Source organism: Sporosarcina sp. ZBG7A (assembly GCF_000813425.1).
GTDB lineage: Bacteria > Bacillota > Bacilli > Bacillales_A > Planococcaceae > Sporosarcina.
On sequence record NZ_JWIB01000034.1, the window covers coordinates 1 to 57,671 of the forward strand.

Here is a 57,671-nt window from a genome sequence, read left to right on the forward strand (position 1 = left end):
TGGTATGCAGGGACAAATCGTTGGTATGCAAGGACAAATCGATGGTATGCAAGGGCAATTCGATGGTATGCAGGGACAAATCGGTGGTATGCAAGGACAATTCGATGGTATGCAAGGGCAATTCGATGGTATGCAGGGACAAATCGGTGGTATGCAAGGGCAATTAAATCGTATTGAAAGTCGGCAAGATGCAATATACGAACAGACTGGACAGTTAACGGTATTCCGTCAAGAGACACTAGCTAAATTTGATGAAGTCGTCAAAAAAGAGGACATGCATTATTTTGAAGCCAAAGTGCTGGAACATGACCGTGAATTATTTAACTTAAAGAAGCGGGCATAGCTGACTCCCCTATTACAGCTTGGATAAGCCCGCCACACCACTCCTTTATTTCTCAACGATGTATGAATTCCCTTTTTCCCAGGCATCTTACCTATAGGAGGTGAGCCTGCATGGGAAACAAAAACAACCCAAAAACGATGAACGAACGGACGCACAACCCGTTTGATACGTATCAAAACAAAGACCTAGATGCGAGTAGCAGTAACAGCAACAATCCACTAGATAACGCAGATACGGAATTTGCTCCTGAATTTGATGCGAAAGTGAAGAACAAGAATAATAAGACCAATCACGACAAGAATCAGCAATCGAATAAAAAGAAGTAAATTTAAAAGCCGCATATCTCTTCAAAGAGAAATGCGGCTTTTGCGTTCACTTCACTTCGACTCTCACATTTCCTCCGATGTATGTGGGATACGCATTCAGTTCGAGACGAATCGGATTGGTATAGGTAGTGTTTCGAGTGCATCGTGATCACTTTTCAAAAACGCGAGTGCTGTTCTCAGCAAATCCTCTTTATGCTTTTGCAACAATGCTAAAAATGTGGCTTCATCACCAGCAATCGCTTTTCGACTAATTTCCAAATCATCCACGTCACTACCACCTCGTTCCTGCTCTTTGTTATTCATTAGACTCTGCTGCATGGAAATAGTTCATGGTGAAAATTAATTTTTCAAAACCCTCTTAACGCACATAAAAAAAACACTGAACCCCACGGACAGTTCAGTGCCTTTCCCATTATTTCTTCCATGCCGTTTCATAGTGCGCAATGTAATCATCAACTGTAATTTTTCTACATAACTCTGCTATCAATTCATAAGGGATAGTTTCCATCTTTTTAAATCGAATACAGCTTTTCCCCATATCTAATTTCGTTTTCACATACTTCGGATATTCTGCGACAAACCAATCATGGACTGGAGGGAAGGCATAAATCCCCATATGATAAACGCCGATGAAATTTTTCTGAGAGCCGATGCTTAGAAATGGAAGGGGTTCTGTCGGATTACAGTGATAGCCATCCGGATAAATACTATGTGGGATTACATAACCGATCATGCCATAAGAAAGAGTTTCTTCAAATCCTGCTGGCAAATTTTCTTTAATGATGTGACGGAGCTTTTCAATGGCTTGCTGTCTGTCTTCAGGAAGCTGCTGAACGTACTCTTCAATTGTACCCGCTTCAATTCTCATAGCGATCCTCATTTCTTTTTCTAATTGTTTATAGCTACTGTACCATATCTTCATTAAGTTTTTCAGCCTTGCATTTTAGTTGAAATTAATAAAATGTGAATCTTTCTACACCCCTCTGTAGTACAGTAGAGAGTAGAGTTTTACAGAGAGGAGTTTTCCATTGAAACCGTTTTTATCCATTTGGGCTCGTCCTACAGAAACAATCCAGTACGTACTCGATCATAAGACATTATCGTATAGCTATCTCATCCTAGTTATGGCTGCACTTGCGATTGCACCGCTCACCATCACGCAAATGCTTTTCATTAAAGAGATTCCTCTTTTAGTAATCCTGCCTATCGCGTTTTTCGGTTTGTTTATCCTCACTACTGCTGGTTGGTTTTTAAATAGTGCTCTCTATACGTGGATTGGCAAGTGGCTAGGAGGCACAGGGTCTTATAAAAAAATGCTAGCGGTTGTTCCCTTAGGTTCACTAACAGCGATTTACATTCTACCTTTCTCCTGGGCCATGATGTTTGCTTTAATCATACTCAGATACGTAGATTCAGATGCAGCTGCTACCGTGTTTGTAATCCTTTTCGCATTGTCACCGATTCTATTTTTAGGATTAATGGGACTATCTGTATATGGGACAGTGATCATGTCAAAAGCAATTGGGATTGTCCACAACTTTTCTGCATGGAAAGGATTCGGAACGATTGGAATCCTTATGGGCATCGCTTTCGCACTGAGTTTCGTCGGATGGATCAGCTTGTTTTTCATCATCTTTATGTTAGCCTCCATATAACGAAAGATAAGCATCTGTTATTCGTTCAACAGATGCTTACATTATGTATTCAGTCCCCGAGCCCACCCTCGCAAGCGCTGTAAATTAGTGCATGGTAGTTACATTGACAATCTATTTGTACAGGTGTCACAGTACTGGGCATTATTTGTAGACGGTTATCACCCGCAAAGCAGACCCCACTGCTTATCGTTAATCCAACTATCCCTGTTGGCGGGTTTGCACTCACCTTTACACCATCTTGCTACCGACTGTTATGCGTTATTCTAGTAAATCAATATTCCAGTTCATCCCTTGAATCTTTGTATCCATTTCCCGATATGCTTTTGATAATTGATCCACTTGTTTTTGAATCGACTTCACATCTACTGTGCTGACGATTCGGATTTCTGATTGGCTATATCGACCAACTTGTTGGGATGCTTCATCCACTACTTTCGTCAGTAGCGATCGCTGATCGAACAACTGATCACGCTCCGTTAACGCATCCGCGAGTGTTCGTCCCTCGTCAAACTTCATCTCACAGTTCGTTCGGTTAATTTTTTTGATTAATGATGTAAGCTCTTGACGGATATTAGCAAGTTCCGAAAGCATCTCATTTGGATCTTCCGAAGGCTCATCACCTTCTTGGATTTTCAAGTTCATATGAATTCGTTTTTTCAATTGTTCTATGCGTTTTTGGTAATCTGCCCTCGCTATTAAAGCTTCTGCTAATTTCATAAGATGATCCTCCTCTAGCCAGCCTGTATATTATTGTTATTCTGCGTTCATTGGACTATCCCTCTTTTTAGAACAACACTTTAGCTAACTCTTATCTTTGAGTCGTTTCGACTAACAAATCTGACGATCATTCCTGCCACAATCAGGCTGAACACCAAATGACTCAATGTCCAGTAGAACCATGCCAGGCCATCATCCGCGGCGGGTGGCTGATCGGTAAGCAGCGTCAAGAAATATAAAATACCGCTCCCTACCGTATAGACCGCAACATATGGCCACATTTTATATTGCCATCTGAACAACATCAATATGTAAAATAATCCGATGACACTAACAATACAAAAAACGAAATGAAAGACAATACCAAACCAGGAACTGTCCTGCCAAATATGGATGATTGGAAAGTAATCCACATTATACAGCAGGAAATACGCTTCATTTCCTGTTAGTGTATAGACCAACTGCATCAGTGCAGCTAAAACTGCGCCACTTGTTATTCCAATTCCAATCAGTTGCAAGAACTGCTTCATCTGCTTTCCTCCTATCCCTTTCTTGTTCATCCTCTATTCCCTTTTCACTGGTATGAGTAAACAGTGACCGCCGCTCTTTTTCATACCTCATCCTGCTTTTTCCTAAAAAGTACAAACTCGAAATCCCTCGAGTCTTAAATATTGTTTTTTTAAGGTTTGTCCCCTTTTTTGCGAATAAAAAAACGTATCCATCCAATGGGGATGAATACGGATTTGTTAGTTGTTCACCACAGCGGTTCATTCATAGGATCATCCAACTGCAACTCTACGTAGTATGGTACCAAGCGAATGATAAATATCGCTAAACATACTAGGTAGATAAACGTTCCATAAATACCATGTTCAAATACGTTGGCCGTAATAATCATCAGTGGTATAAGAAGTTGGAATGAGCTCGTTTTCTTCATAGACTTCCGTGTTTGATAATTTTCCATGCCACAGTTCGGGCACTTAGTTTTTTCATTTCTAAATGCTTTTTTCAGCGCTAACTTATGAGTCCATTTGGTTCCGCAATTTGCGCAAGTTGGCAACGCTCTTCCCTGTTTTCGAATGCTCCGTTTAAACAAGCCATAGATTATTAAAAATAGAACCCCCAGCAATACGGTTTTCACCGAATCGTATGAAAGCAAATCCAGAATAGTTAGTGTCCCTCCGCCCTCTGATTGCGTGACTCTTGTAGGATTCACCATACTTCTGGAGATAAATACCAAAGTCAATGATAACAACACAAATGCGGAGAACACCATCCGATATGTCCATATTGGACCAAGTGTTTTAGGCTCCCGACTTTTTTTGACAGTATGAATTAGCTCTTGTTTTCGTTTGTCATCGAAGGTGATTTTTTGCAACTCCGCATTCAACTGATCTTTAATCGAATCCATGAGAAAATCCCTCCTGTTCTTCTAAACGTTCTTTCAATTGGACGCGGGCACGTTGAAGTCGAGTCCGTACTGTGGCTTCAGGGCAACTTAAAATATTTGCAATGTCTACTGTTGAGGATTCTTTGTAATAGTACAAAACCAACACCTCACGATAGATCAGTTTCATGGATAACAGTGCGGTTAACACAGACTCTGTAGTCTCCTGTTCAATCATGTATCCTTCTGGTGTGCCCTTCGCTTTCGTCCCAATAATCTTTTCTTTCAATAGAATACGTTTATGTGTCCAACTTCTTAAATAATCATGACTTCTGTTCACAGTCATCTTAATCAAGTAGGTTTTCAAAGAACTCTCTTCCCTAAATTGGTCTGACCGTTGGTAGTACCGAATGAGTACATCTTGTACTATATCTTCTGCGGTACTTTGATTTTTGACATAGACATAAGCGACTCGAAGTAAATAATCGCCGTAGTCGTCCATCACTTTTTCGATATCCACTTCTGCCACCACCTGCCTTTTGTCTATAGACGTACGCCACTTCATATCCGATTCATTTTCTGCAAAATAAAAAAACTGCAGCACCCCCACAGGATGCTACAGACTATATTATTAAGAACAAGAAGCAACTGCCATATTGTTATCCCGTTCCTGAATTAGAATATTCTTTTGTGCATCCAGTTTAAACTCGATGCCTCTATCGTCCAGACAATTTATTAAATAGTCTCTGGACGTTTCACTCATGTTTTCATGGTTTCCATAGATGATAATTTCGCTTGACTCATCTGCACGCGCCCCTAAAGACATCAGTGTCACTAGAGTGACCAAAGGAATAATAAATAACTCCTTCTTTTTCATATCGTTCTTCTCCTTTCACTAGTTTTCACTGACTCTTCTAGTATTATATTGCAGAGCACATTCTACTAATTTAAGTATACGGACAAACTAGATTTATAGCTATCTAAATTTGAGCATTTTTTACATATTTCGTGTTTATAAAATATTTATGGGACACGCTCTCGCAGGGTATTATTATTAGCTTGATACCACTTGAATGGTCATGATTTCAATCGACTGATACATTACGCACATTCCTGATCCACGAGAACAATTACTTATAGCCAAAAGAAAAGCGCGAATGGGTCCCATTCACGCTTTTCTTAAAGAGATTTATATTATTTTTGCAGGACTTCTAAGCTCTCTCGCATTTTGTTCGTGGCTGCCACCATATTTTTTAGTGCTGCAACCGTTTCTTCTTGCTTTCTTGTTTTCAATCCACAATCGGGATTGATCCAGAATTGAGTAGGTTCCAGAACGCTAAGTCCTTGTTCGATGACATCGACCATTTCCTGCACTTCTGGTACTCGCGGACTGTGGATATCATAGACGCCAAGACCAATCCCTTTGTCATAGGAGAAGTCATTGAAAGCGGACACTAGATCTCCGTGAGACCGTGACGTTTCAATAGAGATCACGTCTGCATCCAATCCGCTGATGGAATCGATGAAGTCGTTAAACTCGCAATAACACATATGTGTATGGATTTGAGTCGTATCCTCTACTGAACCGGTTGCGACTCTAAACGCAGTGATTGCCCAATCTAAGTAGTCATTCCATGCAGATTTCTTCAGTGGCAGCCCTTCACGTAGTGCGGGTTCGTCTACTTGAATGATTGGAATTCCAGCTGTTTCTAATGCTTCGATTTCTTCACGTAATGCGAGAGCAATCTGATATGTGACGTCTTTACGAGAAATGTCATCCCGGACAAATGACCAATTCAGGATCGTCACTGGACCTGTCAGCATCCCTTTCATCGGCTTATCTGTCAGTGATGCAGCATAGACAGACGCTTCCACTGTTATCGGATTCAGGAATGTTACATCACCATAGATAATTGGTGGTTTAACACAACGTGATCCATAAGAAACAACCCATGCTTTTTCAGTGAATACAAAACCGCCTAGTTTCTCTCCGAAGTATTCCACCATATCCGTCCGCTCGAATTCCCCGTGGACAAATACGTCCAAACCGATTTCTTCTTGAATTTCAATCCACTTCGCGATTTCACTGTGCACGAACTTTTCGTATTGTTCGTCCGTCGATTCGCCCTTACGCCATTTGTTGCGCGTACTGCGAACTTCCGGAGTTTGTGGAAAACTACCAATTGTTGTTGTGGGTAACAGCGGTAATCCTAACGCTTGTTGTTGTTTCTCGCGTCGTTCGGGTGCTGCTGATTTGCGCTTACTGTCTTGCACGCTAATGTTATCCACTGCTAGACGCAGTTCAGGATGATTACGTGCTGGCAATGCTGCAAGCTTTTCACGGGCAGTTGCACTTTCAGCAATTGGCCCTGAAATAGATTGCTTTCCTTCACGTACTCCTTTTACAAGCGTCGTTACTTCCTCGAGTTTTTCATCCGCGAACGCTAGCGCATCTTTGATCGCCGAGTCTAATTTCACTTCCGATTTCAACGTAACCGGTACATGGAGCAGACTGCTAGAAGGCTGAATCCATACGCGGTCTTCCGAAACAGACTCAAGAAGTTCATCCACAAGTTCAGTTTTCGCTTGCAAGTCAGCACGCCAAATATTGCGACCATCGATTACGCCTGCAGCGAGGACCTTATCTTCAGGGAAACTATGCGCTTTCAATTGCGCTAGGTTCTTCTCTTTTCCTGCTACAAAATCTAAGCCAATTCCTGCCACTGGCAACGCAACAACGTCTTCATAATGTTCGACAGCGTCAAAGTAAGTTTGTACAAGAACATTCAATTCTGGTACTTCAATGTTTAGTTGTTTATAGATTTCCGTCACTGCTTGCATTTCATCTTTTGTAATTGATGTAGATAAAATCGGTTCTTCCAGCTGCACCCACTTCGCTCCCGCTTCAGATAACTCACGGAGAACTTGCGTGTATAGTGATATCAACTGAAGTAAGAACGCTGGGACGTCCTTTTCCGCGTATCCCTTTGAAAGCTTCATGAACGTATACGGTCCAATCAAGACAGGTTTTCCGTCTATCCCTAACTTTTCTTTCGCTTCCAAGTACGCCGTCATTGGCTTATTCTCTGTCAATTTCAGTTTTCGGGTGCCATATTCCGGAACGATGTAATGATAGTTGGCGTTAAACCATTTCGTCATTTCTGACGCAACTGCATCGTCATTTCCTCGTGCCATTGAGAAATACGTGGATAGCCGAACGTCCTCGCCATCCCATTCGTAACGCTCAGGAATCATCCCGAACATGACTGCTGTATCGAGCATTCTGTCATACAATGTAAACTCCCCAACTGGGATGAGAGCAATTCCTGCATCTTTTTGCTTTTGTAAACGTTCCAACCGAATCTTCTCTACTGTTTCAAGGAATTCTGGCTCTTCAATCTTTCCTCCCCAAAACGCTTCAAGTGCTCGTTTCCATTCGCGATTTTCTCCGATATACGGATACCCGATCGAACTGCTGATAATTGACAAATGATTTCCTCTCCTCTTCTCATATGATAAGCCGTGTTTTTTTGTACAAAAAAACACTTCTAACGAGGGTCAGAAATGTGGACGCAACATAATAGGTTGCGCGTGCGCATTCTAACACTCCCTATCGACCGTAGGGGATAGCGTCATAGAAACTAGGCAGTTATCTGGCTTCAGCGAAAAGCTGTCACAGTGGCGGGACCGCGCCGGATTGTATTCACCGGCTTCACTTTTAAGATCTAGTCTAACTTTCTACTAAATCACCTATTTCTCTTGCTTTACTATTCGGTTGTCGATTGAACAAACCTATCATAGTTAAATTTTTCTGTCAAATAGAGTATTCCGTTAATTAAGAAGATATTAAAGATGTAGGCATTTCCCCAATATGAAACCGGTTAAAGTTTTAGTAAGATTAGATATGAGAACGATTATCAATTAATCCAATAGGAGGAATTCCATTGTCACAAATAACGCTTGACCAACACGTCTCTGATATTGTCACGGCTATTCCCCAAAGTGCAGATTTGTTCCGTAACTTACGCATCGATTATTGCTGTGGAGGTAAAATTTCATTGCAAGAAGCAGCTGTTCAACGAGAACTAAATCCTGCTGACGTCTTAACACGTGTTCAAGAAATCGAAGAGAAACGAGAATTACGAGAACAGCTGGAGCCTTCCTCCTTTGGAGAGAAAACACTCATTGCTCATATTCAAGAAAAATATCATACAGGTTTGCGCGAAGAACTTCCATTGCTTGCTCCATATGTCACAAAAGTCGCGCGAGTGCATGGAGAAAACCATCCGCATTTGTTGCTTGTTCAAGAAATTTTTAAATTGCTGCGGGCTGAACTAATCGATCATACAGACGATGAAGACCAAAACGTCTTCCCTCTCATCATTGAGTTCTTAGCAAACCCAACACCTGAACTGAAAGAGCAGCTAAAACCACATGTCGCAGAACTGGAACAAGAGCACGATAATGCAGGACGACTTCTTCACGAACTTAGGGAAATCACTAACAATTTCACACCTCCCGAGGAAGCTTGCGGCACGTATCGACTTGTATACGCACGTCTTGAACAGTTCGAAAAAGATACCTTCCAGCATGTACATTTAGAGAATAATGTTCTTTTTGACCGTGTTCGAGAAGCAATTTAATGATGAGAAGCCGGGCGCCGCGCAGTAGATAGCACGGTGCCCGGCTTCTGTATTCCTTACTTTTTCCGTCCTACAAATTGAATGACTTGAGACAACCCGCTATGACCCGCGCCTTCTTCGCGCACTACTTCTTTCTTTTCAAAGTGTAGATGCTCCCAATCCGCGAACACATCAAAGTCCGCTGAGTCATACAAATACGTTGTGTCTTTGGGGCCTCCCGTGCCATAACCGATTTGCTCTTTGGCATAGACTTCAGTTACAAACAGACCACCTGGTTTAACGGCTTCACGTATCCCTTTCAGTGTCTGCAACCGTAACTCCGGATTAAAATGACCAAATACACAAATGATTGCATCGTACTCATCAGTTGGCCAGTCCGCTTCCTGCAAATCTTGAATCTTTGTTTTCAGCTGAACATCCTTTTCTTTTGCAAGTGCCTGAGCTTTGTCTAATCCGGATTGGGCAAAATCCCAAATCGTTACGTCACAGCCCTGCTCCGCTAGATAGACTGCATTCCTTCCTTCACCTTCAGCAACCGCGAGAACATCAGGCCCGATTGTAAATCGCTCCGTTGCTTCTTGGACGAATGCATTGGCTTCTTTCCCAAATACATAATCTGTCTGATTAAAACGCTCTTGCCATTTATTCATCATGACTCTTCCTTTCTATCGTCCCGTTTTTTCCTTCAATATACAAAAATAACTTCGCATAATATTCTTCAACCTTAGCGACTTCAATCCCCGACTTTTTGATTAAATCCAGAGTATCTCGATTTAGCTGGCACCCATCGCAAATCTTTTCCCATAACGGATTCAAGAGATCTTGTGTTTTACTGAGCAAGACTGGCTCCATCCGGACATGTTCGAAAAATAAAAGCCGTGCTCCCGGTTTACTCACACGTCTAATTTCCGCGAGTGCTTTCATCGGCTCTGGAATTGTACAAAACACAAGCGTGGCAACGACAGTGTCGAACGTATCATCTGCAAATGGCAATGACTCTGCACAGGATTCATGTACCTGAATTGGGACTTGTGCGCTTCGCAGCCGTTCTTCCGCCCGCTTACTCATTGAGGGGTTGGGTTCAATCGCATCCACTCGAAGAGCATTTTTGTAGTATGGGAAGTTGATCCCTGTTCCTGACCCTATTTCTAATACCCGTCCTTCTGCTTTCTTAACGAGGTCGATTCTAATTTTTTTAAAAGAGATCTCTTCCAGCGGTTTCATAGCTGCATCATATACTTTTGGAAACCAGGTTCCCATTGACTGAGCCTCCTTCTCTTATTGAATCCCTTTCACAGGTATCTTAATCCGATTCTACACTCTTATGGTAGACAGTACTCTTTTCCATGCTCATTCTCATCATTTCTTCAGCTCTAACTTGGCAACGTCAAATTGGAAATGATAGACTATTAAATAGAGCGATTGGAGGAGAAGACATGTATACAAGTCAAACGATGTCCATTCACCGGGCATTAGCTGAACTCAAAACATTGAACGATCGAATAGCTAAATCGATCCAGGAGGCAGACTTCATCGCAACGGATCGAAAATCTGCACATAAAATCAATGGTCTTTCCATTGAAGATTATGAGAAAACAATTCAAGCAGGTTTTGACAAATCCATGTCTCTTATTGAACGACGCAATCAGATTAAAGTAGCTGTAGTCCAATCCAATGCCGTGACACAAGTAACGGTAGCTGAGGAAACGATGACTGTCGCGAAAGCAATTGAGCGCAAAACATCTATACAGCATGAAGAAAGTTTACTTGCTGCGATGGTATCTGCACGCAGGAAAGCAATTAACCGTCTAACTATGGAAAATGACACGTTGACGCAGCGTTTGGAATCTTACTTGACCGAGATCCTAGGCAAGAAAGAAAACGCAAAAAAGGAAGAAGTTGAACTGCATACGAAATCCTTCATGGAGCGTAACGAGTTTGTTCTTTTTGACCCCTTGAATCTCAACAAACGCATTGACGAATTGGAAGAAAGCATCTCAAATTTTAAAACGGAAGTAGATGCAGTCCTTTCTGAATCGAATGCCGTGACACAAATTTCAATTTAAGCTTCTTGGATTGCATGGGTAATTGAAAACGACATCCACAAGACCCTTCTTTTCCGCGTTTTCTTTGGGACAATAAGTAAAACCGGCCAATCTACTTTAATTACTTTAAACGTATAGTAGTGAAAGAGAACTAAAAGCTTAACGCTCAGCGCTCAAAGCTTTAAAACTTACACGTTAAAGTTCTTACCGTTTAAATCTTAACCGTTAACAGTTAAGGCTCTTTCAAATCTTGGGGATTCAGTTACGGGATTCTTGTGTTGGCCCTTCGTTATCTGCCAAGCTGATTATGCCGTGCAATCCAGAAAAAACCGTTGAGGGAATTTAATTTCCCTCAACGGTTTTCTTATTGCCTATAAGTTGAATGTGTTTACCATAACTCTTAGCATAGTGCATGCCTTCAATCGAAAGTGTATCCGGCAGTTCATCGGTATTAAAGAGCAAGACTCGCTCATTGTACGTTTCTCCATTTTTACCATCTAGCAGATCCGCCCGTAGTGTGGTGTGAAGAGGTGTGGATTTCCCTTTTGACTGGATGGAGACACCTTCTAATAGGACATCTTGTTCAGTCGCAATCGATACTTGAATACCTTCCTTTGTTTTTTCGATTTTACGAATGATCAGTTCCTTACCATGGATCTCTTCAGATTGTTCATCGTCTCCGGACAATTCAATCGCTTCGTTTAGTGATTGATAACCTACAAATTTGTCTACAACTAACTCTAATGTGTCGATTTCCGTTGGTAACTGGTCATAGTAAATTTCAATATCTGACCCAAAAATTGCTGATTTGGAGCTAGATCCGGTCAATTCAACCGGTTTTCCATTCGCAAGCAATTGAACTCCTCCTCCCCCTAACTGAATACGGTCAAAATTATCCACATTCACTTTTGCTTTTATCTTGGTGCGGCTAGGTGTCGCTGTGATTGAGTCAAACCGGATCGTCCCTTGGTCAACATGGACTTTTTTACGAATTGACTGCTTCAGTTCAGTTTGCATTGCTAGCTTAGGATTATAAGGGAAAGTAATTTCTTCCTGCTCAGTTCCTTCGTTGTATCTATACTCTAACGTTAGTTCTTTAGCAAACGGACTCACTGCTTCGAATGCTTGAATACCCTTAATTTCTGTTCCATCCTCATTCTCAGAAGATGTACCATAAGTCGCAAACGCTTTTGTCCATGAACCGTGAATCATGTCAAAATAAGATTCTTCCACGACCCCTTTTGGATTTTTCACTGTGTAATAGAGAATAGATTGGTTTTCATCTGTCAGTAACCCATCCAAGTACAGTTCAGTTCCATCAGAGAGAATTACCTTTTTCTCAATCGACTGCCCACTGCCTTCTTCATTCAATTGAGCTAGCGTTTCCGTCATTAATTCATCATAGCCAAGCAATTTCTTACCATAGTAAGCAAATGCATTGTAGTTATAGCTTACAAAGGAAAGGAACATTATGGCTGCGGCGACAGCTATCCATTTGGGAGCTTTGTTTTTACGTCGCGGAGGCGTTTGTTCTAATGCTAGCCGTAAGCGTTCGTTTAATTCTTCAGGAGCTTTATTATTCTTTAAACGCTCATTTTCTTTTTCTAAATACTTTTCCAACTCATTCATTCCATTCACCTCCGAATTGCTCACGCATTTTCTTTAGTCCTTGAAAAATACGGGATTTCACGGTTCCGATTGACACGTTCGTCATGTCGGCAATTGTTTGAAGGTCCAAATCATGTAAATACTTTAACTCAATCGCTTCTTGCTGGTTCGCATTTAGCGTACTCAACATGTCATTCAAGTCCATCCGGTGTTCGGTCTGTGTAAAAGAGTTAGTCGCATCAGCAGTTATGATAGGTTTTTCTAAACTTTCATCCGCGTTCTCCATAGGAACGACCTTGTTTTTCTGCTGCAATAGCTTTTTACATCGATTCACAAGAATCGTTTTGCTCCAACTATAAAATGCGTCTTCTTTTTTCAGTTGAGGAATCGAATGATACAGGCCCACAATCATATCTTCCATAGCATCCATCGCGTCATGAGAATTGCCCATATACGTTAATGCCAATCGATAGTAAGCATCTTGCTGCTCGCTAATTAGTTGCAGCAGTGCTTCTTTATTTCCTTTTTTCGCTTTCTTGACCAACTTGACAATCCTCATTCGCTCACCTCTCCCTTATAAGAGTTTCCAGACAGGTAAAAAGTTCATTTTATATTTATGTATTTGCACTTTAGATTGAAATTACTTTGCTCACATGCTAATCGCTAACTTTTTAGGTTGTCAGACGTCTTACCCTTGCCACCGTCCAATTTTCATGATAAATTTATGAGAAGGAAAAATTTCATACTAAAAATCAATCTGTATAACCTCGATAATATGGTTCGAGGGTCTCTACCAGGATCCGTTAAGTCCTGACTACAAAAGAATTTTTGTAGTCGGGACTTTTTTTTATATTCAAATTCGATAAAGAATAATAGCAGGAGGAGATTAGTTGGACATTCGTGTATTTTTATTAGCCATTTCGGCAATTACAGTAGGCTTAGTCGAATTGGTTGTAGGCGGTATTTTGCCAGTAGTCGCTGAAGACTTGCAAGTTTCGATCGCAACGGCTGGGCAACTCATTACAATATTTGCATTGGTCTTTGCAATCGCTGGACCTGTGATGCTGTCACTAACAGCTAAAATAGAACGAAAGAAGTTATATTTACTAGCATTATCGGTATTTTTCTTAGGAAACGTATTCACATATTTCAGCACAACCTTTGCTATGATGATGGCCGCTAGGATTCTGACCGCAGCAAGTGCAGCGTTAGTCATCGTCCTCTCCTTAACCATTACCGCCCGCATTTCAAAACCAAATGTGCGTGCGAAAGCATTAGGCTATATCTATATGGGAATTAGTTCTTCACTTGTACTCGGTGTACCTATTGGAATCGTCATTACGAATGCATTCGGCTGGCGCACAGTTTTCCTTGGAATCGCAATCCTAACAATCGGAAGCATTCTATTGATCAGTAAGTTTTTCGATGAAATCCCTACTGGTGACGTACAGCCACTACGTGAACAACTAAAAGCATTAGCGAACAAAAAAATCGTCTTCGCCCATTTAGCAACGATGTTTATGCTCGCAGGACATTATTCAGTATACGCCTATTTCACACCGTTTCTTGAAACGACGATGAACCTTAGCTCTTCATCAATTAGTGTGTTTTACTTCTTATTCGGACTCGCAGCCGTTGCAGGTGGCGCTTTCGGTGGAGGACTTGCTTCACGCATTGGCTCTCAAAAGAGTATTTTAATCATATTAGGAACATTTTCACTTAGTTTGTTCGTGCTTCCCTACTCCACGTTTTCTATGCCAGTTTTCATCATCGTTATGATGATTTGGGGAGCACTCAGCTGGGCTCTCGCACCAGCACAGCAAGATTACATCATTCAAACAGACCCAGTGTCATCGGATATCCACCAGAGCTTTAACAATTCCGCGCTTCAAGTCGGGATTGCTCTCGGTTCAGGTGTTGGGGGTATTGCATTCAGTCACACAGGAAGCGTGACCAGCATGCCTGCTGTCGGTGGTTTCATCGTCATTATTGCATTTGTTTGTGCAGCAATTTCACTATCGATGGCTGTCCAGAAGAAAAAACCGCACAGCAAAACGACTTCACAGGTCTCTGAAAGAACACATTAAGCCATAGAAAAGTAACTGTCCTCAAGAAAATGGACAGTTACTTTTTTAATATTCATTAAGACTACTCAGTTTCCAATTCTTATTGACTGATCCTTGTTTTTCAATACGTCCAAAATGCTCAGAGCAGCAAGGTGGCTTGTCTTTGGATTATTTGGCATAGGATTGTTTTCGATTTGCAACTTCATATTCCCAAAATCACCATCTGCCTCTATTATATGGGTATTCCGCTTGACTGCAGGATCTACTACGACTTGTACTCTCGTTTTCTCAATACCAATTCCTGCGAGGGCTAGCACCAAAGCCACGTTCATGTTCCTAGGAAACTTTAGACTCGCTTCCTTTGCAGAGCCTTCGAAAAGCAACTCTTCTTTATGATCCTCTTGTAGACCAAGTGAAGCAGGAGATTTCCTAGTAGTGATTTGCACATGTTTTAATCCGTTAATTGCATTCGCAGATTTCAGCAAATCCAACCCACCTATCGCACCCGAAGGAAGTGCCACATGCACCCCTTTCGATTCCGCGAGTTCTTTCAGTTCATCGAGCAACTGGATGTCGTTAAACACGCCAATACTACTCACAATCATATTTTTCTTGCTCGCCACAACGGTTTTCATATAGGTGTTCGCAGCTTCTATCGTCGCGGCTTCCACTACCATAGTAATAGGTGTATCTAGAAAGTCTTGAAACTCTGTATGAAAATCGATTCCATAGCGCAACGCAAGGTCCTCTCCTACTTCTCGATTGCGACCGAATAGCGCTATGACCTCACCGTTCAACCATTTTTCGTCATTGATTTTCCCCAATAGATAAGTCGCGATATTGCCTGTCCCTATGATTCCTATTTTCATGCAATTCCTCCTGTTCGTCTAGTTCTTCCTGTAAAATTAGATACTCTCATCATACCTACTTACACCAGTAATCCCAATACTTTTCATTTCTAAATTGAATTTCTTAAAATAATCTATATAATAGAGGTCAAAAAGATATTGAGGTTTTTAATATGAAAAACTATTTGTCCTTAACAGATCATGTCTATAACTATATCGTCGAGCAAATCAATAACGGAACGCTCACAGCTAGTAAAAAAGTGAATGAGAACGCTATTTGTGATGCGTTGAAAGTAAGTCGAACGCCCGTACGCGAAGCATTGATTCAACTATCGTCAGAAGGATTATTAGAAAATATTCCTCGAAAAGGATTCATCATCAAGAGCTTGACTACCGAGGAAGCAAAAGAAACATATTTGATCATAGGAGCATTAGATGGGCTAGCTGCTTCCTTGGCAACACATTTGCTGACCGACAAGCACCTGAAAGAAATGGAGTTCTATATTGAAAGCATTGATTTGGCTATCAATACAGGAAATTTCTCCATGTATCACAAAATGCAGGAATCGTTTCATAATGTCTATTTATCTGTTTGTCCGAATAAGAGTCTTGTCACCTTGTTACTACAGTTAGAAAAGAAGTTTTTAAAGACGTTTGATTGGATGGAAGACCCGATATGGACAGCCAACAAGTTAAGAGAAACAAATCATGAACATCGCAAAATGCTTGAATTATTCCGAGAAGGCAAAACGGCTGAACTAGAAACTTACTTGAAGGAAGTTCATTGGAATGCTGAAAAAGCCGAGCTTATTCCCCTATAACTAAAAATCTATCTGTTCAGAAATTCTGCATCTCTATGCGGAATTTTTTTATTGTAAAAAATTAAATATAATGTACAATATACAATATAATTAATTGACTAACAGTTCAGACTCATAAATTGACTGTTAGGAAGTTGAAAACCGCTAGGAGGTAAAAACAGCATGAATAGTCATAATTTTGAATTAGCAAAGCAACTGCGTCATGATTTGCACCAACATCCTGAGCTCTCAAACGAAGAAGTATGGACCAAACAATACTTAATGGACTTTTTGAAAACGCATACAACTCACTTTGAGATTGTAGATAAAGGGACTTGGTTCTACGCAATCTATCGAGCAGGAGTGGATAAACCGTCCATTGCCTTCCGAGCCGATTTCGATGCCCTTCCAATGGACGAAGTCATTGACCTCCCCTGGGCATCTCAATATCCTGGAAAATCTCATAAGTGCGGACATGATGGGCATTCAGCAACACTAGCAGCTTTTGCGTTGGAGGTTGATCAAAACGGGGCGGACCAAAATATTTTCTGCCTCTTCCAACCTGCTGAGGAAACTGGAGCCGGGGCGATTCAATGTGTAGAATTCATCGACGAACACCAGATTGATGAAATTTACGCCTATCACAATATGAGTGGTCTTCCATTCAAAACAGTTGCTGTTAAAGATGGCACGATGTTGTGTGCATCTAAGGGGATGACTATTCAATTAACGGGTTCTCCCGCTCACGCAAGTCAACCTGAAAATGGTAAGAACCCCTCTCTAGCAATCGCAGATATCGTACAAGAGATTCCGAAATTCATTTCACCAGAACTTAATGAGGGACTAGTTCTATGCACGGTTGTCCAAATCGATTTAGGCGAGAAAGCATTTGGAATGTCCGCCTCAAAAGGAACGATTCGCTTAACCATTCGCGCCCTTCATGAAAAAGAGATGGACCGACTCCAAGAAAACCTAGAAAACTTTGCAACAGCACAAGCAAAAGAATATGGTTTGCAAGTTGCATTCGAGTACCAAGATGAGTTCCCTGAAACAGCGAACGCTAAAGAGTGTTCCGATGAAATCCGTCGTAGCGCAAAAGATAATGAGTTGGAAATCATCGAATTAGAAGATGCATTCCGTGGTTCTGAAGACTTCGGTCACTTTACAAAGTTGACAAAAGGAGCCTATTGCTTCGTTGGAAATGGTGAAAATTATCCGAACGTCCATACGAGCGAGTATGATTTTAGAGATGAATTGATCGAAACTGGGGTTACACTTTTTAAAGGAATCGCAAGAATCTAAAGTTGATCGATATGGGGAATTGGGGGAAATTTCATGTCAAAGAAGGATAAGCGCAAAGGGTTTAACTTTCCACACGTATACATCATGTTTTTACTCGTTATGCTGCTAGTAGTGGTTTTGTCATGGATTGTGCCTAGTGGACAATATGAACGCGTGGTCGACCCTGAAACGGGAATTGAGCAACTGAACACAGATGTTTTCAATTATGTGGACCAAGAAAATGCAATTGGATTTATGGACTTCTTTTCGGCTCTCCACAATGGGGTTGTGCAATCTGCAGACATCATTGTCATGTTGCTTTTTGCCAGTGGTGCGCTCTATCTTCTTGAAAAGTCTGGTGCGATTGCAGCTGGGATCCACAAACTCCTGCGAGTTGCTGCTGGAAAAGAAAAACTAATTATCTTTGTTTTACTCACCGTATTCGCGATCATGGGAACAATCGGTTTTGGTGAAGGTGGAATACCTTTCATTCCACTTGCAATGGCTGTTGTCATGGGAATGGGATATGACCGAATCACGGCATTTGCGACATCCACAATGGGACTAGCGATTGGATTCACTGCAGGTGCGGTGAACTTCTATACGACAGGTGTCAGTCAATCGATTGTGGGCTTACCTATCTATTCTGGTCTTACGTTCCGGATTATCTCTCTTGTAATCTTCATTGCTATCACCATAGTGTACATTCTTCGATATGCGAACAAAACGAAGGCAGACCCAACGAAAAGTATTGTCGCAGACGAATATTTAGCACACTTGGAAGATGCAAAAACAGCTACTTATGAAGAAGAACCATTTACATGGCCTCGAAAAATTGCGTTACTTGGATTAGTTGCTGTGTTAGTTGGTAGTGCATATGGTGCGATTCAACTCGGTTGGGGAATGCCTCAATTGTCTGCGGTCTATGCAATCTATGCCGTATTCTTAGTCATCATCTTGCGGTTGTCACCGAGTGAAGCAGCAGCTGATTTTGGGATTGGCGCTTCAAGACTTTTGCCAACAGCTCTGGCTATCGGGTTTGCTCGTTCTGTTATGATTTTGATGACGCAAGCTGAAATTATAGATTCAGCCGTACACGCATTGGCTGGCCTTTTAAATAACACTGGATCCGTTGTAACGTTATTCGTATTGTTTTTAGTTGTGATATTCTTCAACTTCTTTGTTGTTTCTGGAAGTGGTAAGGCATTAATTTTGATGCCAATCATGGGGCCTTTAGGAAAGATACTTGGAATTAACCAACAAGTAATGGTTGTTGTCTATCAATTCGGCGATGGGTTCACGAATTACTTATGGCCAACTTCCGGTGGATTAATGGCCGCACTTGGGATGTCAAATGTAAATTATGCGGATTGGGTGAAGTTCTCGTGGAAGTTATTCATGATTCTCCATTTCGTAGCGTTCATTTTAATCGTTATTGCTCAGTATATCGGACTTGGGCCAAGCTAACATTGGAATCATTAGTACGTAAACAAAGGAGATGTTTTCATGACTAGTACTGTAGAAAATTCGATGACGTTAGAAGAACAGATAATCCAAGATCGTCGGTATTTGCATCAAAATCCGGAACTTGGATTTGACTTACCTAATACGCAGCACTTCATACAACGACGGTTGGACGAAATTGGAATTGACCACAAGCCATGTGGAAAAGTTCCCGATGAAGTCCGGAAAAAGTATGCACGTGCTGGTTTTGCTGAGCAAGAGAATTGTACAGGAGTGATTGCAACGATTGGTTCAGGATCGCCTTGTATTCTACTACGTGCAGATATGGATGCCCTACCTATTGAAGAAGAGGTCGAATCGGAGTTTAAGTCAACAAAACCAGGCCTTATGCATGCTTGTGGACACGATTCCCACGTTGCGATGCTACTTGGTGCTGCTCAGATTTTGAAAGACCAGGAAGCTGAACTTCAAGGGACTGTGAAATTATTTTTCCAGCCTGGTGAAGAATGGGGATACGGTTCGAAGCTAATGATTGACGACGGCGCTCTTGAAAATCCGAAAGTGGATGCAGCATTCGGGATTCACATCATGCCTGACCAGGAAGCTGGCACCCTATCTGTTACGAAGGGTACAATCACTCAAGCAATGGATTCGTATATTGTGGATATTAAAGGATACGGCGGTCATAGTTCTCAGCCACATAAGACGATTGACGCGAATATGATCTTGAACCAGCTGTATACAAGCCTGAATCTACTCATGACTCGCGAATCGGATCCGAAACAGAATGTGACGTTTTCCGTTGGTTCTATGAGTGGTGGTACTGTAACCAATGTCATTCCTGAAAGAGCTATATTAAGTGGAAACATGCGTAGTTTCGACCAAGCCACACGTGATCATTTGTGCGAAAGGATCCCAGAGATGATTGAACATGTCGTGAAAGCATGGCGCGGAGAATATACCATCACAGAATTCCATACACCTACGACGTATAATGATCCTGACTTTGTCGATCAAATCAGTGGTTCACTTGAAACCGTAATGGGATCTGAAAACATGGTGGACTTAGGAGCCATCAATGGTTCTGAAGACTTTTCATATATTTCTCAAAGTGTTCCTTCTGCATTTGTCATTTTGGGGACAGGTAAAGAAGGAGAAGCACCCGTTCACAATCCACGAATGGTCCAAGATGAAAGCATCTTCAAGTATGGAGCAGAACTGCATGCAAAAGTTGCAATGGATTGGCTGAAAGGTCAACATAAGTGATTCCTATCTAATTGTAAAAAAGCAACCGCCACTGGATTCCAGAGGCGGTTGCTTTTTGTATATTTTTTTGATGAAATCTCCTTTATATTTAGGGGCAGAATTCTTACTTCGGAATGACTGGCAAGACGATATGCGTTGGATACTGTGCACCATGGTGTATAACTTGATTTGCTTTTACCATTTCAACCGTATCTTTTGTTGTGTTTCCAGTATTAGGATTGACCTCATATCGAGGGAAGTTACTCGATGCTATTTCAAGTCGGATAGCGTGTCCTGGTAAAAACACATTACTAGTCGCCCATAGATCAATTTCGTATCCTACTACTTCGCCTGCTAGTGGGACTGATTCGATCCCCTTCTGTCTGTACTTCGCCCGAACAATTCCATCTGCTAGGTTATATGCCGTACCGTCCGGCAAAACGTCTACTAATTTCGCTGTAAAATCTGTATCCACTGCATCTGAAGACGCCCATAACTTCATTGTGATCCAACCTGTCACTTCTACTGGTTCTGATAATGGTGTGGTTGTGTAAACAGCCACATCACTTCGAGTCTCAATCTCTCTCTGATCTCGCGGACCTGAATTTCTTCCTTTGTAGAATAACGTACCCCCACCGCGGCTTGGTACAGGATTTTCAGGATCATGTACATACTGATCTTCACTTGCTTGTGCAGGTTTTGTCCATGTTAAACGCCCCGCAGAATTATCCGTATTTGCTAGACCATCACTTTCTGTATAAAGTGGGGTATACTCTGTTCTCTTCAATGGCCATTCTTTTTCAGAACGCCACTCATTCGTCCCCATAACAAATAACTTAACAGGATCTTCGGATTCGTGAATACTAGTATGCTCTTCCTTCAACCAATAATTGAACCAATCAATGTGAAGAGACGTAATATCATCTTTTCCCTCGATTGCATGGCCGGATGCATACGATCCAAATGCACGTTCTCCAATATCCGAATCCACGTAGCCATGAGACCACGGACCGACGATTAACTTTTGGTTATGATGAGGGTTTTGCATGTCTTCAAAATTCTTCAATGTCGGTGCTAAGTGGCTATCATACCAACCTGCTAAATGGTACGCAGGAATCTGCACGCCATTACTTGTTCCCAATCGTTTTTTCGTCTCTTTTTGCAATTCTTTTTGAAAATCACTCAAGAAATACTTTTCAAAGAACGGTACAAGTTCAGGATGCTTTTGGATTGGAGGCCAATTATTAAACGGTACCGCTTTGTGGGACTCCTCGATATGATCCAAGTCGTATGCGATTTCTTTCATTGCCGCTTCGTAATTTTCTGTCCCCACTCGCTTCAAATAATCATAACTGATTGAGTCCAGCATCCATGTCTGAGCAGAAGCTAATTCAACGACTCCATTCCGGGAAAACATATCTCTTTCTGCTACATTCCCCGTCATCGCAGGAAACAGTACTTTAAGGGAAGGTGGACGTTCCAAGGCTGCATACAGTTGAGTGAATCCATAATACGAGAGACCGAACATGCCAACTTTCCCATTGGAATACGGTAATTTCGCAGCCCATTCCACCGTGTCGTACCCATCCTCAAACTCTTGTATGAACGGCGCAAACTCTCCTTCTGATGCAAAACGACCTCTAACGTCTTGAATGATGACGACGTATCCTGATAGTGCAATTCGGATAGGATCGATATACCGATGCGAAAAATCAGGCAAATTTTTATTGTACGGCAATCGCGTCAGAACGACTGGATAGATGCCATCACCTGAAGGTCGGTAAATATTTGCATATAACGTCACCCCATCTCGCATTTTACTAGGGACTTCCCTGTCTATTATCACCTGTTGGGTAGTTACCATGTCAAAACATCCTTTCTTTTGCAGATGAAAATCAGTCCTGCACGAACGCGATAGCTCGCTCTTCACACAGGACCAAACTATTACTTACCTAACATTTCATCCACTTTATCTTGGTTGTTGTCAATCCATTCTTGAGCCACGACTTCCGGGTCTGTTCCTTCATTTTCAATTTCTTCAATCATATTTTCTACATCATCAATTGAGATACTCCAGTTGCTGAGGAATTCATAGACGTCCGTGCTGTTCTTTTTCAACTCTTTGTTAGTAATCACTTTTACTGACGCTGTCTGGAAGAAATTTTGTTCGTCTTCGAGCACTTTTAGGTCAAATTTGTTGAACATTGTATGTGGGCGCCATCCGTAGAACACGACAGGCTCATTGCTCGACATCTTGCGCTGAGCTTGTGCTAACATGCCGCCCTCAGAAGAGTTCACTTGTTTTAAGTCCAAGTCATATCCTTCAAGCATTTCGTTAATGATTCCTGTTGCACTTGCACCATCTTCAATTCCATACATTTCGTTATTGAATTGTTTTTCTTTTCCCTTAATGTCACTTACGCTGTTAATGTCTTTCATATAAGTAGGGACTACCATACCAGTCTGAACATCATCATAACTTACAGCAGTTTCCTCAATATTATCTTTATACTTTTCGATATGCTTTTCGTGAGCCGGTAACCATGCATCCATGAATACGTCTATGTCACCACGTGAAAGACCGATGTAGACGTTTCCAGCATCTGCTTTGATTTCTTTCACTTCATACCCCATATCTTCGATGATCAGCTTAGCAATTTTTGTTGGTGGAACTGTACTCGTCCAGGGTGTCACACCGAATGTAATCGTTTTGTCTTCACTTGCACCAGCAGTGGACTTGTCTTTGCTATCGTCCGATCCACAAGCACCTAACATTAACATCGACGCTGCTAACAAACTTCCTAATACTCTTTTCTTCAATATAATCGCTCCTCTTTGAATTTAAGATTTAAGATTTCTTCCCTATACTTTGTGTGATCCGATCCAAGATAATGGCGAGCACAACGATTGCCAGTCCACCTGTCAACCCAAGTCCAACGTTTACGGTTGAAATACCCGTCAATACCGTATCTCCGAGTCCCGGCGCACCGATCATAGACGCGATAACCGCCATAGAAAGAGATAACATCATTGTCTGATTGACACCTGCCATGATTGTCGGAACTGCTAAAGGCAACTGTACTTTCAACAACAATTGCCACTTAGTGGAGCCGAATGCTTTTGATGCTTCAATCACTTCTTCTGGTGCTTGTCTAATACCGAGGCTCGTCATTCGAACTGCGGGTGGCGTCGCGAATACGAATGTTGCAATCACAGCTGGAACACTCCCAAGCCCGAATAACAAGATTGCCGGAATGAGATAGACGAAACTTGGTAACGTTTGCATGAAGTCCAAGATCGGACGGACAATTCGATCCGCTGTCTTATTCAATGCCGTCAAGATTCCTACTGGAACCCCGATTCCCACTGAAATAATTGTAGAGACGATGACAATAGACACCGTTTGTATAGACTCCGACCACAAATCTACGGCTCCTATGTAAAACCCGCCAATTAATGCGAATAAAGCAAGCCCTTTTCCTGAAGCCTTCCAAGCGACGATTACAATTAGAATGACGAGAACTTCAGCAGGGATGAAAAGCATAAATGAGGTGACCATATCGATGAAAGCGCGTAACATGTCACTGATTTTGTCGAAGAAACCGGCAGTATTTGGGAGAAGCCAGTTGTCCACAAAATTATTTGTATAGTCTTCAATAGGTAAATCGAAGTAGTTCATCGTGACATCACCTCACTCGTTTCAGTCTCCAAGTCATTCTCCACTTCCTTCCCAAGTACAAGACCTGACAGGATTGATACACGAGAAATGATTCCTAATAGCTTGTTGTCTTCCACAACAGTAATGGGATATTTGGAGTCTACAGCGATTTCAATGAGTTCACTTAGTGGAGTAGTAGGAGGTACGGATAGCACGTCTTGAATTAAGATGTCTTTTAGTGGAATATCTTCTTTGTATGCTTTAATAGCATCGTCAATCGTCAGCAATCCCTTGAACTCATCATCTTTACCGACAACAAAAATACTGGATGCTCCAACCTCTTCCATTTTTCGAATCGCCATCCGATGTCCGTCTTTATGCGTCATAACAACCTCAGGACGCTTCATAACATGAGAGGCTTCTAAAATCTTTGAACGATCAACGTCTCTTACGAAATCTGCTACATAATCATCAGCTGGGTTTTCTAGAATGTGCTCAGCAGATCCTATTTGAACAATAGCGCCATCTTTCATAATCGCAATTCGATCTCCTAGTTTCAGAGCTTCGTCCAAATCATGGGTAATAAACAAGATTGTCTTACCAAGCTTACTTTGCAAACTGATCAGTTCGTTTTGCATTTCTTTTCGGATAATCGGATCGAGTGCACTGAAAGCTTCATCCATCAGCAGAATATCTGCATCATTCGTCAATGCGCGAGCGATACCGACCCGTTGCTGCATACCACCACTCAGTTCTGTAGGATAACTATCCTCATAGCCTTTCAAACCCACATCCTCTAGTGTTTTGCGTGCCTTTGCTTCTCGTTCTTCTTTTTTCACACCTTGAATTTCTAACCCATATGCTACATTACTCAAGATGGTACGGTGCGGCAGTAGTCCAAAATTCTGAAACACCATGCCTAGCTTTTTCCTTCGGGTATTCAATAAATCTGTCGTATTCATTTTTGTCAAATTCTCGCCATCAATCAGAATTTCTCCGCTCGTCGGTTCGATTAACCGATTGACTAAACGAATCAGGGTCGACTTCCCACTTCCTGATAGTCCCATAATGACGAAAAACTCGCCTTCTTCCACGCTGAATGTCGCTTTATTAACTCCGACTGTCATTCCAGTTTTCTTCAGTATTTCAGACTTTTCACGACCCTCTTCTAATAACTTCATTCCTTGTGAAGGATGTGAACCAAATATTTTAGTTAAATCTTTCACTTCAATTTTACTCATTATATTTCCCCTTTAGCAGTAGCCAGTGGAGAGAAGAACTTGCGTTGAACGCGAAATTGTATGGGTACTTAGCGTCTAATGCCAATTCTCCGACCCGCTTGTTTCGGAAGTTCCAACTGACTATCTGTACTTGCGATTTTTTCTATAACGTGTGAAATGGAATCTGGAAACGGACCTGGCTTTCCAGTATCCGTATTCATGCCCATCAACATTTGTTCGCTCGTTGCCACGAGTTCTTGCCCGCTGTTCCACATATTGAAGAAGATATGTACTCTCTTTTCATCTGTATCCAGAAGTTGCATCGTAATGGTTAATCGTTCTCCTTCATTCGCTTCTAGTAGATAACAAATATGTGTTTCTAATGTAAATAACGTATAGCTATTCGTGGTGCGCGCTTGCTCATGTAAGTCAATATGCTCCATAAATGCATCCACAGCCAAACTGAATACTTTTGAATATGCGGCATCATTCATATGACCGTTATAATCTACCCATTCTGGCTGCACGAGGCTTGAATACGTAAAAGTTGTCTTCTCCATTTGAGAGACCCCCTGTTCCAACTGATTATTTCACTGCTGATGATGGCTCATGCCAATACTCTTCAACTAAGTCGAGTAGTTTGACAAGGAACTCATTACGTTTGACTTCCAATTCATAGACTGAACTATTACCCGCATGAGTTTCACAACCTTCAATCACTTTTTCTTTCAACTCCTCTGTTAATTCAGGCGCTTCGAGTTTCGTCCAAGGTAGTTTCAACGCGGGACCAAACTGTTCAAGCATATGTCGCATCCCTTGCTCCCCACCGGCTAAATGGAAAGTTAAAAACGGTCCCATTTGTGCCCAACGTAAGCCTGCACCATAGATTATCGATGCATCGATTTCTTCCGTTGTCGCAATACCGTCATTCACTAAATGGAGGGCTTCACGCCAAAGAGCTTCCATAAGACGGTCCGCTACATGTCCTTCAATTTCTTTCTGGACAATCAATGGTTTCATGTTAATAGCTGTATAAAATTCGTTTGCACGATCGATTACGGCAGCATCCGTCTGTTGTCCCGCGACCAATTCTACTAGTGGCAATATGTAAACTGGATTGAACGGATGTGCTACAATCATGCGACCAGGATTTTTTAAATTAGCTTGTAACTGACTTGGCATGATTCCTGATGTGCTAGAAGCGATGATTGCATCTGGTTCAGCGAATTGGTCTATTTCAGCAAGTACACTTTTCTTTAAGTCTTCCCGCTCCGGCACGTTTTCCTGGATTACTACCGCACCCTTCACGGCTTCTTCAATTGTTTGTACAAAAGTGATTCGATCAGGAGACGCTCCTTCTACTAATCCAATATGTTGCAAGGATGGCCATGCTTGTTGAATGGCTACTTGTGTACGTTGTTCTGCCCCTTCACTCGGGTCAAATGCGACGACATCTAGTCCTTGTGCTAAAAAACGGGAAATCCAACCATTCCCAATGACACCTGTGCCAATTACGGCTACTTGTTTCGTTGAGGTCATGCTCATTTCTTCGTACCTCCTAGCGGGTCACGCAGTTTGTAAAACAATCGTGCTTCTTGCGGCGTCATCGGTTCAATTCCGTTACTTTGCAACATTGTAACCGCTTTATCGACAAGCTGTTCGTTGCTTGCTGGAACTCCTTTTGAGAGGTACAGGTTATCCTCTAACCCTACTCGCACATTTCCACCTAACATGGCACTTTGCATAGCTATCGGTAACTGCATACGTCCGATACCAAATGCAGACCAATGCGCATTTTCAGGCAATCGGTTTTTGAAGTACATGATTGTTTCAGCATCCGCTTCAGCCCCCCAAGGAATTCCTAAACAAAATTGGAACATTGGATCTCCATCAATCAGGCCTTCGTTAATAAGCTGTTTCGCGAATCGTAAATGCCCTGTATCGAAGCACTCGAGCTCTGGCTTTACTCCACTTTGTTGAATCAGTGCGGCTTGCTTCCTTAGCCACTCTGTCGGACTCATGTACACCATATCTCCGAAATTCACACTCCCACAGTCGAGCGTACACATTTCCGGTAACAATTCTCCTACTGGATAATGTCGTTCATCTGGAGTTTGAATGAAGGTCCCGGTACCACCAGCAGCCGGCGTATCTAAGTTGGGAATGAAGTCACCACCGCCGCCAGCCGTAATGTTAACAATTACATCTACTTCAGAATCACGAATCCTATCCATGATTTCGCGATACTGCTCAACATCATGGCTAATTCCGCCAGTCTTTGGATCGCGAGCATGAATATGCGCGACCGTTGCACCCGCTTTTGCGGACTCGATTGCAGATTCCGCAATTTCTTTCGGCGTCACTGGTACGTATTTGCTAATCCCTGTTGTCTCGCCTGCACCTGTTACAGCAGAGGTGAGAAGCACTTTATTTTTCATATTTTATAGCACCCCACTTAATTTCAACTCAAATACTATACCGTCCAGACGGTTTTTGTATTCGAGATATCACTATACAGTTATGAGAATAATCTTTCAACCCCACTAGACAGCTTGCGCTCTTTTCTGGCACACTCAAAAACAATCATGAGAGCTGTCATTAAAGTATTTTTATTGTTTTGTCCAATCTTTTAATTTTTTATAAACCAGTTCTTTATACTCATCGCTAATTGGGTTAATGTCAAACAAATCTGCTAACCAAATGCCATCAGAGGCTAATCGGATAATCGTTGCCATAATCGGATCAATCCCATCGGTTTCAATATCCCTCTGCCATTCAGAATACACTTCACGGATTGGACTCATAAGTTCAGGATTAATGGCCTTGGCAGCAAGTAAACCTGAATGCATGTCTTTATTTGGATATCCTTTTTTAAAAGTCACGTCTACATACGCTCGAGTCCATTTCCCAGCCTCGATCTCATCTTCTTCAGCATGTGTTGCGATTTTATTTCTATAATTACTAGCTAAATGTTCGACCATTTTTTCGACTAAGACTTCCTTAGATCGATAGTGATAGAGCAATCCACCTTTACTAATCCCCGCTTCTTCTGCTACAGCCTCTATCGTTAAATGGAAAATCCCTTTTTCTGCAACAATGCGAGAAGCCGCATCCAATATGTCGATTTTCCGTGTATTCACAGCCATCAGATTGCACCTCATTTCTTCAAGTACTTTTCACTGTACCATCCAGACGGTTTTCTTTCAACAAGAGCTTCTGTACCGCATTATCGTTTGTGATTAGCCACCCCATATAGTTTTTTAAATAAACGAAAAAGGACATTCAGAACGATACTGAATGCCCTCTAAAATAAATAAAACTGGCTATATGTTCACATGGAAACTCTAGTTTTTTCAACCATGTTACATGCCTTGTCGATTTCCTTCGCTTTTACGATCATTAATAAAAAAGGTCAAGCCGTCACACAAATCGAGTCAATATGGTATTCAATTGTCTTCCTTATCTGCTCCGAATCCAATCGATTTGGATCCAATACCGCATGGATCGCAAGGCCGTCAATCAGCCCATATAACCGCTCGATTTCCATCTCCATCTGACACGTAGATTTCAGTAGCTGTTGCTCCTGAAGAAATCCGAGCAACCGTTTCGTCATCTCTAAAATTTGATCATCCGGAACATCAATCGTATCACTTCGATGTTTGACGTAGGCGATGAATGCAAACCATACTTCCATCTCGATACGAGTATTCGTATTAACAGGTACAATCTCCAAAATCATTGCAATAACTAACTCTTTCGGAGAGTATGATTGCAATAATACCTTTTCAATTCGTTTTTTCGCTCGTTCTTGAACTAATTCCATCGCATATACTAGCAAGTCATCTTGGGTTTTAAAATAATACCGAAGCGCACCAAGTGAGAGTTTCGCTTCATCCGCAATATTTCGTACTGTTGCTCCTTCCATCCCTTTATCCAAAATGACTCGCCACATAGCTTCTGCAATTGTATTTTTTCGTTCATCATGATTCACAATTTTAGGCATATCTTAGTTTAGCATAGGTTAATAAAACAGTTGTACTAAAAAGAATTCTCCTGTATACTTCTTTTTAATACAACTGTGCTAATTAGGAGGTTCTTCATGAATTTTGTTGCATACATCATCATTGCATGTGAAATCAGCTTCTGGGCCGTCATCGCCCTCGGCCTCACAGTCCGTTATGTGTTCAAACAAAAACGGCTCGGTCTTTTTATTCTTGCACTAATTCCTTTGATAGATGTGATTTTGTTATTAGTCACAGCAATCGACCTCTACCATGGAGCGACAGCCACCGTCGCACACTCCATCGCTCCACTATACATCGGTATTTCACTTGCATTCGGGAAAAGTATGATCCAATGGGCAGACGAACGATTTCAATATTATGTAACGAAACAAGGGCCAAAACCAATTCGAAGAACAGGATATCCACATGCCATCCATTCTATGAAAGGCTCGCTTCGCCATGCCCTCGCCTTCGCCATTGGAGCTCCCATGATCTTGTTTGTAAAATGGTATATCGATGCACCTGAACGTACACATGAGTTCGATAACACGCTACGTCTTTGGACGATTATTTTAGTTGTTGACCTTCTCATTTCCGCAAGCTATTTCATCTGGCCACGTCCTAACCGTTCAACTAGTAAATCTTGAAAGAATAAAAACGTACTTCCTTTCAGCCCCATTCAATCGTCACTCAAAATATCCCTATAATCATAACCTTGCTCGATAGAAGCCAATATGTTTTCTAGTAAAGCAAAACTCCACACAAAATACTTTCTAACCTTTCACACAATTAAAAGGAAATAAGATATACTAGCAATAGGAGGTGCATTTACTATGAAGAAATTCATCCTTTCGTTAGTTAGTGGGAGTGCAATAGGAATCATCCTGTCTTTTCTATTCATGAATTATCAAAAAACAGGTTATGAAATTCATGATCAGGCAGGCATTGCCAAAAGAACGGTAAAAGACATGGATTTTGAATTCGTATTCAATGCCTCTCTACTCATACTCGGGTTCACAGTAATTATCTACCTGATTTGGACGTATATCGAAAAGAAAAAAGACGATACATTTTACAATGAATTCAATAAAAAATAAGGAGTGGTCCTAAAAGTCAAAAAAGACTTTACGGGATCACTCCTTTTCTATTTGAAGACTTCGTTATACATAGGTTGCAATTGCATCCAACACAACTAATTGCTTGGTACTGAAATGACTGAGGTATTAGTAAAAAAACCTGAGTATGCAGAAATCCATTAAGAATGGTATCTGCACACCCCCTGCTTCTTTATTGATGACCATTGATTCGCAACTGATTTTCTTCATGAATTTCATTTTTCAGATTGCCAATGCTATATTTTCTTGCTTCATTTTTCTCTTTGATTTCTTCAAATTACTTCCCTTTATTAAACTTCAACGTTACCTCTGCTACCTCCATATTGTCAATTGTGTTGTTAATCCTTATCTTATTGGCAGCAGGATCATTCGGTTTCGGATATTATTTAGCCATCTTACACCTTCCTCTCTTTCGAGATTCAACACGCAGCATTCCCAATTCCGAAAGAATTGTTTGTTACACAGCGACTAAAATCAGTAATCTTAATCTACTGAATATATTTACTTAACATTAAAAAGTCTAATACAACCTATACGCACTATTTGACGATGAACTTCAAAGGGTACACTCCGTACACCCTTTGATTATTCAAACCCGAGGAATTGAAGCGACTGACATTAAAGATGCTGTCGTGAACTAAGTCTAAAGAATCCATATTAACCAAGTTGAAGTACAGAGGAAGTTTCTAACTTCGTTGCGTTAATAGAATCCAATCTTGTTAATAATTAAACTATCTGTATACTTGAAAGAGGCACATCAAAACACTATTACTCCGCTTCATACACCTACGCGACAACATACAAAATGATATGCCCCTAATTTCCCAGCACATGGAGGTTATCCAATGTCTACTATTCTTTTACCCACTAAAACAGAAATTCCCAGCGGCTTTACCGATAACGTGGAGCGAACGAGATTCTATGATGCATTCAGGAATAACTTATTGAAAAAGGTAACGATTCTTCGGGCACCTGCGGGATATGGGAAGACAACGTTATTGCTTCAATGGCTCAAGAATTCAGGTCAACAAGCAGCGTGGTTTTCAATCGATAGTACTGACAATGATCCCACTCGGTTTTGGACTTATGTATTGCATGCAGTTGCAAGAACTTGCCAAACTGATGTGGATCAAGTACTAATCCCCTTATTGAAATCACCTGACGAAACAACATCTGACTTTTTCATCGAGTCATTTATTCACGAAATTAGTTTGTCTGGTATTCCCTTTTCCATTGTCCTGGACGATTATCATTTAATTGAAAACGGCATCATTCATCGTATGATGACAAAGTTTGTAGAACTGTCACCCAGCCATGTCCATGTCTATCTGACATCTCGGACTGACTTGCCCCTACCAATTGCGCGATGGCGTGTCAATCAGTGGGTTACTGAGTTCAACGAACCCCAGTTACGCTTTACACTGCAAGAAGCTAGGGAGTTTTACGTTATTAAAAATTTGTCGATTCCTAGTCAAAAGACCCTTGAACTTCTTATGGAACAAACAGAAGGATGGATAGCTGGCCTACAACTCGCAAGTTTGGCGATTCCTCATGATCACATAGAACAGCTAAATCAAGATTCACGATCTTTTATTGATGAATTTTTAATTCAGGAAATTCTATCTCCACTTCCATTACTAACACAAGTATTTCTTATACGTACCTCCCTACTCAATGTTCTTGAACCTGAACTTTGTAATCAGCTTACTGAAAGAACTGATAGCTATAAGTTGCTTGAAACATTGGAAAGTATGGGTTTTTTCATCGTTCGCCTTCAATCATCTAATCCGGTCTTCCGGTATCACCATTTATTTGCCGAAGCCTTACAAGCTGAATTTCGAAAACGTTTTACATCTAAACAAGTCATCACAATTGTAGAAGAAACTGCTTCTCTTTTACATGAAAAAGGCGATGTCATCTCTGCAATTGAACTCGCGCTAAAATATGAATGTTATGAGCTTGCGAGCGATTGGATTGTTCAACACCTTGTCCACCTTTTTGTATCGGGTCAGACAACCACCTTCATGCGATGGATGCATCATTTACGCAGCAACAACTTTAGCGTCCCACATGAAATGTTGGTGATGGGAGTCCTAACTTCTATGTCGACCGGAGAAATCTCAGTTACTCAATCGCTTATGGTGGAACTCGAAATCCGTGAAAAGACCGAACATTGGATGGTACAAGAAGAGCATGCCGCCATAGCATCTATTTATGAGTTTGTTCGAGCATTCGTAATTATTTCTACAGGCGGAGATTTGCAAGTTGCAAAAGAAATCATTCAGCGGCAAATGATAAATGGTGCTGTCCCTTCTCGCTGGGATGATGTGCACATGAAATATAATATTTTTGAATACAAACTTTTAAGAACTGCCCTCGGTTCAAAAGGCAAAATGCCTTCTATGGAAGAAGGGGGCGAACTGGCAGAGCTATTTCGGAATACATCCTATCAAACGAGTAGCGTTACAGCATTTATTTACGGAAACTCTGCAGAATCGTTATATGAGCGTAATTTAATTGAGTATGCCAAGCAAGAGTTAGAAGTGGCACTACAACAAGGCCATCAACTCAATGATCCCGGCCTATTCATCCCTATGTATTTATTAAAAGCGAAGATTTACTTATCCGAAGGAAAGCTCACTTCAGCACAAGCAATGTTGACACAAGTCAAAAATATGGTCACAGAAAAACATTGGATTACCTGTATTCGTATTATGCAAGCATATTGTTCAATCCTCTCTGGAGATAGTCGAAATGCTGAATTAGAATTAAACGCTACGAAAACTAAACAACCTTTTTGGGAGCTTGTGTACACACGGTTCTTACTCATGAAACAACAACCTGAAGAGGCTCTTACGATTCTCATCCAAACGAAAACAAAAGCACTGCAGGATTCTCAAATTGCGACACTTGTAGAAGCAACTATACTTGAATCACTTTGTCACAATCGACTGGGTAATCCAGAAACAGCACTCAAAGTTTTACATGAAGCAATCCAGTTTGGCGCACCCTATTACTACATTCGGACATTTTTAGATGAAGCTGAATTGCAGCCCCTTCTCAATCGTTATCTAACGCGGCTACAACAAAATGGTCAGAGTGAGCAGTCAATTTCCTCACACTATTTACAGCATCTACAACCAGTCACATCTACAAGTGATTTGAAATATCAAGCACTGACACCAAGGGAACAAGAGGTATTCTCCTTATTAGCAGACGGCATTACGAACCGAGAAATTGCTGAACAGTTGAAGTTAACTGAAGGAACTGTAAGGGTTTATCTCTCATCCATTTATCAAAAACTTGAAGTCACATCGCGGTCCAAAGCCATACTCTTAAAATACAAGTAGTGACCGATTACTCTAGTAAATATTTTTGAGAAACGACTTGTACGGAAAAAGAGAGCCAATCCATTAAATGATTGGCTCCCTTTTTTATTTGCATAGTCTTCTACATGACAGACTATGATTATCGCTTGAGTATCAACGAAAAGTTTACAAGGATTTTCGCCGATTCCCCACGTTTTGTTCCATCTGCAGGTAGGAATTTCCCGTTCGATCCATGCACAATACCGAATTCGTGTAACATTGCAATCGAATTTTGCGCTTCTTTACCGTATCCAGAAATGTCTTTGTATGGTGCTGGTGATTTTGCAACGTATGGCTTCCCATTCACGAGCGTAAATGTTCTATTCAACATTGCAGCGAGTTGTACACGAGTTACCGGATCATTCGGTTTCAACTCTCCGTTGACACCGTATACAATTCCAAATTGAGACGCTGCCGCAACTTCCGATTGAATCTGTTCGGAGAAATGACTAATATCTTTAAATGGTGCTGGCTGTGTAGGTTTTAGACCAAGTGTCCGGACAATAATCGAAGTGGCTTGGACGCGCGTTAACGTCTGCTCTGGTTTGAAGGTACCATCTGAATAACCCGAAACGATACCCGCTTCCACTGCTTTTTCAATATAGGATTTTGCCCAGTGTTTTTGTATATCTTTAAAAAGAATCGGTGCTGGAGTTTCTGTCCTTGTCACCTTTACGGTTGGATTCTCAGTAGATGTAACCTTGTCTTCGTTTACAGCTACCACTTTAAACTGATAATCTGTGTTTGCTTTAAGATTGGGTACATCATATGTGAGAACATCTGCGCCAACTTGACCTATGAGTTCGTCATTCATATAAATGCCATAACCCATGATTTTTTTTGTATCCACTGCAGGCTTCCATGTAAGAGTTGCAGCGTCATCCCCTTTAAGTTGCGCAGTTAATGCATCCTTAGGGATCCAAGAATAAGTTGCTTTCAGTTGTTTACCAAACTCATCCGCAACCACTTTGTACCCTGCTTCGCTTAAGTGGATATTCGCGGGATTCGGTAAGTACGTCTTGTAATCCGTAGCAATTTGCTCACTTGTTGAAACGAATTCAGCAGGGGTTCCTTGCATGCCTGCTTGGATTGAGCCATTCAATCCTGCTAACAACTGTGCAAGTTGTGGCTGATAGTCAGCTGCAAGCGCTGGGAATGGATTATAGTAACCCATGACATACACTTGAACGTTCGGGTTAATTTCATAAATGACTTTTAAAATTTCATTATAATTCGTTCCGACTTGTTGAATTGCAGCTGTAAGCTCTGCCATATCGAATTGCGGAACACCTGTAGCATGATCGATTTTGAAATGCTTTAGCATATCGTTCGCACCGACACTAATTGTAATCAGGTTCGCATCTTGAATAGCTTGATGTAATTCCACCGTCTTACCTTCTTGCCCAATTCCTATAACTGGTTTTGTCACGTTGTCTTTCAAGTCTTTTAATACTTCTGGAGCTGTATAGCCTGGATAAGCAAATCCTTTATTCGAAGTTGATAACATCTTCATTTCTTGTAAGGATTCAGCTAAAAAATCGGGGTATCCTTTACCAGGTAACCCATCAGAACTAATACCAAATGCCAATGAATCCCCTAACGCCAAATAGTTAACTGGCTGCACCCATGTAGGCCCATTCGCATCTGTTTCCGCTGCGCGGGACTGCAACGGCAATGCGACCAATTGAAAAATTAATGCAAGTACAAAAACAAAACGAAATTTCTTCATAGATTGAATCATCAACAAACCTCCTAGTATAATTGGTTCCTATGCGTACAAAAATCGTACACTTACAATTATATGTATAAGTGAATCAGCTAACTACTGAGGAATGTTAATGGTTTGTAATAAAGTTTTGAGCTTCTAGTAGTGTCTTGCGGAGACCACAAACATTGCTATTCAGGTCTTAATGAATCCATATTTAAAAGGGCAAGATTCTAAAACTCAGAACCTTCCCCGTCATTTATCATTCGCTATCAAAACCGCTTTCGATATGCTCTGTTCTCATCGAGTCAAACCTTCTATCAATGTTGATACAAAAAAATAAGGAGTGGTCCTAAAAGTCAAAAATGACTTTACGGGATCACTCCTTTTCAATTTGAAGACTTCATTATACATAGGTCGCAATTGCATCCAACACAACTGATTGCTTAATTTGATACCTAGTTGCCTGCCAAATGGCTTTTTTGCCTTTAATAATGAGCAGTTGTGGTGTTTCGTGTTTCACGCCTGTATCTAGTTCCACTGCATTCGATACTTTTTTATCTAACTGTGAAATGACCACATATCTCGGAATATCCGTCACGAGCGACTCCATTTCCTTTTTGGCGGTTACACTGCTTAAACTCGTCATGCTCAATTTAAATAGAAGAAACGGTTGTTCATCAGATTTCTCTAGTAGCATCCGCCACTCTTCTATTGTTTTTAGTCGATTCACTTTGAGACTCCTCACTTTCAATTCAACTACTCAAACATCGGCAGTTTGAGTTGGTTAAACAGACTTTTTGATGACAGAACTAGCTTGTAGTAAAAATAGAAATCATTCTACGCCAACTCTCCTAATTCCATTGGTCATGAATCCACGCCGCATTATATCTATATAATTTCGATGGTCGGTATGCACCTGTTCTGACTTCTTTTCCGGTATCTAACACCATATCTTCCACATGGCGGCGGAACTGTACTTTGTTTAAGGCTCTTCCCAAAATCACCTCATAAACCTGCTGTAAGTCGGGCAACGTAAACTCTTCTCCCACTAAATTGAATGCGATATTCGTGTAATTTACTTTCCCGCGTAATCGATCGAGCGAATATAAAATAATTTCCGCATGATCAAAGGCAATTCCATCCTGCTTCGTTATTTTCTCTGTCGTTTTAGTGTTTGTCCCTTCTGTCACTGTAACTCTTTCGATTGTTGCCGATATGGAAATTTCTCCAGAAGTTAGCTCTAGATCAATTTCTTCGGTCCGCTGGATTGTACTACCAACCTCTGCATCACGTGATTCTACTACGGTATCTTTTACCGTGAACCACCTTACATCGTCCGCATCGTCCCCTGCCCGTAGCGCCGGTAGCTTTCCTTGGTCGACCAATGCCAAGTAACTGACACTCACAATCCTCATTCGAGGGTCCCGGTCCACTGCACTCCACGTATACAATTGCTCCGCGTAAATTCCATCGACTCCAGTTTCTTCTTTCAATTCTCTCTGGACAGCGGTATCGACGTCTTCGTCAATCCCCATGAAACCACCCGCTAACGCCCAGTCTCCTTTATACGGATGTCCTCCGCGCTGGATCAGTAATAACTGAAGTTCTTTTCCTGCTTTTTTTCTCTTGTCCAAAACCTGTTCTGTATCTACTGTGAAAATGACCATATCTGTCGTGATGGATGGTTTTTCATATTTATCCTTTTCCGTCTTTTGATACTGCTCGATAAATTCCGTTTCACTGAGGTTCTGCAAGTACTGCTCTTCCATTGCCTTCTTCCCCTTTCAAATACATGACTTAGTCGCATTTTAATACTATCCGTTTCATATGACAAGTCCAGGCGCTCAGCATTCGAATCTTCTTCATACACACAAAAAAAGAAGGGTCACACAGCACCCTTCTTTTATTAGTACGTCATGAGTTTCGTGATCTGTTCGATGGATTTGTCAAGCCGCTCCTCGTAGTTACCACTAATCGATGCGTATTGGATTCCCCGCTCATCAAACATTTCCTTCAAAATTCTATTTGTCTTTTCCCGCACCTCGGGATCATTGAACGTTCGGAATCCGTCAGCCACCCACTTTACATCGGGTTCAAGGAATAGGTACAAATCATAATCCTGAGACTGGATGACCCCTTCTATAAAGTCTAGCTCCTGACCAAGATACATTTTAGCGTAATACTGGGACACTACCGCCTCGCTATCAATGAACAATAACTTGTTTGCTTTCTTGATCTTTTGAAACTCCATATGCTTATGACCAAACACGATTTCCTTGTAGTGCTCTTCAGTCAGCAATGAACTTCCGTCCCCGATTTCCTCGCTGACCGTACGCCCGTATTCTTCTACATATTCAGTGCCAAATAGTTGAGCTAAGTTCCGTGTTAACGTGGATTTTCCGCATGATTCAACTCCGACTATCGCAATTTTTTTAGTGTAGTATGGCTTCGCTACATCGGGAATCATATCCCAATTTGCAAATACTCCTTCGTTTCGTATTTTAGTTGCACTGATTGGGAAAATTCTGCGTGCCTCATCTATGACGACATGTTGAATATCTTCTCCATAAATAAGTCTAAACCAATGATCGTACGCGCTTTCTGAACTGAAGATATGAGTGATTTGCTCCGGGATTGCTTCAATCATTCTCCGTCCACCTTCCAGCCACATATGCTCTTCGCTCTCCCATGGTGGGTCTTCCACCGCCAATACTTTCACATTCGGCATTCCTTTAGTTGAAGTCATAATCCACTGCTGCCGCAGTTTGAAGTCAATATAATTCAATCCCGCGTCCTTACACAATTTCCTGTCCCGATTCTCGTCATAACTAACCACTACAAACAGCTGATCCACTTGAGCCGCTGCTTTCGTAATCGCATACAAATGACCTTTATGAAAGGGAATGAATTTCCCTCCGTAGTGTCCAACTGTCAACTCTTCCATTCTAGGTTCTCCCATTTTAATCTTCTCCCTTCATGAACAAAACGCTCAGTCTTCTGCTTTTTGTACCTTCGATAATTTGACCCAGTTCACATAACCGTATATAGAATTCACTAAGAACGCCGTCCACATGATGACCATGTTCCAATCGTTCCCTCCTGTCTGCACCAGCGTGATCACCCATAGCGTGATGGTCAAGATATTCACTAAAATCCAGATTACCCATTGTTCTGCATATCTCTGCACCATTAAAATTTGTGCGATTACTGAAAGAACGACCGCCATACTATCGATTCGAACTTGCTGTGCAGATAACACCGTCAATAGTTCTGCATATACCAATGCCCCTATCACGAAGGATCCGGCAACGAGTATCCAACCCTTACGTGTCAGTCGCTTCACGTATACGTTTTCACCTTGCTCCGAATCCTCTTTCTTCTTAAAGTGATTCATCCACATCCAAATCCCGATAAATTGCGTTGGGAAGTAAAATAACCAGTTCAACATGGCTTCACCATATAAGCCGTATCCGAAAGCGATATAACCATAGGTGACTGTCTGCACGATACCGAATAGATAATTTGAAACCTTTCCTTTCGCAACCAATACTACGCACAACATACCAGCTATCGAACTGATCAACCCTAGAAGCGTGTCTTGAAATGCAAAATAGAGGTATACCGTAATTGCTGTAAATAACGAAATCCACACCTTCTCAAAAACCGACCACTCTGCCAGATATCCTTTCAACTTTTCAATCATCTTCTTCACTCCTCTTTACTTAGTTTGTTTTTGTTACTAACTGTTACACTTAGTATAACTATGTATCTATGTATTGTCAACAACTCTTTTTAAACACAAAAACGCCCCCACTATTGCGGTTTATCACCGCACTGTGAGGGCAACAGTAGATGAGGTTTCATTCTACTGAAGAAACTTTGAATAAATTACAAACAACTTTGCTGCTTGAACACCAGTTGTTCCATCTCCAAAAAGGAATTTACCATTAGCACCACTCAGAATTCCAAATTGAGCGGTGAAGTCGTATCTCCTTTCAGATATGCACTCAATTAGTCTTTAGAAATCCAAGAATACTTAGCTTGCAGTTGGCTGCCGAATTACTCTGCAACAACTTTGTAGCCCACTTCAATAAAGTGAATATTTCACAGGACAATTCAGACCTTTTTAGTACATCAAATACTTCTTTCGTACTTTCTCAAATTCTCTTAAATCTTTTTTCCAACGCGATTCCATCTCTTCTACCGTCATTCCATTTTCAATGGCCGGTCGTATCCATCCGTTTCCGATTAGATTGTCAAAGAATGGCGTGAGTTGAACCTGTTCTGGATAAAGATCTTTTATCGTTTTCACAATATGAAGACCAGTTTCAACCGGCTCATACTTATTTCGATCAGTAATATGAATTTGAACACCATGAGAAAGTTTTCCGCTATGCTTTGAGAACGTAGGGGTAAAGGAAGCAGCTCGGAATGTCACTCCTGGAAGATCCAGTTGGTTTAAGCGCGTGACCAGTTCTGGACTGCTGATGAACGGAGCACCAATTAGCTCAAATGGCTTTGTCGTTCCGCGTCCTTCTGAAACGTTCGTCCCTTCGATAAGTGCTGCACCTGGATAAGCGAGTGCAGTTTCCAGTGTTGGCATGTTAGGAGATGGCATGACAAACTGAAGTCCTGTTTCATCGAAATAGGCGTTTCGCTTCCAGCCTTTCATTTTCACTACTGTTAAATTCGCACCTATGTCAAACTCTTTGTTAAACAGCTTCGCTAGTTCTCCTACAGTCATTCCGTGACGTAGTGGAATCGCATACTGTCCAACAAATGACGCAAACTCTGGATCCAGGACTGGTCCTTCAACTTTTTTACCGCCTAAAGGATTCGGACGATCCAATACAATGAACGGAATTCCTTTTTCTTGCGCAGCTTCCATAGCTAGAGCCATTGTATAGATATACGTATAGAAGCGAGTCCCGACATCTTGAATATCAAATACTAGAACATCGATATTCTCAAGCATTTCAGGAGTCGGTTTTCTAGTTTTTCCATACAAGCTATAAACCGGCAAGCCAGTGACTTCATCGATATAATAATCCACATATTGCCCAGCCTGTGCATCCCCACGAACACCATGCTCTGGACCGTAGAGTGCCTCTAACTGAATATCCGGATCATTGTTCAAAAGATCGACCACACTGTTCAGGTTTTGATCAACCCCCGTAGGATTGGTGATCAACCCAACCCGCTTACCTTTCAGCAATTTCTTCTCATTTTTCATAAGCATCTCCGCACCTAGTGCAAATTTGTGCTTACCTTTATCATATCCTTTGGATTTCTTATTCCCGTTGGTGTACGTGTTATCGGCAAATGCCGCAGTGAATGTCGTCATGACTAGTAATGCTGTGACGACTACCATTAGCCACTTTTTCATCATCTGACCCCTCCCTTATTCGTTGTAGGTTAGTCCGTGTCCAAATGGATACAAGGTTCCTCCCTCTGGATTTGGAATTGTCACAGGAAGTTTACCTGTAGGTTGGATGTCTCCAAATAGAACGGATGCAGTTGCTTTAAAGCTTGCTGTTCTAAATCCATATTGAGCCAAGTACCCATCTACGTTCGGATAAGCCATGATGTCGTATGGATTTCTGACTCCTACCGCAATGACAGGTGCTTCTGTTTGTTTCATTAACTCATTTACCATTTTCATTTGTGGGTTAGTAGGTGCTCTGCCCGCTACAGTGGAAGTAGTTGTACCGACAATGATTGCCGACGCATCTGAAATCTGTGAAACCTGTTCAGCAGAGAGTGGCTCTCCTGTTTTCACCAAGATTGTGTTTTCATGTTTACTTTTCACTGCTTGGTACAGTTCATCGATATATGAGCTACCAATGACTGCGATTTTCTCTGATGAATTTACCTTCAACGGTAGTACATCATTATTTTTCACTACAGTCACTGACTTTTCGGCCACCTCACGCTCAATTTGTTTATGTGAATCTGAGCCTACAGTTTCCTTAGCAGTTGCAATCACTTCATCAATCGACTTCGGATTCTCTTCTTTCATAACGCCCCTCTTGAGCTTTAAGGACAATATTCTCTCAACTGAACTTTCGATTCGTGATTCTGAAATTTCTCCAGTACGTACCGCATCCACGAGACCCGTTGCGACACTTTCCAATCCGACTGGCATTAGGACAAGATCAGTCCCTGCCTGTACAGCTCGGATTACAGAATCCACTGGTCCGAAATGATCCGCAATCGCTTTCATGTTTAATGCATCTGTTGTGATTAATCCATCGTATCCCATTTCCTCACGCATCAGTTCCGTCAGTACTTTATAGGACAACGTAGCAGGCACATTAATTTCAGTTCCATCTTTTTTAGAGATTACTGTTGTCCCATCGATTTTCGGGAACGTGACATGTGCTGTCATGACTGCATCTACTCCCGCTTCCATCGCTTTCTGGAACGGATACAACTCCACTTGCTTTAACCGTTCCTTGTCATAAGGAACTTCAGGGAGACCTAAATGCGAATCCACTGCTGTATCGCCATGACCAGGGAAGTGTTTTGCTGCTCCTGACGTTCCTGTGCCTTGAAGACCATTCGTATAAGCTACACCTAATTGAGCTGTTAGCTCTGGGTCTTCACTAAATGATCGCACACCGATTACAGGATTATCCGGATTATTGTTAATGTCAAAGGAAGGTGCGAAGTTCATATTGATACCCAACGAATGCAGTTCCTCACCAATTGCTCCTCCGACTTTACCTGCAAGTTCTTCTGATCGTGTAGCACCTAATGCCATATTCCCTGGCATATCTGTTCCAGATTGAAGTCTCGTTACGATTCCCCCCTCTTGGTCAATCGACATGAGAAGACCATATTTTTCAGACGCTTTTTGATAATCTGATACTAAACGTGCCGTTTGTTCTGTAGTGACTACGTTTTCTCTAAACAAAATCACTCCGCCTAAATGATACTTTTGTACAAGCTGCTCAATTTCAGGAGTGAGTTCTGTGACATTTTTGCCATTCATATTCCTGAAATCTGGCATGAGCATTTGTCCCACTTTTTCTTCAAGCGTCATGTGACTGATTGCATTCTCAATGAGGTTGTATCGTTTCCCTTTCATCTTCACTACCTGATAAGTAACTGGCAGTTTGTCGTGCCACTTTCCAGATGATAAATTAGGCTTTGCTAGTAGGGCAACATGGTCAAATCGTTTCCCTTCTCTCACTTGAATGATGGCCATACCAGGTTTCCCAGACATCGTAACCACCCCATTGTCGTCAACTGTAGCGACTCTTTTATTGGTAGATTTCCATTTCAGATTTTGAGACACTTCCATAAAATGTCCTTCTTTATATGCATGAAGAGGGTTTAGCTGAAGTGTTCCATCTTCAAATTGGCTCTCCGATTCAGGAACATTTTGTAATAGGATTAAATCTTGAATCGGTGATTTGTGTGAGTTAGCCATAGCAGTTTGACCAGACACACCAGTAGATATTACTAACAATCCAATCAGTAGGGGCACTAAAAAATAGGCACGAAGTTTCTTCATCCACAGATCTCTCCTTTAATAGTTTCTATTTTCCCAATCCGTTGAATCTGCAATTGGTTTGACAGGTTTCCCGTTCAGTTTAATATCTCCTACGTACCATCCCCGTCCGTTAACAGATGTATCTGTCTCATAACGGAAACGAACATGCTTTGTTCCGTCAGGGAGGGCAACCGTCAAATTACTCCATTTGTTGTTCGTTCCTGTAAGATGAACTCCTACTTCATTCCACTCAATACCGTCATTAGATACTTCAATTACTCCAAAGTCAGAGTCCTTTTCTAGTTCATACCAAGTGTTAAATGATAATTCGTTGACTTCTTCTTTTGCATCCACAAGTAAGTTCCGATTCAGCTTGTCCCCGTATCCAGAAAACCACGCATCTGTACGTCTAGGAATAGGTGCTGGAATTGCATCTGCCACACGTCGAACGAAGTCTCTTCGAACAGAGTTCAATGAAATTGTATTTCTGGTAGGATGAACACGATTGGTTAGCAGAATCGCGATTGTTTGGTTTTTCTTGTTAATCACGATACTTGTTCCTGTAAATCCGGTGTGCCCTGCTGATGAAGGATCTGAGAGTGCATCCATATACCACCCTTGGTTCAATTCCCATCCGAGTCCATGATCATCCCCCTTAAATTCTGGAATCTGATTTTCACTCAATAATTGAACCGTTTTAGGCTTAAGGATTCGTTTGCCGCCATATCGTCCTTCGTTCAGAATCATATGTGCAAATATCCCTAAATCTTTAGCTGTGGAGAAAACTCCAGCGTGACCTGCAACACCGTCTAGTGACCACGCATTCTCGTCATGGACTTCACCCCAAACGAGTCCTCTACCAATCTCAGGTTGGAATTCTGTCGCAGCAATCCGATTCTTAAGCGATGCAGGTGGATTGTACATCGTGTCTTTCATACCAAGTGGTTTAGTAATTTCGTCTTTTACAAACTGATCCAAGCGTTTCCCTGATAGTTTTTCAACAACTGCTCCTAACGTAATCATGTTCAAATCGCTATAGGTATAGCTGCTCCCCGGCTGAGCTTTCAATGGTTGAGCATATACAAGCTGCAACCTGTCTTCCCGTGTTTCTCCTTGGGAATGGAGTGGAATCCAAGCGGTGAATCCGGATGTATGAGTCATTAACTGTCGTATCGTAACTGTTTCTTTTCCATTTGCAGCGAACTTAGGAATGTATTGTGCTACAGGAGCGTCCAATTGAATAGCTCCCTTTTCATACAATTTCATAGCTGCTACTGTCGTGAAAATTTTGCTAATTGAAGCGACGTCAAAAATGGTGTTGTTTTGCATTGTCACAGGATTTTCCATTTCCGTGTAAGAGTCGTCCACATAACGAGCAGCATCGCCATAAGCTTGCTGTTTCACAATATGTCCACTGCGTGCTACAAGGACAACAGCCCCGGGGGTCGTGTTTTCTTCAATTGCATTGTTAAGGACTTCATCAATTTCTTGAATAGGCTCCTGTCTCATTCCCGCACCTCTCACTGAACCTGGATGTAGAATCGGTGCTCCGTAACCTGGATTATTCCATGACTTATTAGGAATCGAATTCCCATGGGCCCCAGCTGTTTCAGCAAAAACAAGTCCACTTGCTAACGTACAAACGAGTACCGCAGTTAAGAACTTCTTTTTCGATTTCACCATCTACTTCATCCTCTCCTTATTCTTGTAAGCCCTTTCACTTTATCGAAATTATTAGTAAATTACTATGCTTCCTAAGGGCTTTCATTTATAGAAACACTGGTAATTTAGTGCATAAATGAGTTGGTATAATTGACTGACTAATAAGAAAAAATAAGAGCGTTAGTTTGCTAAATGTTGCTATAAAACGACAAAAAGACACCTTCCATAGAGTTGGAAAGTGTCTTTTTGCTCCTTGTGTACTATAAAGGATATTCTTACAGATGGCCTATTCTGTTCCTGTTTTTACATGATCACGATGCAAAGATTTTAAGAGATTGTTCTTACTCTCTGTAGGAGTAAATTAAAATGACTTCCTGAATCCATAGAACGAGCGATATCCTTCTTTTTGGTAAAACGAGTGCGATGCTTCAGTTGCTAGCATTTCAATCCGTGTACTTGGATACAGTCTATGTACATAATACAGTATTTCTTTACCTATTCCGTGTCCACGAAATTTCTTCTCTACGAGCATTTCACAAATAAAAGTGGTCACAAGAGTATCCGTAAAACCTCTCACACATGCTACCAGTTCATCATCTTTCGTAACTGCAATGAATGCAATGGTTGAATTTCTCCAGGCTCCCTGAGTTTGCGTATAATTTTCAGCAAGATTCATCCAGCCTTCTTCAAGATACATCGCATGGATCGCAGTGTAATAGGTTTCATCGTAAGGGATAATTTTCATATCACCAGTTGCTCCGCAGTTAAACGCCATGCAACACACCGCCGTTCTCTTCTATTTTTCCTGAATCTGTGAGCTATAACAAAGCTCAATACGACAAAACTTTAGACATCAATCATCTATAGTGGCAACATTTTTTAAAAAATCAACTTCATACCTTCGTGACTTGAGATAAATCCAAGTCTTTCATAAAAACGATGAGCATCTACGCGCTGTTTGTCGGTCGTCAATTGGACAAGACCAGCACCCTCAGACTTTGCAATGGAAATCGCTCGTTCAAACAAGGCTTGACCAACCCCTTGACTGCGATAACGTCTATCAACTCGCACCCCTTCGATTTGTGCCCGTTTCAACCCTCTTCTAGCTAAACCAGGAATGAGGGTTAGCTGAAGACAGCCAACCACTTTTTGATCATCAATTGCTAAAATGAGTTGGTTTCCAGATTGGGCTTCCATTTCTGCAAATGCTTCCACATAATCGTTTACCACGTAATCTTCTGTACTTTCACGCGCAGATCCTAATTCATCATCCGCTAGCAAGGCGACAATACTTGGGATATCATTTTCTGTCGCTTTTCTGAAATGCATGTACTCCAACTCCTTAGATAAAAGATGCAACCATGAACCTTCATACAACTCCATCTAATCATATAATCTATTGGCATGACTTCATGCCCTTTGCCAAGTAGTATACGTGGCAAATCCCAAGAAGTATAATCTGAAATATCTATCATTTGATATAAGGAAATGTTATACACAGCTTGGTAAGTGTGGAAAGTAGTTGCTAGTGAGTAAATCATTCAAAAACAGATCTGAAATATCAGTTCTCCAATCCAATGCCTAAAACAAAAATGCCCTTTGAGTTGCAAATACTGCACTCCCAAGGGCCACTTATCATATTATGCTCTTTTCGTATACCGTAAAATAGGAAGTCCTTCATTGACTGAGTATTCCTCAAGCTGTAATGGAATCGTTCGATCGTTTTCTTCGAACAGACGGGTTCCAGCTCCAAGAATCATTGGAACGATGCCGATGATGAATTCATCAACGATGCCTGCTTTCAAAAAGGCGTTTGTCAGCTGGCTACCACCGAAGAGCCAAATATCTTTTCCTTCGTCCTGCTGAAGATCTTGGACGTGCGATACAATGTCCCCTTTGACAAATTGCACATTTCCTTGGTCCTCTTTATCTAAAGAAGTCACAACGATAATCTTGTGCTGTGCCACCATATCGAGTGTAGAATCCTCGAACGATTTTCGTCCCATTACAACCGTATCGACTTGTTCTAAAAAGTCTGAGAAACTGAACTGATCCGATGTATCCAGCTCACTATGGCCGTCCCCACCAATCCAGTCGAATCCCCCATTGTCATCCGCAATATATCCATCAAGGCTCATCGCCAAATTCATTATGATTTTTCTCGTCATCCTTGCCCACTCCGTTCTGAAGACATATTTAACGTTCAGCAGTATACCACGAAATCGGTCTTAGACTACTTAATGTAGGCTTCAAAAAAGAAGGAAAGCAGTTCAAGAGTATTCACCGATAAAACAGCCATTACCTTGAATATATAACATTCAGAAGTTCTACCTGTAATCGCTTCATACGAAAACTCTAGCTTCAAATAAGTTTTCATTGCGTATTTCAATATTTCAAAGAAGAAATACCAATTACTTTAAAGTAATTGGAGAGACTATAGACAAACTCTTGCAATCACGAGGTAGGTCTAAAGTCTATTTTTTTACAATAGATTTAACTATAAAAAGTTGATTTCCGCTGCGTGCGGACGCTTTTCGAGGGGCTTGCTCTCAGCCAATCGAACGACGAAGAGTTCGATTGGCCGTATTTTGGCGAACTTTGCTAAAATTAAGGCAGTACTCATCTCCCTAGCTTTGCTCAGTCCAGAGTCTTCGAAAACACGTGCTCCTAACGCTTCACTTTTACTCGAAAAAGCTGTTATTCGTCACAGCTTTCTCTCCCCCCCGGAGTCGCCGCTCTCCGCTACAATCAACAATATCTCCCAACTATCAAATGAGGTGATGGAAATGATGACGAAGAATCAAGTTAATGAACGGGAACAGATGGAAATGCTTACAATCGAACAGTTAGTTCCACAAGACCATCTGGTCCGTAAATTAGATGCAGTAATTGATTTCCCCTTCATTTATCCATTGGTTGTAGATCTATATTCCCTATTCGGAAGACCGAGCATAAAACCTGTTGTTCTCTATAAATTGTCATTCATTCAATAGCCTAAGCCCTCTTTTGGTTGTTCATCGCATACCATGTTTCTCCTTGACATCGACAAAGATGCGTTCAACTGTTTCTTTGCATTCCCATAGACTTCTTTGATTTCACATCGGTGTCTCAATTCTTCTGTTACATCTAGTTAGTCTTGTTAGCTGGACATGGTGCCTCACTATTGCATTGTTTGCTTGAATGATGTGAATGTGTCTTAGCATATTCAGTTGATTGAAGTGCAGGACGGCGACTCCTGGGGATCAGCGCAGCGCGAAGACCCCGCAGACACGAAGCGACGAGGAGGCTGAGGGCAAGCCCCCGGAAAGCGCCCGTCCGGAACGGAAATCAACGGCCTGTTATCCTTCATTTTCAGAGTCAACGGTGCAAAAAGACAAAAGGGATGGAAATCAACACGATTCCCATCCCTTTTGTCTACAGTCTGAACCAATTACTATAAAGTAATTGGCTCAATGATCATTCTCACTTTAAACGTATACTTTCCGAATTTGCAAAAACAGAGTCTATCTGATTACGTTCCTCTTCACTAATCCAATCATTGTAACTCTCATATAAAAATTGAATCTCTTCTTTCTTTAACGCTAAAATGTCACAGCCCGGCCCATCATATAAGTGATAAATAATGCCGCGCGTCAAATTTATAAAATAAAACTCAATACTACTTTGAGGCTTCTGCTCTAACTGTATCATGACCTCCCCAAAGTCTTTATAGCAAATTTCTCGCAATATGATTTCATATCGAATGTCCTTTTTTTTGCAACCTAAGGTGAATCGATGGACTACCAACTGTTCCCCTTCTTCGTTGCAAACATCCGGTATCAGTTCATGCCTCAATTTATCTAAGACGTCCTGTTGTTTAATATAACTTCGGTATACTTTTAACGGTTCTTCAAGAAACAAGTGATCCTCAGTTGTACGAACGTCCGCTATTACAAGTAGTTCATCTTCATCCCGAAATACCTCATCATACAATGTAATGGAACGTTGAAAAGCGTCTTCCAGATCATCGGAATCCTTAATAGTCAATAAAGGATTTAATATATCAAATCGAATGGCAATATCCCATGAATTGAATAACGGGGGTTGCAATGTTACTCCTTTAAACTTCTGGTCAAAAAAAGATTCTAGATTTTGCATTGTCTTTTCCTCCCTAGACAATTAACAACTGATTTTTTCATTTTGTCTGTAACCAAACAATCACGAGTGTTTTAGCCAAAAGGAGAGTTTCCCCACACAGGATTGATTCTGAGCCTAAATTCCGACTTAATTACCTGGAAGAATTCCAGGGGCAAGCACCTTACAATTTGGATCTGCACGAAGAACCATTTCGGGACCATGTGGACTGTATATGGCCATTAGTTTTAGTGGCTCCCAACCCGTATTAATTGTAGAATGGAATGCTCCCTTCGGTATGTGAACACACATTCCTGCAGTGATTTTCGTCGGTGCACCGTCATTCACAGTTTGCTCACCTTCACCAGAGATCACGTAAAGAACCTCTTCTTCTTCAGGGTGATTATGACGGTCATGACCTTTACCCGGATGCAAAATAACGATACCCATACTAAACTTCTCCGCGTTCGTCACACGTGGTTCACTCATCCATTTAAGTGTTCCCCACTCAAATTCTTGAGTTTCAACATCCTCTGGATTTATGTATCTCAATCCTGCTTGCTCTTTTACTTCAGTCATTTTAATTCCTCCAAAACATGTATTTTAAATTCTTAAAACAAAGAGAAATAACTTATTGAAGGAGCATTGTCAAAAATCTTTTAAATCGATAAATCTTTAAACTTACGGGCTTGTTTTTCAATAGCCACCTCAGTTGGAAGTCGCTCAATACTGCTTGCGCCGAAGAACCCTGCAATGCCTTCTGTATGCTCAAAAATGTACTGTGCGTCTTCGGGTTCTGCGATTGGTCCACCATGACACAATACGATAATATCCGGATTAATCGCGACAGCAGCATCACGCATTTCCTGTACTTTTTTAGCTGACTCCTCAAGAGTCAAATTACTTTGCGCACCGATACTTCCCTTAGTTGTAAGACCCATGTGCGGAACCAGGACATCTGCACCAGCTTTCGTCATCGCGACAGCTTGCTCAGGTGTAAATACATAAGGACACGTTAGCATTCCTAATTCATGTGCTTCACGAATCATTTCAACTTCTAGATCATAGCCCATTCCCGTTTCTTCTAGATTTGTTCGGAACGTCCCGTCAATTAAGCCGACAGTTGGAAAGTTTTGGACTCCATGGAATCCCATATCTTTTAACTGTCTCAGAAAATTAGGCATTATTCTGAATGGATCTGTTCCACAAACTCCAGCAAGTACCGGCGTATCTTTTACGATCGGAAGTACTTCAGAACCCATGTCCATAACAATTGCATTGGCATCTCCATAAGGCATCAGACCCGCTAAACTACCACGACCAGCCATACGATATCGACCTGAGTTGTAGATGATGATTAAATCCGTACCACCTTTTTCTGCGAACTTTGCAGTGATTCCTGTACCCGCTCCTGAACCGATAATCGGATTCCCTTTTGCAATTTGTTTGCGAAGTTTTTCTAATGCTACTTCTCGTATAGTTAGTGTCATTTGCAAGCCCTCATTTCTCAATGTTATTCATTCAATTTGCTTAATAAATGTGACGCCATAGCTGCTGCAAATTCTGGATCATTAATGTGTCGATCCAGCTCAATGAGTTCTACAACATCTTGATTTAGATGTTTTCTAATCGATGTGAACAATGCTTCCGTGGCTTCAGGAGAATCGAACAATTGACCTGCTCCATCTATCGCACTGACACCTTTTAACGGCAAGAACAAAGTAGTCGGCCCAGTCGTTCCGTTTAACTTTCCACTTAGTATCTTCCCTAGTTCAGCACACTCTTCAGCGGTCGTTCTCATCAGTGTGACATTAGCATTGTGCTCATATAAAGTACGATTTGCAAACTTGGAAGGAACGGTATTCATTGCCCCAAAGTTCACCATATCTAGCGCACCACAAGAAACCACTTGAGGAATGCCTTCACGTGCCGCCGCTTCTAGTCGATGAGGACCTGCAGAAAGTACACCACCTACTAACTCATCACATAGTTCAGTGGTCGTCACATCCGCTACAGCTTTGATGAACCCATCACTAATGAGAGACTCCATTGCTTGTCCACCGCTACCTGTTGCGTGGAATACTAATAATTCATATCCGTTCTCTTCAATATGTTTCTTGAGATTTTCTATACAAGTTGTCGTAACTCCAAACATACTTGCAGCGATGATTGGCTTGTCTTCAACCTCCGGAATCTCTTGTTCAATCATACCAATTAGTGCCCCAGCAGCATTTCCTAGAATTCGTCGAGAAATTTTGTTCAAACCAGCAACGTCCACAACGGAATACATCATTGTAATGTCTTTCGTTCCAACGTAAGGGTGCACGTCACCCGAAGCAACTGTTGAAACCACCAATTTCGGCATCCCGATCGGTAGTTGTCTCATAGTATGTGTAATTAGCGCTGTTCCACCAGATCCGCCCATTCCCATGACACCAACTACATCACGCTCCAAACATAACCGGTCAACTAATTTTGCAATACCTTTTGACATAACTTTCATAGCTAAACCACGATCATGTTGGCCCCGTAAAGCTGTTAAAGTATTCCCACCTAAATCAGCTACCACTTCGGCACTAAATGTAGGCGTAACTGTAGGCACACCTACTACACCTCCATCAATTAAAACTACTTCAAATCCTTTTAAAGCTATCAAATCGCGAACATACTCATATTCATCCCCTTTAGTATCAAGGGTTCCTATCAACAAAACAGTTTTCTTCAAAACAATCTCCCCCGTAGAAAAAAGTAATTGTTCAATCTGAAAAACAAAATACGAGTTGCAGTGCCAAATTTATCTACAACAATTAAATAATCTGAATATTATACATCCTACTGTTAGAATACACCCGATTCCAACAACCGTATATGTTAAATGGTACTCATTTCATGTGTTCTTGTAATCTTTCTACATATTCTCGGGGAGATTGTCCTGCATACTTTTTAAAAGCCTTACTAAAATGTGCGTAATCGCTAAATCCTGTCATGTTTGCAATTTCAGCTAGCTGGAAACAGTTCTGGCTCATAAATTCAATGGATTTATGCATTCTATACTCAATTAAATAATTACTATACGAACAACCGACTTCCTGTTTAAACACTTTACTTAAATAGGGTCTTGAAATATGTAAGAGCTGCGCCAAATCCTCTAGTGAGATTTTCGTCATATAGTTTACTGAGATATATTCCTTTACAAATTCTGCATACTCATAGTGTTTTTCAGCCCCTTCTAACATCTTTACTAAAAATTCATCCGCTCCTTTTTGTCCTACGTTCTTAAACTTTCTAATTGTCGAGGACAAAGCTTGTTCTGTAGGAATCCTTTCAAAAGAAGATCCTCCGATATATCCCATCGTTGCTGTGTTATCTTGCATATATTTCACATCTGTTGGGGTAGAAACTGGCCCTCCATAAATCATTTTAATGACTTGACGATCTTCGTGATTGCAAACGCTAAAGATTTCATTGACCACTTTTGCTCCTTCTACTAAGCTAAGTGCCTTCTTTGCGCCTAGCATCCCGCCCTTTGTAAAACCTAGATGAGCACAAATAACATCAGCTCCAGCATCCAACATCTGTCTCGCTTGCTCTTTATCAAATACAAATGCAATTGTAAACAGCCCTTGCTCATGGGCGATTTTTATCGCACTTACTTCCGTTTCATACGATATCCCTTGCTCCTCCAATGCCTCTCTAAACATCCCGTCTATCATTCCTACAGAAGGATAGTTATTAATCCCTGTAAACCCCTTTGTTTTAATTTCTTGAATGTACAGTTCTAAATTGATCAAAGGATCGGTTGCACACAGTCCAAAAACAACAGGAAACCCTTTTGCGATAGGGAGTATTTCCCTAGAACCAAACTCCATTACTAGTTTGTTGCAATTTAAATAAGGAAGATAGCCTGCTAGTGAGCTGACTCCCATTTGTCTAAAGCGACCGGAGTTTAACGCTAATATCATATCTCCTCCGCCAGCCACTGTAGATTTTGCTGATTTACCTGAACCTGAAGCCACTCCAATGATAAATTCTTTCTGGTCTACCTTATTCAATAATCTTTGCTTAATCTGTATAGTCATAGATGTGTTTTCACCTCAGCTTTTTTCTACTCCTCAAGCATCCAACAATTACCAATGTTTCACCTTGAGCTTTTACAATATAGTTAACCACATTGTAGCCTGTGAAGGAATTGCTTTCTATAGTGAGAAGCTCCAATCAGCAAATAATTCGAAAACAAAAAGAGCTCAGGCATATGCCGAACCCCTTTGTTTCTCCCTCATTTATTGGTTTCCAATACCTTTACTCTTGGATTACGAGCTAGAAGTTCTTGTAAAAATGCATCTTTGTCTCGCGGTGAAATTTTCACACTGCCGAGTAACGCATGTGTGTAAAACAATTCAAGAGCATCTACAGAAGACAGCAACCTGTAGCCTGTATAGATATCACGTGTAGTTCCTACAGTCGTAATGGTTTCATAAGGAATTTTACTTCGGAATGGTCCACCTTGTACCAACAAATAATCGGGATGAAAAACATAGCGAACAGCAAAACTGCACCATGCAATTACACCAACACTGAACAGAAACACAACGGCAAGTGTCAAAATAACTGGCCAATCGGTTCCCCCTTCTAGAAACAGTGGCCACCATGTGGCAATGCCGATTACCAACATGCAACTACCGATGAACAAAAGAAACTTCTTATCTATTTTTGGTTTAAATCCCATTGGCTTGGTCCCCTTTCCATCGAGTACTCATAATCCGTCAAGACTTCTTACGATTTTATACGATTCGTATCCTTTAAAGATTCAATTTTCATGTAATAAACCTTCACATCAATTCATCCTCATCTTTTAAGATAACTATAAAACTCTTAGATCATTTACAACCGCGAGTCAGGATGGGTACTGAACAAAAGCTGAAGTTAAGGTGATAAAAACGATCTTGTATAATGACCATTTTTACAGTCCTTACCTGTTTTATAACACATTGAGAACCACTAGAAAATCTCTATTATATGAAATCCTATATCCTTTCCCCTACTTGAATTTGAAGAGTCTCTATATATTTTCAATCGTCAGTAGAATAAATAATGATTAATTTTTCGAAATATATTGACAGCACACTAGATTCAGCATATATTCTATATAACAAATTTCCTTTCATCGGAAACAGTTTCCGTTGTACGGAAAAAGGAGTTGAGGTAAATTATTGCTCGTAGATGTATACACAGTGGACTTGCGTTTTTGTAGAGCACTAAACAAGGGGCATCAAAATTCAATACACTTTGAGTCCAACTAGAGGAAATCAAAGATGATCGGAGTTTTAGAGATAGTATAGGATTTTCTTGTCTGTAACGTGGTGGCATTAGCCCCACGAATTTGTCTAATCACACGTGGAAGCGCTTCCACAAAAAGACAGTATATGAATGAAGGAACTTTGTTAGATGCCGTTCTCTAAATAACGACGCTTTCAATAGAGTACATGCAATACAAGTACTACCTGTTATCTAAAAAAAATCGATAACAAAATAGGTTCACTTCATTTTTCATATTCGTTATCCTGGGGGGGATATTATGACAAAGCCAACAAAAGACTACTTGAACCATCAAGAACAGGAAACACCAGCGAAAGGGATTAATGCATTTGCGCTCATGTTCATTGTCATTGTCATTATGACCGTGCTCACATATATCGTGCCTGCTGGCCATTATGATCGAATTGAACAAGATGGTCGAACACTTGTGGATGCGAACTCATTTGAATTTGTCGATAGAACACCAGTTGGACTCCTTCAAATGTTTAATAGTGTGCATTTAGGTTTAATGGAAGGCTCGCATATTATTTTGTTTGTGTTCCTCTTTGGTGGTGCACTTGGAATTATGCAAGCAACAGGGGCGATTGATTCATTCATCAAGGTAGTCGCAGCACGATTCGGGAAACGTGAAATCGTCCTCATTCCATTATTGGTTCTAATTTTCGCGTTACTTGGTACGTTAATTGGCTCGGCTGAAGATACACTCGTCTATATTGCCATTATCGTTCCGATGACGATGGCGCTGCGGATGGATGCATTAACTGGCTTCGCAATTGTCATGCTCGGTACGATGGCTACCGGATTTGTAACAGGCATCACGAATCCATTTAACGTTGCTGTTGCACAAAGCATTGCTGAACTCCCGATCTATTCGGGAATGGGATTACGCATTGCGATTTTCATTGTGTTCTATCTACTAACAGTTGTCTTCATCTATAGACATGCGATGAAAGTTAAGAAAAATCCTGCAGCCGGCATCTATGGCAAGTTTGATCCGAAAGATCAAGTAGCCATAGATATGGATTTTAAAATGAGTAAAAGACATTTACTTGCCTTACTTGTCCTGCTTGCGAACTTCATCGCGCTAGTTGTAGGAGTCATTAAATTCGGATGGTACATTAGTGAAATAGGTGGTATCTTCCTTTTCAGTGCGATTATTATGGGGATTATCGGAAAGTTATCTATGAATAAGATGGCAGATGGTTTCGTATCAGGAGCACGAGAAATGGTCGCTGGGGCCTTAATTATCGGGATCGCTCAAACGATTCTTGTCGTTACGAAAGACGGTGGCTTACTGGATACGATTTTGTATTTTTCAGCTGGATTAGTTGGTCAATTGCCCGCATCTATCAATGCGATCGGAATGTTCTTTATGCAGTTAGTCATCAACTTCATCGTTCCTTCTGGAAGCGGTCAAGCAGCTCTAACGATGCCACTGATGACACCACTCGCTGATTTGATCGGCGTTACAAGACAAACTGCAGTATTCGCTTTCCAGATGGGGGATGGAATCTCAAATACCATTATTCCAACGAGCGGAGTTTTGTTAGCAGGACTCGCTATTGCTGGAATTCCGTTCACTCAATGGGTCAAATGGGTATTCCCATATGTACTTATTCAAGTCGGGATTACAATTATTTTCCTCATCATTGCACAAGCCACTAACTACGGACCATTTTAAAATAATTGGGAGGTTTTACAATTGGTTTTGAATCTAGACGCATTGCAAAAGGAAGTTATTTCATGGAGACACCATTTACATGAAAATGCAGAACTATCCCATCACGAGTATAAAACTTCGGATTATATCTATAAGACTGTTTCCGGGTTTCCAGGACTCACGGTGACGAGACCGACAAAAACGAGTGTCTATGCCGTATTGAAAGGTGGAAAACCTTCTGCTGAAACATCTCGCACAATCGCTTTCCGTGCAGATATCGATGCGTTACCTATCCATGAAGAGGCAGATATCGACTTCCAATCCAAAACCCCAGGCGTGATGCATGCTTGTGGTCATGATGCACATGCTTCTATGCTGATGGGCGCAGCGAAAGTCTTGTCTGAAAGACGCGATGAATTCAGCGGAGAAATCCGTTTCATCTTCCAGCATGCAGAAGAAGTGTCGCCAGGTGGAGCTCAAGAACTTGTCGAGCATGGCGTCATGGAAGGCGTCGATTACGTCTTTGCATTGCATGTCTATCCTTATGAAAATGCGGGCAAGTTCTCGATGCGTGCTGGTAAGATGAATGCAGCAGGAGATGACTTTGAAGTGAAAATTATCGGACGAGGTGGTCATGCCTCTACTCCAGAACTCGCTATCGACCCACTCATTATCGGGGCAGAGATTGTCACAAATATTCAGCTGATCGTCTCTCGTAAATTGCCGATCTTGCAGGCTCCTGTCATCACTGTGACAAAGTTCAATTGTGGAAACTCGTTGAATGTCATTGAAGAAAGTGCATCATTTGGTGGCACGATTCGTTCACACGATCCAGTCGTTCGAGTACAAGCTCGAGAATACTTAGACCAAGTGGTAAACGGAATCGCAAACACACATGGTGCAACCGCTGAAATCAAGTGGGATCTCGGATGTTCCGCAGTTCATAACGACTCAGAAGCAACGGAAATCACACGTCGTGCCGCAGCTAAATTAGTCGGAGAAGAGAACGTGATCGATTTGCCAGAGCCGATGTTTGGAGCTGAGGACTTTGCTGCATATTCAGAAGTAGTTCCTGCCTCCATGCAATTCATCGGTGTTCATAACGAAGACTTTGGCAAAGCCTATCCCCTGCATCATCCGAAATTCAAGATTGAGGAGACTGCTTTGCAGTATGGGGTAAATTACTTTGTAAATATCGCAGAAGAGCTTTGCGGTGAATAAGAAGATGTAAACAAAGGCGGACCCAACAAGTCACGAAATATGACTTGTTGGATCCGCCTATTTAATTGAAGCACAAGCTTACGCCACAACTGCGTCCTTTCGATGCAAATTATTACTAGTTCAGATGGGTTTATAAACGAGTACATATGCGTAATTGATTTCCATCAGGATCTACCACTGTCATCATACGGAGGCCTTCAAGATCCTCATTTGGAGGGCTAGTAATACATATATCCTTTTTACTTTTTAATTCGTTGTACCAGTTGTCAACATTAGGAACAAATAAGTGAATTAATCCACCAATTTGGCAGTCTCCAGTATGTTCAGTTAAATACATTGTCATTTCATCCTTAGTAATCTGGACAAATATAGGAAACCCGGGTTCAAATTGATGCACCCAGTCGATTTTAAAACCCATATCGTCTACGTAAAACGCGATACTTTTTGTATAGTCTGTAATACGGAACGCCGGAATCACATTTTGCATATTTACACCTCACAAATAAGTTATATGCCCTTATAAAAGACATGAATAGCCGATTATCGAATCAGTTCCTGGAGAACCATCAAGATAGGGGTGTATAGGAGCAATGGAATGAGCAAAATGACTGCCCCCATTTTTTTAGTTCCCTTTTTCAACATTAAAAGGGAGAGCAGATAAAATAGCGGATATACGATGAAAGCAATGATAAAGACGCCG

Annotated in this window: 55 protein-coding genes, 2 pseudogenes and 2 riboswitches (1 of these 59 running past the window's edge); of the genes and pseudogenes, 16 read left to right on the forward strand and 41 right to left on the reverse strand. The window is 41.3% G+C overall.

All coding sequences use genetic code 11. The features are described 5' to 3' along the window. A pseudogene (locus tag RL70_RS18050) lies at window positions 1-343 on the forward strand (hypothetical protein); the annotation flags it as partial. 110 nt (window positions 344-453) lie between these two features. Then, window positions 454-669: a hypothetical protein gene (locus RL70_RS12345; protein WP_039043707.1), complete on the forward strand. Its 216-nt coding sequence runs from the start codon at window positions 454-456 to the stop codon at window positions 667-669. A gap of 96 nt (window positions 670-765) precedes the next feature. On the opposite strand, the gene RL70_RS17915 is transcribed toward RL70_RS12345, so the two are convergent. Together RL70_RS17915 and RL70_RS12350 are read right to left on the reverse strand one after the other, a co-directional pair. Next, window positions 766-972: a hypothetical protein gene (locus tag RL70_RS17915; RefSeq protein WP_156137977.1), complete on the reverse strand. Its 207-nt coding sequence runs from the start codon at window positions 970-972 to the stop codon at window positions 766-768. A gap of 109 nt (window positions 973-1,081) precedes the next feature. Next, window positions 1,082-1,537: a DUF1801 domain-containing protein gene (locus tag RL70_RS12350; protein ID WP_039043708.1), complete on the reverse strand. Its 456-nt coding sequence runs from the start codon at window positions 1,535-1,537 to the stop codon at window positions 1,082-1,084. A gap of 160 nt (window positions 1,538-1,697) precedes the next feature. Between RL70_RS12350 and RL70_RS12355 the strand changes: the two genes are divergently transcribed. Further along, window positions 1,698-2,324 (forward strand): YIP1 family protein, encoded by a 627-nt coding sequence (locus tag RL70_RS12355; RefSeq protein WP_039043709.1) that lies wholly within the window; start codon window positions 1,698-1,700, stop codon window positions 2,322-2,324. 258 nt (window positions 2,325-2,582) lie between these two features. On the opposite strand, the gene RL70_RS12360 is transcribed toward RL70_RS12355, so the two are convergent. The 6 genes from RL70_RS12360 to metE form a co-directional block, all read right to left on the reverse strand. Next, the gene (locus RL70_RS12360) at window positions 2,583-3,041 is read right to left on the reverse strand and encodes a DIP1984 family protein (protein ID WP_039043710.1); all 459 of its coding nucleotides are present in this window, start codon (window positions 3,039-3,041) and stop codon (window positions 2,583-2,585) included. An 80-nt stretch (window positions 3,042-3,121) separates the two neighbouring features. After that, the gene (locus RL70_RS12365; RefSeq protein WP_039043711.1) at window positions 3,122-3,571 is read right to left on the reverse strand and encodes a hypothetical protein; all 450 of its coding nucleotides are present in this window, start codon (window positions 3,569-3,571) and stop codon (window positions 3,122-3,124) included. Between the two features lie 224 nt (window positions 3,572-3,795). Next, entirely contained in the window at window positions 3,796-4,452 is a 657-nt protein-coding gene (locus tag RL70_RS12370; RefSeq protein WP_039043712.1) for a TIGR04104 family putative zinc finger protein, read from the reverse strand. Beyond that, on the reverse strand, window positions 4,439-4,948 hold the full coding sequence (locus RL70_RS12375) for a sigma-70 family RNA polymerase sigma factor (protein WP_039043713.1): 510 nt from the start codon (window positions 4,946-4,948) through the stop codon (window positions 4,439-4,441). Before RL70_RS12375 ends, RL70_RS12370 begins: the two co-directional genes overlap by 14 nt. Before the next feature lie 111 nt (window positions 4,949-5,059). Further along, window positions 5,060-5,305 (reverse strand): hypothetical protein, encoded by a 246-nt coding sequence (locus tag RL70_RS12380; RefSeq protein ID WP_039043714.1) that lies wholly within the window; start codon window positions 5,303-5,305, stop codon window positions 5,060-5,062. A gap of 317 nt (window positions 5,306-5,622) precedes the next feature. Continuing rightward, complete coding sequence (gene metE, locus RL70_RS12385; RefSeq protein ID WP_039043802.1) at window positions 5,623-7,911, reverse strand: 5-methyltetrahydropteroyltriglutamate--homocysteine S-methyltransferase; 2,289 nt, start codon at window positions 7,909-7,911, stop codon at window positions 5,623-5,625. Window positions 7,912-8,054: 143 nt separating this feature from the next. Further along, a riboswitch (cobalamin riboswitch) is annotated at window positions 8,055-8,197 on the reverse strand. A gap of 175 nt (window positions 8,198-8,372) precedes the next feature. Here metE and ric point away from each other — a divergent pair. Beyond that, complete coding sequence (gene ric / locus RL70_RS12390; RefSeq protein WP_039043715.1) at window positions 8,373-9,071, forward strand: iron-sulfur cluster repair di-iron protein; 699 nt, start codon at window positions 8,373-8,375, stop codon at window positions 9,069-9,071. 56 nt (window positions 9,072-9,127) lie between these two features. Here ric and RL70_RS12395 read toward each other — a convergent pair whose 3' ends face one another. Continuing rightward, window positions 9,128-9,721, reverse strand: coding sequence for a bifunctional 2-polyprenyl-6-hydroxyphenol methylase/3-demethylubiquinol 3-O-methyltransferase UbiG (locus tag RL70_RS12395; protein WP_039043716.1), 594 nt, complete (start codon window positions 9,719-9,721; stop codon window positions 9,128-9,130). Continuing rightward, window positions 9,714-10,331 carry a class I SAM-dependent methyltransferase gene (locus RL70_RS12400; RefSeq protein WP_039043717.1) on the reverse strand — a complete coding sequence of 206 codons (618 nt, stop codon included), beginning with the start codon at window positions 10,329-10,331 and terminating at the stop codon, window positions 9,714-9,716. Before RL70_RS12400 ends, RL70_RS12395 begins: the two co-directional genes overlap by 8 nt. Before the next feature lie 176 nt (window positions 10,332-10,507). Here RL70_RS12400 and RL70_RS12405 point away from each other — a divergent pair, with 176 nt between their 5' ends. Beyond that, complete coding sequence (locus tag RL70_RS12405; protein WP_039043718.1) at window positions 10,508-11,137, forward strand: hypothetical protein; 630 nt, start codon at window positions 10,508-10,510, stop codon at window positions 11,135-11,137. Window positions 11,138-11,458: 321 nt separating this feature from the next. Here RL70_RS12405 and RL70_RS12410 read toward each other — a convergent pair whose 3' ends face one another. Both RL70_RS12410 and RL70_RS12415 read right to left on the reverse strand, forming a co-directional pair. Continuing rightward, window positions 11,459-12,745, reverse strand: a complete 1,287-nt coding sequence (locus RL70_RS12410) for a DUF4179 domain-containing protein (protein ID WP_039043719.1) — start codon at window positions 12,743-12,745, stop codon at window positions 11,459-11,461. After that, window positions 12,738-13,283: a sigma-70 family RNA polymerase sigma factor gene (locus RL70_RS12415; RefSeq protein ID WP_039043720.1), complete on the reverse strand. Its 546-nt coding sequence runs from the start codon at window positions 13,281-13,283 to the stop codon at window positions 12,738-12,740. Before RL70_RS12415 ends, RL70_RS12410 begins: the two co-directional genes overlap by 8 nt. 178 nt (window positions 13,284-13,461) lie before the next feature. Continuing rightward, window positions 13,462-13,561: riboswitch (purine riboswitch) on the forward strand. A gap of 53 nt (window positions 13,562-13,614) precedes the next feature. Here RL70_RS12415 and RL70_RS12420 point away from each other — a divergent pair. Next, on the forward strand, window positions 13,615-14,811 hold the full coding sequence (locus RL70_RS12420; RefSeq protein ID WP_039043721.1) for an MFS transporter: 1,197 nt from the start codon (window positions 13,615-13,617) through the stop codon (window positions 14,809-14,811). A 65-nt stretch (window positions 14,812-14,876) separates the two neighbouring features. On the opposite strand, the gene nadX is transcribed toward RL70_RS12420, so the two are convergent. Then, on the reverse strand, window positions 14,877-15,659 hold the full coding sequence (gene nadX, locus RL70_RS12425) for an aspartate dehydrogenase (protein ID WP_039043722.1): 783 nt from the start codon (window positions 15,657-15,659) through the stop codon (window positions 14,877-14,879). A gap of 152 nt (window positions 15,660-15,811) precedes the next feature. On the opposite strand from nadX, the gene RL70_RS12430 reads away from it, so the two are divergent. From RL70_RS12430 to RL70_RS12445, 4 genes are all read left to right on the forward strand, one after another. Beyond that, window positions 15,812-16,459 (forward strand): GntR family transcriptional regulator, encoded by a 648-nt coding sequence (locus RL70_RS12430; protein ID WP_039043723.1) that lies wholly within the window; start codon window positions 15,812-15,814, stop codon window positions 16,457-16,459. 162 nt (window positions 16,460-16,621) lie between these two features. Next, window positions 16,622-17,740: a M20 family metallopeptidase gene (locus RL70_RS12435; protein WP_039043724.1), complete on the forward strand. Its 1,119-nt coding sequence runs from the start codon at window positions 16,622-16,624 to the stop codon at window positions 17,738-17,740. A gap of 33 nt (window positions 17,741-17,773) precedes the next feature. Further along, window positions 17,774-19,186 (forward strand): YfcC family protein, encoded by a 1,413-nt coding sequence (locus RL70_RS12440; protein ID WP_039043725.1) that lies wholly within the window; start codon window positions 17,774-17,776, stop codon window positions 19,184-19,186. A gap of 39 nt (window positions 19,187-19,225) precedes the next feature. Further along, complete coding sequence (locus RL70_RS12445) at window positions 19,226-20,449, forward strand: M20 family metallopeptidase (protein WP_039043726.1); 1,224 nt, start codon at window positions 19,226-19,228, stop codon at window positions 20,447-20,449. Window positions 20,450-20,552: 103 nt separating this feature from the next. Here RL70_RS12445 and RL70_RS12450 read toward each other — a convergent pair whose 3' ends face one another. The 9 genes from RL70_RS12450 to RL70_RS12490 all read right to left on the reverse strand — a co-directional run bounded on the left by RL70_RS12450 (window position 20,553) and on the right by RL70_RS12490 (window position 29,309). Then, window positions 20,553-22,292, reverse strand: a complete 1,740-nt coding sequence (locus tag RL70_RS12450) for a CocE/NonD family hydrolase (RefSeq protein ID WP_039043727.1) — start codon at window positions 22,290-22,292, stop codon at window positions 20,553-20,555. A gap of 80 nt (window positions 22,293-22,372) precedes the next feature. Further along, complete coding sequence (locus tag RL70_RS12455; protein ID WP_082003411.1) at window positions 22,373-23,248, reverse strand: glycine betaine ABC transporter substrate-binding protein; 876 nt, start codon at window positions 23,246-23,248, stop codon at window positions 22,373-22,375. Window positions 23,249-23,276: 28 nt separating this feature from the next. Then, complete coding sequence (locus RL70_RS12460) at window positions 23,277-24,107, reverse strand: proline/glycine betaine ABC transporter permease (RefSeq protein ID WP_039043728.1); 831 nt, start codon at window positions 24,105-24,107, stop codon at window positions 23,277-23,279. Next, window positions 24,104-25,327: a glycine betaine/L-proline ABC transporter ATP-binding protein gene (locus RL70_RS12465; protein WP_039043729.1), complete on the reverse strand. Its 1,224-nt coding sequence runs from the start codon at window positions 25,325-25,327 to the stop codon at window positions 24,104-24,106. Before RL70_RS12465 ends, RL70_RS12460 begins: the two co-directional genes overlap by 4 nt. 68 nt (window positions 25,328-25,395) lie before the next feature. After that, the gene (locus tag RL70_RS12470; protein WP_039043730.1) at window positions 25,396-25,866 is read right to left on the reverse strand and encodes a thioesterase family protein; all 471 of its coding nucleotides are present in this window, start codon (window positions 25,864-25,866) and stop codon (window positions 25,396-25,398) included. 25 nt (window positions 25,867-25,891) lie between these two features. After that, complete coding sequence (locus RL70_RS12475; protein ID WP_039043731.1) at window positions 25,892-26,851, reverse strand: 3-hydroxyacyl-CoA dehydrogenase NAD-binding domain-containing protein; 960 nt, start codon at window positions 26,849-26,851, stop codon at window positions 25,892-25,894. Further along, the gene (locus RL70_RS12480; RefSeq protein ID WP_039043732.1) at window positions 26,848-27,744 is read right to left on the reverse strand and encodes a 3-keto-5-aminohexanoate cleavage protein; all 897 of its coding nucleotides are present in this window, start codon (window positions 27,742-27,744) and stop codon (window positions 26,848-26,850) included. Before RL70_RS12480 ends, RL70_RS12475 begins: the two co-directional genes overlap by 4 nt. Before the next feature lie 171 nt (window positions 27,745-27,915). Continuing rightward, entirely contained in the window at window positions 27,916-28,452 is a 537-nt protein-coding gene (locus RL70_RS12485; RefSeq protein ID WP_039043733.1) for a TetR/AcrR family transcriptional regulator, read from the reverse strand. 266 nt (window positions 28,453-28,718) lie between these two features. Next, window positions 28,719-29,309: a TetR/AcrR family transcriptional regulator gene (locus tag RL70_RS12490; RefSeq protein ID WP_039043734.1), complete on the reverse strand. Its 591-nt coding sequence runs from the start codon at window positions 29,307-29,309 to the stop codon at window positions 28,719-28,721. A gap of 96 nt (window positions 29,310-29,405) precedes the next feature. On the opposite strand from RL70_RS12490, the gene RL70_RS12495 reads away from it, so the two are divergent. The 3 genes from RL70_RS12495 to RL70_RS12505 all read left to right on the forward strand — a co-directional run bounded on the left by RL70_RS12495 (window position 29,406) and on the right by RL70_RS12505 (window position 33,775). Next, window positions 29,406-29,957 (forward strand): hypothetical protein, encoded by a 552-nt coding sequence (locus RL70_RS12495; protein ID WP_039043735.1) that lies wholly within the window; start codon window positions 29,406-29,408, stop codon window positions 29,955-29,957. Between the two features lie 186 nt (window positions 29,958-30,143). After that, window positions 30,144-30,407, forward strand: a complete 264-nt coding sequence (locus RL70_RS12500) for a hypothetical protein (RefSeq protein WP_039043736.1) — start codon at window positions 30,144-30,146, stop codon at window positions 30,405-30,407. Between the two features lie 863 nt (window positions 30,408-31,270). Continuing rightward, window positions 31,271-33,775 (forward strand): LuxR C-terminal-related transcriptional regulator, encoded by a 2,505-nt coding sequence (locus RL70_RS12505; protein WP_039043737.1) that lies wholly within the window; start codon window positions 31,271-31,273, stop codon window positions 33,773-33,775. A gap of 118 nt (window positions 33,776-33,893) precedes the next feature. Here RL70_RS12505 and RL70_RS12510 read toward each other — a convergent pair whose 3' ends face one another. From RL70_RS12510 to RL70_RS12560, 11 genes are all read right to left on the reverse strand, one after another. Beyond that, the gene (locus RL70_RS12510; protein ID WP_052245948.1) at window positions 33,894-35,534 is read right to left on the reverse strand and encodes an S-layer homology domain-containing protein; all 1,641 of its coding nucleotides are present in this window, start codon (window positions 35,532-35,534) and stop codon (window positions 33,894-33,896) included. A 370-nt stretch (window positions 35,535-35,904) separates the two neighbouring features. Beyond that, window positions 35,905-36,231: a monothiol bacilliredoxin BrxC family protein gene (locus RL70_RS12515; protein ID WP_039043738.1), complete on the reverse strand. Its 327-nt coding sequence runs from the start codon at window positions 36,229-36,231 to the stop codon at window positions 35,905-35,907. Window positions 36,232-36,352: 121 nt separating this feature from the next. Beyond that, window positions 36,353-37,270, reverse strand: a complete 918-nt coding sequence (locus RL70_RS12520; protein WP_039043739.1) for an NUDIX domain-containing protein — start codon at window positions 37,268-37,270, stop codon at window positions 36,353-36,355. Between the two features lie 137 nt (window positions 37,271-37,407). Then, window positions 37,408-38,460, reverse strand: coding sequence for a multifunctional transcriptional regulator/nicotinamide-nucleotide adenylyltransferase/ribosylnicotinamide kinase NadR (gene nadR / locus RL70_RS12525; RefSeq protein ID WP_231567271.1), 1,053 nt, complete (start codon window positions 38,458-38,460; stop codon window positions 37,408-37,410). Window positions 38,461-38,490: 30 nt separating this feature from the next. Beyond that, entirely contained in the window at window positions 38,491-39,204 is a 714-nt protein-coding gene (gene pnuC / locus RL70_RS12530; protein ID WP_039043740.1) for a nicotinamide riboside transporter PnuC, read from the reverse strand. Window positions 39,205-39,627: 423 nt separating this feature from the next. Further along, window positions 39,628-40,887: an exo-beta-N-acetylmuramidase NamZ domain-containing protein gene (locus RL70_RS12535; RefSeq protein ID WP_052245957.1), complete on the reverse strand. Its 1,260-nt coding sequence runs from the start codon at window positions 40,885-40,887 to the stop codon at window positions 39,628-39,630. 15 nt (window positions 40,888-40,902) lie between these two features. Further along, window positions 40,903-43,020 (reverse strand): glycoside hydrolase family 3 protein, encoded by a 2,118-nt coding sequence (locus tag RL70_RS12540; protein ID WP_052245949.1) that lies wholly within the window; start codon window positions 43,018-43,020, stop codon window positions 40,903-40,905. 15 nt (window positions 43,021-43,035) lie between these two features. Further along, window positions 43,036-44,682: a serine hydrolase domain-containing protein gene (locus RL70_RS12545; protein ID WP_039043742.1), complete on the reverse strand. Its 1,647-nt coding sequence runs from the start codon at window positions 44,680-44,682 to the stop codon at window positions 43,036-43,038. A 340-nt stretch (window positions 44,683-45,022) separates the two neighbouring features. Continuing rightward, the gene (locus RL70_RS12550; RefSeq protein WP_052245950.1) at window positions 45,023-45,436 is read right to left on the reverse strand and encodes a GNAT family N-acetyltransferase; all 414 of its coding nucleotides are present in this window, start codon (window positions 45,434-45,436) and stop codon (window positions 45,023-45,025) included. A gap of 104 nt (window positions 45,437-45,540) precedes the next feature. Continuing rightward, window positions 45,541-45,990 (reverse strand): GNAT family N-acetyltransferase, encoded by a 450-nt coding sequence (locus RL70_RS12555; protein WP_039043743.1) that lies wholly within the window; start codon window positions 45,988-45,990, stop codon window positions 45,541-45,543. Between the two features lie 311 nt (window positions 45,991-46,301). Continuing rightward, on the reverse strand, window positions 46,302-46,829 hold the full coding sequence (locus tag RL70_RS12560) for a dihydrofolate reductase family protein (RefSeq protein WP_039043744.1): 528 nt from the start codon (window positions 46,827-46,829) through the stop codon (window positions 46,302-46,304). 618 nt (window positions 46,830-47,447) lie between these two features. Between RL70_RS12560 and RL70_RS17920 the strand changes: the two are divergent. Further along, window positions 47,448-47,651 (forward strand): annotated as a pseudogene (locus RL70_RS17920) (IS5/IS1182 family transposase); the annotation flags it as partial. A 472-nt stretch (window positions 47,652-48,123) separates the two neighbouring features. Here the strand turns inward: RL70_RS17920 and RL70_RS12570 are convergent. The 6 genes from RL70_RS12570 to RL70_RS12595 form a co-directional block, all read right to left on the reverse strand. After that, complete coding sequence (locus tag RL70_RS12570; RefSeq protein ID WP_039043746.1) at window positions 48,124-48,798, reverse strand: DUF3885 domain-containing protein; 675 nt, start codon at window positions 48,796-48,798, stop codon at window positions 48,124-48,126. Between the two features lie 126 nt (window positions 48,799-48,924). Then, window positions 48,925-49,353 carry a cupin domain-containing protein gene (locus RL70_RS12575; protein WP_039043747.1) on the reverse strand — a complete coding sequence of 143 codons (429 nt, stop codon included), beginning with the start codon at window positions 49,351-49,353 and terminating at the stop codon, window positions 48,925-48,927. An 80-nt stretch (window positions 49,354-49,433) separates the two neighbouring features. Further along, window positions 49,434-50,264, reverse strand: coding sequence for a phosphoenolpyruvate hydrolase family protein (locus tag RL70_RS12580; protein ID WP_039043748.1), 831 nt, complete (start codon window positions 50,262-50,264; stop codon window positions 49,434-49,436). Between the two features lie 23 nt (window positions 50,265-50,287). Next, entirely contained in the window at window positions 50,288-51,499 is a 1,212-nt protein-coding gene (locus RL70_RS12585; protein WP_039043749.1) for a Tm-1-like ATP-binding domain-containing protein, read from the reverse strand. 157 nt (window positions 51,500-51,656) lie between these two features. After that, window positions 51,657-52,853, reverse strand: coding sequence for a phosphoenolpyruvate hydrolase family protein (locus RL70_RS12590; RefSeq protein WP_039043750.1), 1,197 nt, complete (start codon window positions 52,851-52,853; stop codon window positions 51,657-51,659). Window positions 52,854-53,050: 197 nt separating this feature from the next. Next, window positions 53,051-53,500: a PH domain-containing protein gene (locus RL70_RS12595; RefSeq protein ID WP_039043751.1), complete on the reverse strand. Its 450-nt coding sequence runs from the start codon at window positions 53,498-53,500 to the stop codon at window positions 53,051-53,053. 849 nt (window positions 53,501-54,349) lie between these two features. On the opposite strand from RL70_RS12595, the gene RL70_RS12600 reads away from it, so the two are divergent. Next, a complete protein-coding gene (locus RL70_RS12600; protein WP_039043752.1) occupies window positions 54,350-55,771 on the forward strand; it encodes a YfcC family protein in 1,422 nt (473 codons plus the stop codon). Window positions 55,772-55,792: 21 nt separating this feature from the next. Continuing rightward, window positions 55,793-56,971 carry an amidohydrolase gene (locus RL70_RS12605; protein WP_039043753.1) on the forward strand — a complete coding sequence of 393 codons (1,179 nt, stop codon included), beginning with the start codon at window positions 55,793-55,795 and terminating at the stop codon, window positions 56,969-56,971. A 130-nt stretch (window positions 56,972-57,101) separates the two neighbouring features. Here RL70_RS12605 and RL70_RS12610 read toward each other — a convergent pair whose 3' ends face one another. Together RL70_RS12610 and RL70_RS12615 are read right to left on the reverse strand one after the other, a co-directional pair. Further along, a complete protein-coding gene (locus RL70_RS12610) occupies window positions 57,102-57,458 on the reverse strand; it encodes a glyoxalase superfamily protein (protein WP_039043754.1) in 357 nt (118 codons plus the stop codon). A gap of 53 nt (window positions 57,459-57,511) precedes the next feature. Further along, on the reverse strand, window positions 57,512-57,671 hold the 3' portion of the coding sequence (locus tag RL70_RS12615; protein ID WP_039043755.1) for a hypothetical protein. It continues 107 nt past the right edge of the window; 160 of the gene's 267 nt are visible here — the last part of the coding sequence; its start codon lies beyond the right edge, outside the window; its stop codon occupies window positions 57,512-57,514.

Bases quoted from the DNA above. Each gene is read 5' to 3' on its own strand.
- RL70_RS12345 (WP_039043707.1), top strand. From the start codon at position 454: ATGGGAAACAAAAACAACCCAAAAACGATGAACGAACGGACGCACAAC.
- RL70_RS17915 (WP_156137977.1), bottom strand. From the start codon at position 972: ATGAATAACAAAGAGCAGGAACGAGGTGGTAGTGACGTGGATGATTTG.
- RL70_RS12350 (WP_039043708.1), bottom strand. From the start codon at position 1,537: ATGAGAATTGAAGCGGGTACAATTGAAGAGTACGTTCAGCAGCTTCCT.
- RL70_RS12360 (WP_039043710.1), bottom strand. From the start codon at position 3,041: ATGAAATTAGCAGAAGCTTTAATAGCGAGGGCAGATTACCAAAAACGC.
- RL70_RS12365 (WP_039043711.1), bottom strand. From the start codon at position 3,571: ATGAAGCAGTTCTTGCAACTGATTGGAATTGGAATAACAAGTGGCGCA.
- RL70_RS12370 (WP_039043712.1), bottom strand. From the start codon at position 4,452: ATGGATTCGATTAAAGATCAGTTGAATGCGGAGTTGCAAAAAATCACC.
- RL70_RS12380 (WP_039043714.1), bottom strand. From the start codon at position 5,305: ATGAAAAAGAAGGAGTTATTTATTATTCCTTTGGTCACTCTAGTGACA.
- RL70_RS12395 (WP_039043716.1), bottom strand. From the start codon at position 9,721: ATGAATAAATGGCAAGAGCGTTTTAATCAGACAGATTATGTATTTGGG.
- RL70_RS12400 (WP_039043717.1), bottom strand. From the start codon at position 10,331: ATGGGAACCTGGTTTCCAAAAGTATATGATGCAGCTATGAAACCGCTG.
- RL70_RS12405 (WP_039043718.1), top strand. From the start codon at position 10,508: ATGTATACAAGTCAAACGATGTCCATTCACCGGGCATTAGCTGAACTC.
- RL70_RS12410 (WP_039043719.1), bottom strand. From the start codon at position 12,745: ATGAATGAGTTGGAAAAGTATTTAGAAAAAGAAAATGAGCGTTTAAAG.
- RL70_RS12415 (WP_039043720.1), bottom strand. From the start codon at position 13,283: ATGAGGATTGTCAAGTTGGTCAAGAAAGCGAAAAAAGGAAATAAAGAA.
- nadX (WP_039043722.1), bottom strand. From the start codon at position 15,659: ATGAAAATAGGAATCATAGGGACAGGCAATATCGCGACTTATCTATTG.
- RL70_RS12430 (WP_039043723.1), top strand. From the start codon at position 15,812: ATGAAAAACTATTTGTCCTTAACAGATCATGTCTATAACTATATCGTC.
- RL70_RS12435 (WP_039043724.1), top strand. From the start codon at position 16,622: ATGAATAGTCATAATTTTGAATTAGCAAAGCAACTGCGTCATGATTTG.
- RL70_RS12440 (WP_039043725.1), top strand. From the start codon at position 17,774: ATGTCAAAGAAGGATAAGCGCAAAGGGTTTAACTTTCCACACGTATAC.
- RL70_RS12445 (WP_039043726.1), top strand. From the start codon at position 19,226: ATGACTAGTACTGTAGAAAATTCGATGACGTTAGAAGAACAGATAATC.
- RL70_RS12450 (WP_039043727.1), bottom strand. From the start codon at position 22,292: ATGGTAACTACCCAACAGGTGATAATAGACAGGGAAGTCCCTAGTAAA.
- RL70_RS12460 (WP_039043728.1), bottom strand. From the start codon at position 24,107: ATGAACTACTTCGATTTACCTATTGAAGACTATACAAATAATTTTGTG.
- RL70_RS12465 (WP_039043729.1), bottom strand. From the start codon at position 25,327: ATGAGTAAAATTGAAGTGAAAGATTTAACTAAAATATTTGGTTCACAT.
- RL70_RS12470 (WP_039043730.1), bottom strand. From the start codon at position 25,866: ATGGAGAAGACAACTTTTACGTATTCAAGCCTCGTGCAGCCAGAATGG.
- RL70_RS12475 (WP_039043731.1), bottom strand. From the start codon at position 26,851: ATGAGCATGACCTCAACGAAACAAGTAGCCGTAATTGGCACAGGTGTC.
- RL70_RS12480 (WP_039043732.1), bottom strand. From the start codon at position 27,744: ATGAAAAATAAAGTGCTTCTCACCTCTGCTGTAACAGGTGCAGGCGAG.
- RL70_RS12485 (WP_039043733.1), bottom strand. From the start codon at position 28,452: ATGGCTGTGAATACACGGAAAATCGACATATTGGATGCGGCTTCTCGC.
- RL70_RS12490 (WP_039043734.1), bottom strand. From the start codon at position 29,309: ATGCCTAAAATTGTGAATCATGATGAACGAAAAAATACAATTGCAGAA.
- RL70_RS12495 (WP_039043735.1), top strand. From the start codon at position 29,406: ATGAATTTTGTTGCATACATCATCATTGCATGTGAAATCAGCTTCTGG.
- RL70_RS12500 (WP_039043736.1), top strand. From the start codon at position 30,144: ATGAAGAAATTCATCCTTTCGTTAGTTAGTGGGAGTGCAATAGGAATC.
- RL70_RS12505 (WP_039043737.1), top strand. From the start codon at position 31,271: ATGTCTACTATTCTTTTACCCACTAAAACAGAAATTCCCAGCGGCTTT.
- RL70_RS12510 (WP_052245948.1), bottom strand. From the start codon at position 35,534: ATGATTCAATCTATGAAGAAATTTCGTTTTGTTTTTGTACTTGCATTA.
- RL70_RS12520 (WP_039043739.1), bottom strand. From the start codon at position 37,270: ATGGAAGAGCAGTACTTGCAGAACCTCAGTGAAACGGAATTTATCGAG.
- nadR (WP_231567271.1), bottom strand. From the start codon at position 38,460: ATGGGAGAACCTAGAATGGAAGAGTTGACAGTTGGACACTACGGAGGG.
- pnuC (WP_039043740.1), bottom strand. From the start codon at position 39,204: ATGATTGAAAAGTTGAAAGGATATCTGGCAGAGTGGTCGGTTTTTGAG.
- RL70_RS12535 (WP_052245957.1), bottom strand. From the start codon at position 40,887: ATGAAAAAGTGGCTAATGGTAGTCGTCACAGCATTACTAGTCATGACG.
- RL70_RS12540 (WP_052245949.1), bottom strand. From the start codon at position 43,020: ATGAAGAAACTTCGTGCCTATTTTTTAGTGCCCCTACTGATTGGATTG.
- RL70_RS12545 (WP_039043742.1), bottom strand. From the start codon at position 44,682: ATGGTGAAATCGAAAAAGAAGTTCTTAACTGCGGTACTCGTTTGTACG.
- RL70_RS12550 (WP_052245950.1), bottom strand. From the start codon at position 45,436: ATGGCGTTTAACTGCGGAGCAACTGGTGATATGAAAATTATCCCTTAC.
- RL70_RS12555 (WP_039043743.1), bottom strand. From the start codon at position 45,990: ATGCATTTCAGAAAAGCGACAGAAAATGATATCCCAAGTATTGTCGCC.
- RL70_RS12560 (WP_039043744.1), bottom strand. From the start codon at position 46,829: ATGACGAGAAAAATCATAATGAATTTGGCGATGAGCCTTGATGGATAT.
- RL70_RS12570 (WP_039043746.1), bottom strand. From the start codon at position 48,798: ATGCAAAATCTAGAATCTTTTTTTGACCAGAAGTTTAAAGGAGTAACA.
- RL70_RS12575 (WP_039043747.1), bottom strand. From the start codon at position 49,353: ATGACTGAAGTAAAAGAGCAAGCAGGATTGAGATACATAAATCCAGAG.
- RL70_RS12580 (WP_039043748.1), bottom strand. From the start codon at position 50,264: ATGACACTAACTATACGAGAAGTAGCATTAGAAAAACTTCGCAAACAA.
- RL70_RS12590 (WP_039043750.1), bottom strand. From the start codon at position 52,853: ATGACTATACAGATTAAGCAAAGATTATTGAATAAGGTAGACCAGAAA.
- RL70_RS12595 (WP_039043751.1), bottom strand. From the start codon at position 53,500: ATGGGATTTAAACCAAAAATAGATAAGAAGTTTCTTTTGTTCATCGGT.
- RL70_RS12600 (WP_039043752.1), top strand. From the start codon at position 54,350: ATGACAAAGCCAACAAAAGACTACTTGAACCATCAAGAACAGGAAACA.
- RL70_RS12610 (WP_039043754.1), bottom strand. From the start codon at position 57,458: ATGCAAAATGTGATTCCGGCGTTCCGTATTACAGACTATACAAAAAGT.